At 39.6% G+C, this 57,671-nt stretch carries 55 protein-coding genes, 1 other RNA gene and 1 riboswitch (1 of these 57 only partly in view); of the genes, 45 read left to right on the forward strand and 11 right to left on the reverse strand.

Translation table 11 applies throughout. The features are described 5' to 3' along the window. Nucleotides 1-24: 24 nt before the first annotated feature. Nucleotides 25-810, forward strand: coding sequence for an undecaprenyl-diphosphatase UppP (gene uppP, locus BR02_RS0104110; RefSeq protein ID WP_031514467.1), 786 nt, complete (start codon nucleotides 25-27; stop codon nucleotides 808-810). A 44-nt stretch (nucleotides 811-854) separates the two neighbouring features. Here the strand turns inward: uppP and BR02_RS0104115 are convergent, their stop codons facing one another. Both BR02_RS0104115 and BR02_RS0104120 read right to left on the reverse strand, forming a co-directional pair. After that, nucleotides 855-1,235, reverse strand: coding sequence for a spore coat protein (locus BR02_RS0104115; protein ID WP_051688115.1), 381 nt, complete (start codon nucleotides 1,233-1,235; stop codon nucleotides 855-857). A gap of 23 nt (nucleotides 1,236-1,258) precedes the next feature. After that, complete coding sequence (locus BR02_RS0104120) at nucleotides 1,259-1,456, reverse strand: ferritin family protein (protein WP_031514470.1); 198 nt, start codon at nucleotides 1,454-1,456, stop codon at nucleotides 1,259-1,261. Between the two features lie 137 nt (nucleotides 1,457-1,593). Here BR02_RS0104120 and BR02_RS0104125 point away from each other — a divergent pair, with 137 nt between their 5' ends. From BR02_RS0104125 to BR02_RS0104135, 3 genes are all read left to right on the forward strand, one after another. Then, on the forward strand, nucleotides 1,594-3,861 hold the full coding sequence (locus tag BR02_RS0104125; protein ID WP_031514472.1) for a DNA translocase FtsK: 2,268 nt from the start codon (nucleotides 1,594-1,596) through the stop codon (nucleotides 3,859-3,861). A 102-nt stretch (nucleotides 3,862-3,963) separates the two neighbouring features. Continuing rightward, complete coding sequence (mnmH, locus tag BR02_RS0104130) at nucleotides 3,964-5,028, forward strand: tRNA 2-selenouridine(34) synthase MnmH (protein ID WP_031514474.1); 1,065 nt, start codon at nucleotides 3,964-3,966, stop codon at nucleotides 5,026-5,028. A 5-nt stretch (nucleotides 5,029-5,033) separates the two neighbouring features. Continuing rightward, nucleotides 5,034-5,816, forward strand: a complete 783-nt coding sequence (locus BR02_RS0104135; RefSeq protein ID WP_031514476.1) for a helix-turn-helix domain-containing protein — start codon at nucleotides 5,034-5,036, stop codon at nucleotides 5,814-5,816. Between the two features lie 70 nt (nucleotides 5,817-5,886). Here BR02_RS0104135 and BR02_RS15730 read toward each other — a convergent pair whose 3' ends face one another. Then, complete coding sequence (locus BR02_RS15730) at nucleotides 5,887-6,177, reverse strand: zinc ribbon domain-containing protein (RefSeq protein WP_157834922.1); 291 nt, start codon at nucleotides 6,175-6,177, stop codon at nucleotides 5,887-5,889. A 183-nt stretch (nucleotides 6,178-6,360) separates the two neighbouring features. On the opposite strand from BR02_RS15730, the gene rimO reads away from it, so the two are divergent. From rimO to BR02_RS0104220, 17 genes are all read left to right on the forward strand, one after another. Then, nucleotides 6,361-7,692, forward strand: coding sequence for a 30S ribosomal protein S12 methylthiotransferase RimO (gene rimO / locus BR02_RS0104145; protein WP_031514479.1), 1,332 nt, complete (start codon nucleotides 6,361-6,363; stop codon nucleotides 7,690-7,692). Then, nucleotides 7,693-8,229, forward strand: coding sequence for a CDP-diacylglycerol--glycerol-3-phosphate 3-phosphatidyltransferase (gene pgsA, locus BR02_RS0104150; protein ID WP_031514482.1), 537 nt, complete (start codon nucleotides 7,693-7,695; stop codon nucleotides 8,227-8,229). 91 nt (nucleotides 8,230-8,320) lie between these two features. Continuing rightward, nucleotides 8,321-8,666: RNase P RNA component class B (gene rnpB, locus BR02_RS15035), an RNA gene on the forward strand. Nucleotides 8,667-8,728: 62 nt separating this feature from the next. Beyond that, on the forward strand, nucleotides 8,729-9,367 hold the full coding sequence (locus BR02_RS0104155) for a hypothetical protein (protein ID WP_169738569.1): 639 nt from the start codon (nucleotides 8,729-8,731) through the stop codon (nucleotides 9,365-9,367). Further along, nucleotides 9,360-10,832: an AAA family ATPase gene (locus BR02_RS0104160; protein ID WP_031514485.1), complete on the forward strand. Its 1,473-nt coding sequence runs from the start codon at nucleotides 9,360-9,362 to the stop codon at nucleotides 10,830-10,832. The genes BR02_RS0104155 and BR02_RS0104160 overlap by 8 nt, the downstream gene beginning before the upstream one ends. 177 nt (nucleotides 10,833-11,009) lie before the next feature. After that, on the forward strand, nucleotides 11,010-12,248 hold the full coding sequence (locus tag BR02_RS0104165; protein ID WP_031514487.1) for a competence/damage-inducible protein A: 1,239 nt from the start codon (nucleotides 11,010-11,012) through the stop codon (nucleotides 12,246-12,248). A 151-nt stretch (nucleotides 12,249-12,399) separates the two neighbouring features. Next, nucleotides 12,400-13,998, forward strand: a complete 1,599-nt coding sequence (locus BR02_RS0104170; protein ID WP_031514490.1) for a DEAD/DEAH box helicase — start codon at nucleotides 12,400-12,402, stop codon at nucleotides 13,996-13,998. 94 nt (nucleotides 13,999-14,092) lie between these two features. Beyond that, nucleotides 14,093-15,133 (forward strand): recombinase RecA, encoded by a 1,041-nt coding sequence (recA, locus tag BR02_RS0104175; protein ID WP_031514492.1) that lies wholly within the window; start codon nucleotides 14,093-14,095, stop codon nucleotides 15,131-15,133. A gap of 145 nt (nucleotides 15,134-15,278) precedes the next feature. Next, entirely contained in the window at nucleotides 15,279-15,737 is a 459-nt protein-coding gene (locus tag BR02_RS0104180) for a regulatory protein RecX (protein ID WP_031514494.1), read from the forward strand. Nucleotides 15,738-16,180: 443 nt separating this feature from the next. After that, the gene (rny, locus tag BR02_RS0104185) at nucleotides 16,181-17,728 is read left to right on the forward strand and encodes a ribonuclease Y (protein ID WP_031514498.1); all 1,548 of its coding nucleotides are present in this window, start codon (nucleotides 16,181-16,183) and stop codon (nucleotides 17,726-17,728) included. A 217-nt stretch (nucleotides 17,729-17,945) separates the two neighbouring features. Further along, nucleotides 17,946-18,455 (forward strand): hypothetical protein, encoded by a 510-nt coding sequence (locus BR02_RS0104190; protein WP_031514500.1) that lies wholly within the window; start codon nucleotides 17,946-17,948, stop codon nucleotides 18,453-18,455. A gap of 17 nt (nucleotides 18,456-18,472) precedes the next feature. Then, on the forward strand, nucleotides 18,473-19,252 hold the full coding sequence (locus tag BR02_RS0104195; RefSeq protein WP_031514502.1) for a TIGR00282 family metallophosphoesterase: 780 nt from the start codon (nucleotides 18,473-18,475) through the stop codon (nucleotides 19,250-19,252). A gap of 135 nt (nucleotides 19,253-19,387) precedes the next feature. Next, the gene (locus tag BR02_RS0104200; RefSeq protein ID WP_031514504.1) at nucleotides 19,388-19,648 is read left to right on the forward strand and encodes a stage V sporulation protein S; all 261 of its coding nucleotides are present in this window, start codon (nucleotides 19,388-19,390) and stop codon (nucleotides 19,646-19,648) included. A 108-nt stretch (nucleotides 19,649-19,756) separates the two neighbouring features. Next, complete coding sequence (locus BR02_RS0104205) at nucleotides 19,757-20,755, forward strand: dipeptidase (protein ID WP_034638814.1); 999 nt, start codon at nucleotides 19,757-19,759, stop codon at nucleotides 20,753-20,755. A gap of 1 nt (nucleotide 20,756) precedes the next feature. After that, a complete protein-coding gene (locus BR02_RS0104210) occupies nucleotides 20,757-21,572 on the forward strand; it encodes a PHP domain-containing protein (RefSeq protein ID WP_031514507.1) in 816 nt (271 codons plus the stop codon). 12 nt (nucleotides 21,573-21,584) lie between these two features. Next, entirely contained in the window at nucleotides 21,585-22,742 is a 1,158-nt protein-coding gene (locus BR02_RS0104215; protein WP_031514509.1) for an LL-diaminopimelate aminotransferase, read from the forward strand. Between the two features lie 110 nt (nucleotides 22,743-22,852). Next, complete coding sequence (locus tag BR02_RS0104220; protein WP_420795379.1) at nucleotides 22,853-23,149, forward strand: translation initiation factor 2; 297 nt, start codon at nucleotides 22,853-22,855, stop codon at nucleotides 23,147-23,149. A gap of 48 nt (nucleotides 23,150-23,197) precedes the next feature. Here BR02_RS0104220 and BR02_RS0104225 read toward each other — a convergent pair whose 3' ends face one another. Continuing rightward, nucleotides 23,198-23,725: an HD domain-containing protein gene (locus tag BR02_RS0104225; protein ID WP_031514513.1), complete on the reverse strand. Its 528-nt coding sequence runs from the start codon at nucleotides 23,723-23,725 to the stop codon at nucleotides 23,198-23,200. 204 nt (nucleotides 23,726-23,929) lie between these two features. On the opposite strand from BR02_RS0104225, the gene cobU reads away from it, so the two are divergent. The 7 genes from cobU (at nucleotide 23,930) to guaB (ending at nucleotide 29,514) form a co-directional block, all read left to right on the forward strand. Then, nucleotides 23,930-24,499 carry a bifunctional adenosylcobinamide kinase/adenosylcobinamide-phosphate guanylyltransferase gene (cobU, locus tag BR02_RS0104230; protein ID WP_031514515.1) on the forward strand — a complete coding sequence of 190 codons (570 nt, stop codon included), beginning with the start codon at nucleotides 23,930-23,932 and terminating at the stop codon, nucleotides 24,497-24,499. Between the two features lie 264 nt (nucleotides 24,500-24,763). After that, nucleotides 24,764-24,894, forward strand: a riboswitch (cyclic di-AMP (ydaO/yuaA leader). A 121-nt stretch (nucleotides 24,895-25,015) separates the two neighbouring features. After that, entirely contained in the window at nucleotides 25,016-26,272 is a 1,257-nt protein-coding gene (gene eam / locus BR02_RS0104235; protein WP_031514517.1) for a glutamate 2,3-aminomutase, read from the forward strand. A gap of 119 nt (nucleotides 26,273-26,391) precedes the next feature. Further along, nucleotides 26,392-26,715, forward strand: a complete 324-nt coding sequence (locus BR02_RS0104240) for a YtrH family sporulation protein (protein ID WP_031514519.1) — start codon at nucleotides 26,392-26,394, stop codon at nucleotides 26,713-26,715. Beyond that, nucleotides 26,712-27,200, forward strand: coding sequence for a hypothetical protein (locus BR02_RS0104245; RefSeq protein WP_031514521.1), 489 nt, complete (start codon nucleotides 26,712-26,714; stop codon nucleotides 27,198-27,200). The genes BR02_RS0104240 and BR02_RS0104245 overlap by 4 nt, the downstream gene beginning before the upstream one ends. Nucleotides 27,201-27,261: 61 nt before the next feature. After that, on the forward strand, nucleotides 27,262-27,486 hold the full coding sequence (locus BR02_RS0104250) for a histidine kinase (RefSeq protein ID WP_031514523.1): 225 nt from the start codon (nucleotides 27,262-27,264) through the stop codon (nucleotides 27,484-27,486). 52 nt (nucleotides 27,487-27,538) lie between these two features. Continuing rightward, entirely contained in the window at nucleotides 27,539-27,961 is a 423-nt protein-coding gene (locus tag BR02_RS0104255) for an FxsA family protein (protein ID WP_084170929.1), read from the forward strand. A 95-nt stretch (nucleotides 27,962-28,056) separates the two neighbouring features. After that, a complete protein-coding gene (gene guaB / locus BR02_RS0104260; RefSeq protein ID WP_031514527.1) occupies nucleotides 28,057-29,514 on the forward strand; it encodes an IMP dehydrogenase in 1,458 nt (485 codons plus the stop codon). 74 nt (nucleotides 29,515-29,588) lie between these two features. Here the strand turns inward: guaB and BR02_RS0104265 are convergent, their stop codons facing one another. Then, nucleotides 29,589-30,248 (reverse strand): GNAT family N-acetyltransferase, encoded by a 660-nt coding sequence (locus tag BR02_RS0104265; protein WP_337999117.1) that lies wholly within the window; start codon nucleotides 30,246-30,248, stop codon nucleotides 29,589-29,591. 497 nt (nucleotides 30,249-30,745) lie between these two features. Between BR02_RS0104265 and BR02_RS0104270 the strand changes: the two genes are divergently transcribed. The 3 genes from BR02_RS0104270 (at nucleotide 30,746) to BR02_RS0104280 (ending at nucleotide 34,323) form a co-directional block, all read left to right on the forward strand. Next, nucleotides 30,746-32,026, forward strand: a complete 1,281-nt coding sequence (locus tag BR02_RS0104270; RefSeq protein ID WP_238442397.1) for a coiled-coil domain-containing protein — start codon at nucleotides 30,746-30,748, stop codon at nucleotides 32,024-32,026. Between the two features lie 114 nt (nucleotides 32,027-32,140). Then, complete coding sequence (locus BR02_RS0104275) at nucleotides 32,141-32,842, forward strand: response regulator transcription factor (RefSeq protein WP_031514534.1); 702 nt, start codon at nucleotides 32,141-32,143, stop codon at nucleotides 32,840-32,842. Further along, nucleotides 32,839-34,323, forward strand: coding sequence for a sensor histidine kinase (locus tag BR02_RS0104280; RefSeq protein ID WP_031514536.1), 1,485 nt, complete (start codon nucleotides 32,839-32,841; stop codon nucleotides 34,321-34,323). Before BR02_RS0104275 ends, BR02_RS0104280 begins: the two co-directional genes overlap by 4 nt. Nucleotides 34,324-34,358: 35 nt before the next feature. Here BR02_RS0104280 and BR02_RS0104285 read toward each other — a convergent pair whose 3' ends face one another. The 3 genes from BR02_RS0104285 to BR02_RS0104295 are packed head-to-tail and all read right to left on the reverse strand — an operon-like array spanning nucleotide 34,359 to nucleotide 37,427. Then, nucleotides 34,359-35,318 (reverse strand): acyl-CoA dehydratase activase, encoded by a 960-nt coding sequence (locus BR02_RS0104285; RefSeq protein WP_031514538.1) that lies wholly within the window; start codon nucleotides 35,316-35,318, stop codon nucleotides 34,359-34,361. A gap of 20 nt (nucleotides 35,319-35,338) precedes the next feature. Next, complete coding sequence (locus tag BR02_RS0104290) at nucleotides 35,339-36,418, reverse strand: acyl-CoA dehydratase activase-related protein (protein WP_337999118.1); 1,080 nt, start codon at nucleotides 36,416-36,418, stop codon at nucleotides 35,339-35,341. A gap of 16 nt (nucleotides 36,419-36,434) precedes the next feature. After that, a complete protein-coding gene (locus tag BR02_RS0104295; RefSeq protein WP_031514542.1) occupies nucleotides 36,435-37,427 on the reverse strand; it encodes an acyl-CoA dehydratase activase-related protein in 993 nt (330 codons plus the stop codon). A gap of 145 nt (nucleotides 37,428-37,572) precedes the next feature. Here BR02_RS0104295 and BR02_RS0104300 point away from each other — a divergent pair, with 145 nt between their 5' ends. Beyond that, nucleotides 37,573-38,103, forward strand: a complete 531-nt coding sequence (locus tag BR02_RS0104300; protein WP_337999119.1) for an NUDIX hydrolase — start codon at nucleotides 37,573-37,575, stop codon at nucleotides 38,101-38,103. A 40-nt stretch (nucleotides 38,104-38,143) separates the two neighbouring features. On the opposite strand, the gene minC is transcribed toward BR02_RS0104300, so the two are convergent. Then, a complete protein-coding gene (gene minC, locus BR02_RS0104305; RefSeq protein ID WP_031514546.1) occupies nucleotides 38,144-38,785 on the reverse strand; it encodes a septum site-determining protein MinC in 642 nt (213 codons plus the stop codon). Nucleotides 38,786-39,049: 264 nt separating this feature from the next. On the opposite strand from minC, the gene BR02_RS0104310 reads away from it, so the two are divergent. After that, the gene (locus BR02_RS0104310) at nucleotides 39,050-40,699 is read left to right on the forward strand and encodes an AMP-binding protein (RefSeq protein ID WP_031514548.1); all 1,650 of its coding nucleotides are present in this window, start codon (nucleotides 39,050-39,052) and stop codon (nucleotides 40,697-40,699) included. A 465-nt stretch (nucleotides 40,700-41,164) separates the two neighbouring features. On the opposite strand, the gene BR02_RS0104315 is transcribed toward BR02_RS0104310, so the two are convergent. Next, nucleotides 41,165-41,344 (reverse strand): hypothetical protein, encoded by a 180-nt coding sequence (locus BR02_RS0104315; protein WP_031514550.1) that lies wholly within the window; start codon nucleotides 41,342-41,344, stop codon nucleotides 41,165-41,167. Nucleotides 41,345-41,479: 135 nt separating this feature from the next. After that, nucleotides 41,480-41,806, reverse strand: a complete 327-nt coding sequence (locus BR02_RS0104320) for a hypothetical protein (RefSeq protein ID WP_031514552.1) — start codon at nucleotides 41,804-41,806, stop codon at nucleotides 41,480-41,482. 244 nt (nucleotides 41,807-42,050) lie between these two features. Between BR02_RS0104320 and BR02_RS0104325 the strand changes: the two genes are divergently transcribed. The 12 genes from BR02_RS0104325 to mutS all read left to right on the forward strand — a co-directional run. Beyond that, nucleotides 42,051-42,530: a hypothetical protein gene (locus tag BR02_RS0104325; protein ID WP_031514554.1), complete on the forward strand. Its 480-nt coding sequence runs from the start codon at nucleotides 42,051-42,053 to the stop codon at nucleotides 42,528-42,530. A 124-nt stretch (nucleotides 42,531-42,654) separates the two neighbouring features. Next, a complete protein-coding gene (locus BR02_RS0104330; protein ID WP_031514556.1) occupies nucleotides 42,655-42,909 on the forward strand; it encodes an alpha/beta-type small acid-soluble spore protein in 255 nt (84 codons plus the stop codon). Nucleotides 42,910-43,165: 256 nt separating this feature from the next. After that, entirely contained in the window at nucleotides 43,166-45,043 is a 1,878-nt protein-coding gene (gene glgB / locus BR02_RS0104335; protein ID WP_238442398.1) for a 1,4-alpha-glucan branching protein GlgB, read from the forward strand. Nucleotides 45,044-45,067: 24 nt separating this feature from the next. After that, nucleotides 45,068-46,285, forward strand: coding sequence for a glucose-1-phosphate adenylyltransferase (locus BR02_RS0104340; protein WP_031514561.1), 1,218 nt, complete (start codon nucleotides 45,068-45,070; stop codon nucleotides 46,283-46,285). Nucleotides 46,286-46,302: 17 nt separating this feature from the next. Beyond that, a complete protein-coding gene (glgD, locus tag BR02_RS0104345; protein ID WP_031514563.1) occupies nucleotides 46,303-47,418 on the forward strand; it encodes a glucose-1-phosphate adenylyltransferase subunit GlgD in 1,116 nt (371 codons plus the stop codon). An 86-nt stretch (nucleotides 47,419-47,504) separates the two neighbouring features. Then, nucleotides 47,505-48,932: a glycogen synthase GlgA gene (glgA, locus tag BR02_RS0104350; protein ID WP_031514565.1), complete on the forward strand. Its 1,428-nt coding sequence runs from the start codon at nucleotides 47,505-47,507 to the stop codon at nucleotides 48,930-48,932. 29 nt (nucleotides 48,933-48,961) lie between these two features. Further along, the gene (locus tag BR02_RS0104355) at nucleotides 48,962-51,388 is read left to right on the forward strand and encodes a glycogen/starch/alpha-glucan phosphorylase (protein ID WP_031514567.1); all 2,427 of its coding nucleotides are present in this window, start codon (nucleotides 48,962-48,964) and stop codon (nucleotides 51,386-51,388) included. Then, nucleotides 51,381-53,396: a glycoside hydrolase family 13 protein gene (locus tag BR02_RS0104360; protein WP_238442399.1), complete on the forward strand. Its 2,016-nt coding sequence runs from the start codon at nucleotides 51,381-51,383 to the stop codon at nucleotides 53,394-53,396. The genes BR02_RS0104355 and BR02_RS0104360 overlap by 8 nt, the downstream gene beginning before the upstream one ends. Beyond that, on the forward strand, nucleotides 53,396-54,922 hold the full coding sequence (gene malQ, locus BR02_RS0104365; protein WP_031514570.1) for a 4-alpha-glucanotransferase: 1,527 nt from the start codon (nucleotides 53,396-53,398) through the stop codon (nucleotides 54,920-54,922). The genes BR02_RS0104360 and malQ overlap by 1 nt, the downstream gene beginning before the upstream one ends. A 101-nt stretch (nucleotides 54,923-55,023) precedes the next feature. Further along, nucleotides 55,024-56,364, forward strand: coding sequence for a tRNA (N6-isopentenyl adenosine(37)-C2)-methylthiotransferase MiaB (gene miaB / locus BR02_RS0104370; protein ID WP_238442400.1), 1,341 nt, complete (start codon nucleotides 55,024-55,026; stop codon nucleotides 56,362-56,364). Nucleotides 56,365-56,372: 8 nt separating this feature from the next. Continuing rightward, nucleotides 56,373-56,768, forward strand: coding sequence for a YlbF/YmcA family competence regulator (locus BR02_RS0104375; RefSeq protein WP_034638823.1), 396 nt, complete (start codon nucleotides 56,373-56,375; stop codon nucleotides 56,766-56,768). A 148-nt stretch (nucleotides 56,769-56,916) separates the two neighbouring features. Continuing rightward, nucleotides 56,917-57,671, forward strand: partial view of a DNA mismatch repair protein MutS gene (gene mutS, locus BR02_RS0104380; RefSeq protein WP_034638825.1) — the beginning only. Its footprint extends 1,858 nt past the window's final position; only the first 755 of its 2,613 coding nucleotides appear in the window; the start codon lies at nucleotides 56,917-56,919; its stop codon lies beyond the right edge, outside the window.

Below are 57,671 nucleotides of genomic sequence, written 5' to 3' on the forward strand. Positions count from 1 at the left end.
ATACATAGCCTCAGGGGTGATGTAATGACAGACCTTCAAGGGTTGGTTTTAGGTATAGTACAGGGTTTAGGAGAGTTTTTACCCATTTCCAGCTCCGCACATTTGGTTTTAATACCATGGCTTTTTGGCTGGCCATATGCGGGATTGGTTTTTGATGTTGCGCTGCACATGGGTACCTTGGTGGCAGTGGTTGCGTTTTTCTGGCGTGATTGGTTGGCTTTGGCAGGGGATGGTTTGCGCTTTAAAAGAAGCCAAGGGTGTAAGCTTTTTTGGTACCTGGTTTTAGCCACCATACCGGGTGCAGCATTTGGTTATGTTATGGCAGACTATGCAGAGACCCTTTTTCGCACGCCCATCTTAATTGGTACCATGCTTATTATCATGGGTGTCATTTTATATCTAGTTGATAAAAATGCACCAAGCCAAAAGGAGTTAAAACAAATATCTTTAAAAGACAGCTTAGTTGTAGGGTTCATTCAGGCCTTAGCGATTATTCCGGGTGTATCCCGTGCCGGTGCAACCATGACTGCCGGTAGGGCAATGGGTATGAAGAGAGAAACAGCGGCTAGGTTTTCTTTTTTATTGTCCACGCCCATTATATTTGGGGCTGGTTTACTGGAACTACAAAAACTTACCTTTTCAGATATAGACCGTGCCTTTATGCTTGGGGTAATAACTTCGGCAGTGGTGGGCTTTTTATCAATAAAATTTTTGCTTCGGTACCTAACCCAAAAAAGCTTCAATATTTTTGTATGGTATCGGTTTGCATTGGGAGCACTGGTTATTATTATAGCCCTGTGGCGGGGATAATTAGAAATAAGCCACCGGTGTTTTGCCGGTGGCTATGGCGGTTATTAATACATTTGCCCGCTGTGGGGCATATGTTGTGGCATTCTCTGCTGTTGGTAGTTACTTGTTCCGTAGTACTGCTGTTGTTGACTGCTGTTAATAGTATGCATAATTTCATTTTGCATATTATTAATCTTTCTAGAAGCTTGGGATATCTCTTGTTGCTGGGCCATGGTGGGTTGATACCAACCCCTTTGGTTCATCATATCAAATAATTGTTTTTGTTCATTGTAAGTTTCAGTTAGCACGTTGATATAGCTCTGCCTAAGTTGATTGTTAGATGTTTCTAATATTTTCCGATTAATACATTCACAGGTGTATTTTAAATCCATTAACATAGAAGTGGCCAGGTCTTTATCCCTAATTTGATCAAAGGTTTGTCCCATGTTCATTCTCCCTCCTTTTTAGCTTATTGCATGTTTACGCCGATATGCCTGGATAGCATTTGGAATGCTTGCATACGTCGATGGGACATTTCCTGACAGAAAGATTTTAATTGCGGATCTTGACATTCCCGGGCAAAATGGTTAAAACCCATAATATTGGAACCTTCCAGCCGCAGGTGGTCTTCCAAATCTAATAATTCGCGCGTTGTAATATTGTTCATTCTATTCCTCCTCTCGTAGTAGATATTTACAGTTGTAATATGTACCAAGGAAAAAATATTATGCAAGCCTTCTATCAGGTTCATTAAAAAGGGATATGGTAATTTTTGTAGTATATATATCATGGGGGTGTGACAGCTTGCGAGTATTACAAAAAATCAAAGATGACCTTAAATATGAAATAACCGGAATTATGCTGTTGGCACTGTCACTGCTGGGCCTGGCAAGTTTTTACAGCACATCACTGGGTGCTGTCGGAAATTTTATTGGCAGGGTATTGCTTGGCATTTGTGGCGAGGGCCGAATAATTTTCCCGGTTTTACTGGGCGTTTTTGGAGTACGCTTAATAATGCAAAGAAACAGGTCAACAATATCAGTGAAGGTATACGGTGGAGTACTCTTGTTTTTTATTGTGCTCACCCTATTGCATATCCAATACCCGGTGGAAGAGGCCTTTGCCTTAGGTTATCAGGGTTTGGGTGGAGGGTTAATAGGTGCACTTTTTAGTTATTTGCTGCAACATGCCTTTGGCCAGGCCGGAACATACATTATATTAATTGCGGCCTCATTGGTAGCCTTGTTACTGTTAACCAACAGGCCACTGTCTGATTTGACCTCTGATTTTGTAACCAAAGGCAAATCAAGGTTGACGGCAGCCAAAGATTCATTGACAAATTTTTTATTTACTGAAGTTGAGGAAGAAGTGCCTGCAAAGGGACAAAATAATAACGGTAATAACCAACATGAAATTACATATTTCGCAAACAATAGTGAAACAGACAATGCTGTGCAAGGCAAATCCCAAAACAGTGAAGGGTGGGTTCACTCAGAAGCGGTTATTAAAATAGATGAAAGTCAATCTGGCATTAATGAATCAGAAAGTGGAGATGCTGAGGAGCCGTGGAATAGCCGGCAGGCACCTGTCACCTATACGCAGCTCTCTATAGATGATGTTCCACGATATCAGCTACCGCCTTTGACATTGTTATCGCGACCAAACCAGCCTAAGGTGGGAAAAGGAAAAAAGAATATAAATGAGCGCGTAAAAACCTTAGAAAGCACAATGGCAGACTTTGGTATTAATGCAAAGGTTACCCATGTATCAATGGGGCCGGCCATAACCAGGTTTGAAATTCAACCGCCCTCCGGTGTAAAAGTAAGTCGCATCGTTAGTTTGGCTGATGACATAGCTCTTTCAATGGCTGCCCCAGATGTGCGTATAGAGGCACCTATACCTGGCAAAGCAGCCATCGGTATCGAGGTGCCTAACGATGAGATATCTATGGTGCATTTGCGTGACCTGCTTGAAAGCAGGGAATTTGTTCAATCTACCTCAAAGTTGACCATTGCCTTAGGACAAGATATTGCAGGTAATGCAGTGGTTGCAGATTTAAGCAAGATGCCCCATGTCCTAATTGCAGGGGCAACGGGGGCAGGAAAAAGTGTTTGTTTGAATACTTTAATTGCCAGTATCTTGTTTAAAGCTACTCCCGATGAAGTTAAGTTGATGATGATTGACCCCAAAATGGTTGAGTTGGCAAACTACAACGGCATACCTCATCTGGTTTCTCCTGTGGTTACAAATGCTAAAAAAGCTGCAACTTCTCTGCGGTGGGCTGTGAAGGAGATGGAGCGCCGATATAGCTTATTTGCTGAAATGGGGGTACGGGATATTAACAGATACAATAGCATAATCAAAGCCCAGGCACCGGACAAGGCGCAAAATCGACTACCCCTAATCGTTATAATAATAGATGAATTGGCAGACTTGATGATGGTTGCACCCGCTGACGTGGAAGATGCGGTATGTCGCTTAGCTCAGATGGCCCGGGCTGCCGGTATACACTTGGTGGTGGCCACACAGCGGCCATCTGTTGATGTTATAACCGGCTTGATAAAGGCTAATATTCCTTCCCGAATATCCTTTGCGGTGTCATCGCAGGTTGACTCGCGTACTATCTTGGATATTGCCGGAGCGGAGAAACTGCTGGGTAAAGGAGATATGCTGTTTTTCCCGGTGGGAGCCCCTAAACCTGTGAGATTGCAGGGTGCCTTTCTTTCAGACAAGGAAGTGGAAGATTTAGTGGAATTTTTAAAGAAACAGGCAAAGCCGCATTACAATGAAGAAATAACCAAAGAAGAACCCCTAGAGGACCAGTCACCTCCCCTGGAGGATGAGCTTTTGCCTACAGCTGCAAAAATATTAATAGAACAGGGACAGGCATCAATATCCATGTTACAGCGGCGGTTACATATCGGTTATGCCCGGGCAGCCAGGCTAATAGATATTATGGAACAACGGGGCATCGTGGGCGGCTATGAAGGCAGCAAACCCCGTGCGGTATTGATGACACTGGAGCAGTACTATCAAACCTTTAATGACCGGCAATCTCCTCCGGAGAGTTAATACATTTAGGCCCTTGTTAGGTAAGGGAAAACAGTTTTCTGGCAAGCAGGAATAAATAATTATTATCTAGAATAATCACAATATAGACGGAAGGCTTTGGCAATGTATAAAGATATTACTATAGAAGAGGCATTAAAAATTAGCAATGCCTGCTACATAGATTTACGTTCAGAAATAGAATACGACGAAGACACTCTGCCGGGTGCAGTAAACTTACCTCTCTTTAACAGCGAAGAAAGAGCCCGCATTGGCACCCTATTCAAGAATGAAGGGGAGGAAAGGGCAAAACAACTGGGTCTAGAATTGGCAGGACCTAAGCTGAAAGACCTTTACCTAGAAATAAAGGAAAGGTCTAAAAATAAAGTGCCGGTTATTTTTTGTTGGAGAGGGGGAATGCGCAGCCAGTTTGTGGCTGCTGTATTATCTAGCTTAGGTGTTAACTTTGTAAGAATTATAGGCGGGTATAAATCATACAGAAGATGGGTATTTAATTACCTTAATCAAGAAGAACTGCCCCATAAGGCAGTGGTTTTACACGGTTTAACCGGGGTTGGTAAAACCCATGTTTTAGAGAAGTTAGAAAAAAAGGGAGCTCCTGTGTTAGATTTAGAGGGCTTAGCCTGCAACAGGGGTTCAGTATTTGGCAATATAAATATGCCCCCTTCACCGGGACAAAAAAAATTTGAATCTTTAATTGTAGATAAATTAGAAACCTTTGCGCCAAGTAAATATTTTATAGTTGAATGCGAAGGAAAAAGACTAGGTAATTTACTGGTACCGCAGGTGATAACAAAAAAAATAAATAGCGGTTATAAAATACTTTTATACGCAAAACTAAGCACTAGGGTAAACAGGATTATAGAGGATTATACCGTTGGCCTAAATCACAATATAAAGGAACTGCAAATATCTACCACAAGGTTAGCTAAAAGATTGGGGTGGAAAAAGGTAGAAGAAATAAACCTGTTATTAGAAGAAGAAAATTTTACAGAGGCATTTAGCTATCTTTTAACATTTTACTATGATCCTCTATATAAATACCCTCAACAACCGGACGAAAACTATAATCTATGTGTAGAATGTGAAGATCTTGACCAAGCGGCCGAAGAAATATATCAGCATATTAAAAAACTACCAGGGTACAATGATGTAAGGAACAGGAGGTGACACCTTTGGATGTTGGCAACCGTTTAAGGGAATCGAGACTTGCCCAAGGGTATTCACTTGAACAAGTGGAAGAGGCCACAAAAATAAGGTCCAAATATATAGAAGCTCTGGAAAATGAAGAATATCATTTATTACCCGGTGAGGTATATGTGGTAGCCTTTATGCGTAATTATGCTAAATACTTAGGGTTAGATGATGAAGAATTGGTGCAGCAATACAGGGCTCAACAATCTCCACCTACGCCGGAAATATCCCAGGAAGATTATACGGAAAAACCAAAAAGACGTAAAAGAAGAGAAATAAGACGAAAACCCAGAAAAGGCAAGCCTCGCACTTTATCCTATGTCATTGTGGCCTCAATAATTTTTTTAGCCGTCATTGCGTTTGCCGCTATGAATTCAGATAAATCATCAAAGCCCGACACTGCCCAACAGCCAGGGGTGGGCCAGGAGGACAGGCTGCCCGATACTGATATAGGAGAACAGGATGACAATGATGGATTGGATGGCAACTTACCCAATGAAGATCCTGATCAACCGCAACAGGTTGAGTTGGTTTTAAGTGTAGTGGAAGATCGGTGTTGGATGAATATAGAAGTGGATGGTCAAACAGAGTTTTCCGGCATTGCCAGTGCCGGAGAAATAAAGGAGTTTATTGGACAAGAACGAATATATATAGAGTTAGGCAACGCAGGGGTGGTGGAAGTACAGTTAAACGGGGAAAATTTAGGTACTCTGGCTCCTAGGAATCATGTATATAGAACGGAATTTACAGTACAGCAGGGTTAAATATATTTAAAGGAACCCATTATATCAATTATAATGGGTTCCTTTTCTGGCTATCAAAAAAATCGTGGCGCTATTCATCGCCTTTTATATGCCAGCCGCAGTTTGGGCAAAAATTAGCATTTGGTTTATAATAATGGTGGCATTTGGGGCAGGCCACTTCAATATCATCGGTAACATCAATGGTGCTTTTTTTGCTTAATTTAGGACGGGTGGCCAGATGCAGTGGGAAAAACACAAAAAACAGAAAGGTAACGCCCATGCCCCATAGCAGGGATGAAATGTGAGAGCGTCCCCTTTGTAAAGAGTCCCAAACTGTATATATGCCGGCTAAGAAAAAAATTAAAAAGCTAAGATAGTGCAAATTATTCACCTCTCCATATATATATATTATGCCATAAAAAGCAATACTGCAATGATTATATTTGTAGCTCAATTTATAGAACCCATAAGATGTAAAGCAAACTTTTGTTTATGGTTGTGCTCTGGAGGCAAGGCATTTATACTTTAACTGTAGATGGTGAACAATACACTGGAGGAAATAACGATGACAAAAAAGAAAGTTGCAGTGGTTAGCTTAGGTTGTGCTAAAAATCTGGTGGATACCGAAAATATGTTAGGTCTTATGTGCGAAAGCGGCTATGAAGTAACCACCGATGAAAGCCAAGCCCAAATACTATTGGTAAATACCTGTGGGTTTATTGAGTCTGCTAAGGAAGAATCAATCCAAGCTATATTAAACCTTGCACAACATAAAAAAACCACAGACGCAAAACTCATCGTAGCAGGATGTTTGGCGCAAAGATACAAGGACGAAATAATGGAGCAAATGCCAGAGATAGATGCCATTGTGGGCACAGGAAACATTAAAGAAATAGTGGATGTGGTCGAAAAAACATTGAAAGGCCAACGGGTTAACACCGTAAAAGAACCGGGTTTCGACCTTGATAATTATATCCCCCGTGTTATTTCAATCCCTGGACACAGTGCATATGTGAAAATAGCCGAAGGGTGTAATAACCGCTGTGCCTATTGTGCTATACCGAGCATTAGGGGTAAGTACCGCAGCAAACCAATGGAAATAATAGAAGAAGAGGTTCGTGAACTTGTTAATGGGGGTATAGTAGAGATTATCTTGGTGGCCCAAGATACCACCCTTTATGGCATTGATCTTTACGGAGATTACAAGCTATCTGAATTACTCAACAGACTGGCTAAAATAGAGCAATTAAAATGGTTAAGGGTTATGTATTGTTATCCCACGCACTTTATGGATGACCTTATAAAAACCATTGCCGAAACACCTAAGGTGTGCAAGTACATAGATTTACCGCTACAACATGCTTCTGATACCGTACTGTGCAGAATGAACCGTAGAGGAAAGGTGCAGCAGATAAAAAATTTAATTGCAAAAATAAGGGCAAATATTCCTGACGTTACTTTACGCACCTCATTTATAGTGGGCTTTCCCGGTGAAACAGAAGAAGATTTTGCGCAATTGTTATCATTTATGGAAGAAATAAGATTTGATCGGGTGGGTGTATTTAAATACTCATTGGAAGAGGATACCCCTGCCTATGAAATGCCAAATCAAGTGGATGAAAAAACAAAAGAAGAAAGATACCATCGTGCCATGGCTTTGCAACAGAAAATATCCCTTAATAAAAACAGGGAAAAAATCGGAAGGATTATAGAAGTTTTGGTGGAAGGTGAAGTGCCGGATGAGCCCGGCACCTATGTGGGAAGAAGCCAAGGAGATGCTCCGGAAGTTGATGGAATAGTTTACTTTAAGGCAGGAAAAAAGGTAGAATATGGCGAACTGGTACAAATCAAAATTACAGACTCTGCTGAATACGACCTGATGGGAGTTTTGATATAAATGAACTTACCTAACCGCCTGACACTTGCCAGGATATTTTTAGTACCGGTTTTTTTACTGGTTGTAACGACTAAATTGCCCTATGGCGACTTACTGGCCGCTGCAGTTTTTATACTGGCAGCAAGCACCGACGGATTAGACGGCTACTTTGCCAGAAAAAACAAAATGGTAACCAGGTTTGGAAAAGTTATGGATCCTCTGGCTGACAAACTGCTGGTAACAGCTGCCCTGGTCAGTCTTGTGGGATTGCAGCGTTTGTCCCCATGGGTGGCAGTAATCATAATTGGGCGCGAATTTGCAGTGTCGGGATTGAGGACAATGGCTGCTTCAGAGGGTACTGTTATTGCTGCAAGTAAATTGGGTAAATACAAAACAGTTAGCCAGATTATTGCCATTGTAGTAATGTTTATTCCACAACTCCCTTACTACTCTGTGTTAGGTAATCTTGCTATGACAGTCGCAGTGGTGTTTACCATTTGGTCCGGTATAGACTACTTTGCCAAGAATTGGCAGGCAATTAAAAAGGGCGGGCTTTAATATTTATAATAATGATTGTAGTCCACAGCCCACCACCAATTATTACATTTGTAGCACCAATACAAATGTGCTATAATAGGGTTCCTGGGAGTACAGCGGACAGTCGCTGTTGTGGTACCTTAATAAATTAGTACCATGATAGAGGAAAGTCGAGACGCACACAGCCCTTTGGCTGTAAAATGGAGCTCAGCGCAAGCTGAGGCAGGGCGACCTGACGACGGAGAAAAAAACTCTAGTAGTTTTGAGTAACCATAAAGTGCCACAGAAACTAATTCATCGGGCGACCGGTGAGTGCAAGGGTAAACTCCTCCAGTGCGCAACCCAAATAGGCGAACGGCTATGCCGAGTCGCGGGTAGGGGCACCCCGGAAACGGGGAAGATATATTATTATATATCTTAGATAGATGACTGTCGAAAACAGAATCTCGCTTACAGCTGTACTCCTTTATGGGTACAAAAAGGCGCCATCGGCGCCTTTTTTCTTACCAACTGTTTCAAGGTGATATATATAATTAACTATGTTATAATGCTTAGTGTTATCTCACTAACTAACTTTGAAGTATTAGGAAGGGTGATGCCCGTGAAATGGCGTGGTTTTCATATCCCAATTATAATTTTGTCATTACTGGGCGGACTGGCCTTATTCTTTGGCGGTCAATTTTTATATAACAAATATAATTACGAACAACCTTTGGAAAATATTTTTTCTAATAATGAATATGTGCAGAGCTACAACATCGAGAAGAAATCAGGAACTGTTCATATTGATATTGAAATTAAACCCAATGGTGATGTAAACATTGCACAGGTGTACAAAACATTATATCAAGATTCCAAAGATGTTTTAGGTCGTGAGAATTTTACCATTGCTTTAAACGATAATCCAGACAGCGACCTCCAAGCTGCGTGGGAGAAAAGTCAATACTTTGTTCACCAAGCAATAATGCTAGGGAATTTCCCTGAAATGGCCGAACAAATAGAAAACTTCACGGCTGAAAACAATGCCATTGCCAAGGTTTATGTTGAGCATGAAAATATTTATGTACAAATGTATAAGGAAAACGGCCATAACTTGTTGCGGGTTATATCCCGCCGGAATAACAATGCTATAACAACAGGAGGTGGGGCCAATGATTAAAGAAATAAGTTTAGGCCTTGCCCTTGCAGTAATAATATTTTCCATAGTTGCAGGGTATAACATTTTACCTTTAGTTATATTGGCTTTGGCAGGGGGGGTGCTATACTTCATAGCACAGTCCAGAGGTTTAGTTAAAAGTTTTGAAAGCTCTGATAAGCCAAACACCAAAGTGAACTTTGAGCATATCGGGGGGCAGAAAACCGCCATAAAAGAGCTAAAAGAAGCATTAGATTTTATAAGAAATTATAAAGAAATCACATTGCTAGGAATTCGCCCCTTAAAAGGTATACTGCTCACCGGTCCTCCGGGTACCGGCAAAACCTTGTTGGCTAAAGCTGCGGCCAATTATACCGACGCAGTGTTTTTGGCAACCTCAGGTTCAGAGTTTGTAGAGATGTATGCCGGAGTTGGTGCCCAAAGGGTACGAAAACTTTTTAAAACTGCCCGGGAAAAAGCCAGTAAACTGGGTAAAAATAATGCAATTATATTTGTAGACGAAGTTGAAACACTGGGGGCTAAACGCGGTCAAAACAGCAGCCACATGGAGTATGATCAAACTCTAAACGAGTTATTGGTTCAGATGGATGGGCTAAAAGCCGATGAATCTGTAAGAATATTGGTTATTGCGGCCACCAACAGGGCTGATATGCTTGACCCTGCTTTAATGCGCCCTGGGCGCTTTGACCGTCAAGTTAAAGTAGAGCTCCCAGACCGTCAAGGTCGTTTAGAAATATTGAAAATTCATGTCCGCAACAAACCGTTGGCAGATGACGTTGATTTAAACAACTTAGCCAAGGAAACTTTTGGTTTTTCAGGGGCACATTTAGAGAGTCTTGCCAATGAAGCAGCTATCTTTGCCATGCGTGAAAACTGTAAGCAGATACACTATCGCCATTTTCATGAAGCAGTTGATAAGGTAATTATGGGGGAAAAGTTGAACCGACGCCCCTCATCAGAGGAATTACACAGGGTTGCCGTGCACGAGACAGGGCACGCATTGATATGCGAGTTACTTCGGCCAGGAGCGGTATCAACCCTTACAGTTACACCTCGGGGAGGAGCTTTAGGATATATGCGGCAGCACAATGAAGAAGAAATGTATTTATATACCAAAGATTACCTGGAAAATCAAATCGCAGTTATGTTAGCAGGGGCGATGGCTGAAGAACAGATAATTGGTAACCGCAGTACCGGTTCAGCCAATGATTTTGAAAAGGCCTTTAAAACAGCAGAAAATATTATCAAAACCGGTCTTAGTGACATAGGTATAGTGTCTTGGGATAACCTTTCACAAGACCGGAAGTTTAAAGAGGTTAAAAAAATTCTTGAACAACAAGAAAAGAGAGTGGAAGGGTATATTAAACAGCATATAGAAGAAATTAATAATACAGTAACTCTACTTTTGGAACAAGAAAAATTGACCGGTGATGAATTTAGAAAAATTATTAACAAAAAGGTGGCATAAATTTTTATGACATGTTATCATTTCTAGGGTTGGTAAATATCAACCCAATTTTCCTAATTAATTTGTAATAAACTTCACATGCCTGGCAGGATTTTTTGCTACCATGTAGAAAATTATATTTGAACATGTAGTATAGAATGATTTTTAGATATTATATAAAAGTAGTGGGGTAATTATATGAAAGCAGAGCTCATCTTTACAGGAACGGAATTACTTTTAGGGCAAGTATTAAACACTCACGGCCGGTATTTAGGGCGCAGACTGTCTGATTTGGGTATTGAGGTTATACTGCATACCACCGTCGGCGATGATTGGGAGCGTATGGCAAGTGTCTTTAAACAGGCTTTACAGCGATCAGATATAATTATCACTACCGGAGGTTTAGGACCTACCTCTGATGACTTAACTAAGGAAACTATAGCTGAAGTGTTGGGTTTAAGCATGGTATTACATGAGGAGTCTTTGGCATCGATAAAACAATTTTTCACAAGCAGAGATAACAAGATGCCGGATAGTAATCTAAAGCAAGCATATTTTCCTGAGGGCGCAAATGTAATACCAAATCCATGTGGAACAGCACCTGGAGCCATTATTGAAACTAAAGACGGCAGGGTGGTAATTATATTACCGGGCCCACCCTGGGAACTGGAAGCAATGTGTGAAGGTTCGGTGGTTTCCTATTTAGCGTCTTTAGAAGGGCGTGGTGACGTAACACGATTTACAACTTTAAAACTAACAGGCATAAGGGAGGACGATGTTCAGGATTTATTGAATGACCTGGATGGTGTAAACAACCCGGAAATATCCTATATTGCACGTCCCGGCGAAGTTCATGTTCGTATTAGTGCACATGCAAAAACAGCCCAGCAAGCTGATAAACTGGTTAAACCCCTTGCCGATGAGGTAACAAAGCGGCTAAAACCATACATTTTCGCCATGGATGATGAAAGAATTGATTTTGTTGTGGGTGAGTTATTAAGAAAAAAAGATATGACCATTGCCGTTGCAGAATCATGTACTGCTGGGATGGTTGAATCTCGCCTTTGTGATATGGCCGGATGTTCAAAATATTTAATTGGTGGGGTTGTTTGTTACAGCTCCATGGTAAAAGAAAAAATTCTAGGCATTGACCCCAAAGGTTTGGCTGAGCACGGGGCAGTCAGTGAATGGGCTGCCAAAGCAATGGCGGAAAATGTGCGCAGCATGCTTAAGTCTGATTTGGGTCTGGCTGTCACAGGAGTGGCAGGGCCTACGTCAAGTGAAAATAAACCCATCGGATTGGTATATATTGCCTTGGCTACGCCCGAAGGTACCCAATGTCGGGAATATAAAATGCCCGGACGACGCATGGCTATCCGCCAAGGCGCGGTTAACGCATCTTTAAAAATGGTTCGCCATTATTTAGAGGGTACATAGGTTGTGTTATTTAATTATATAAAAAACAAAGGCTTTCGTTTATTTATGAAAGACTAAGCGAAGACCTTTGTTTTTATTTTTTGCATTAAATTGTTTTTTAAGATAAAATACCTTAGGAAAAAAATTAGGAAAAAAATTCTTGGAGGATGTTATGAGAATAGAAAAACACAAGGCCTACTTTGGCAATTTAAAAATAAATCGGCGAATATATCAGTCGCTGGTGAATATGGGTTTTGAAGAACCCACTCCCATTCAGGTCAAAGCTGTGCCGGTAATACAAAGTGGTAAGGACGTGGTGGGCCAGGCCCAAACCGGAACCGGGAAAACCGCTGCTTTCGGTATTCCAATAGTTGACAATTTAGATATAAAGAAAACAAAAGTACAGGCTTTAGTGGTTACCCCCACCAGGGAGTTGGCTATTCAAGTGGCTGAAGAAATTTCCAGAATAGGCCAATTGTTAAGGGTGCGAACCTTACCTATTTATGGGGGGCAATCCATTAACCGTCAGGTACGTTCACTGCAAAGGGGCGTGCAGGTGGTAATCGGTACCCCTGGCAGACTATTAGATCATTTGCGCAGGGGAACGCTCAAATTAGATAATGTAAAAACGGTGGTATTGGATGAAGCTGACGAAATGTTAGATATGGGGTTTATTGATGATATCACATCATTGTTGGATGCCACCCCGACAGACAGACAGACCTTGATGTTTTCAGCCACCATATCTGAAGATATTAAGAGACTTGCTAAACGATATATGAATCAACCGGAGTCAGTGGCGGTAAGCCAGCAAAATATTACCGTTCCCCAAATTGAACAAATTTACTATGAATCCAGCGAAAAAGATAAAATGGATGTGCTATGTAGACTGCTGGATAGTTTAGATATAAAACAATCGATAATTTTTTGCCGTACCAAAAGGGGTGTAGACCAGTTGGTTGCAGGCTTAAATGCCAGGGGTTTTTCTGCCGAAGGATTACACGGGGACATGACCCAGTACCATCGCAACAGCGTGATGAGAAAATTTAAAAAATTAGGTTTGGAACTGCTTGTGGCAACAGACGTGGCGGCACGGGGACTGGATATTGAAAACGTTACCCATGTAATAAACTTTGATATTCCCCAAGATACTGAGTTTTATGTACATAGAATCGGCCGTACCGGTAGGGCAGGGCGCAGTGGTGTTGCAATTACAATTATCACCCCTAAGGATTATCGACAGTTAAGAACTATTGAAAGGTTAACAGGCACCAAGATAAAGCGCGGCAAACTACCCTCCGCTGAGGATTTGGCGGAAATCCAACGGGAAGCAGTTATAAAAAGAATGCAGCAAATCATTGAAAACGGTGGTTTAACATTTTATCGCTCTATTGCAGAATCATTGGCTGAAGAATATACCCCAATGGATGTGGCCGCAGCGGCACTTAGATTGTCCTTGGATTTGGAATTAGGAGAAACTGCCGAAGAAGAAGGTAGGCCTTTCGGAGCAACAGGAGCAAAACATGGCATGGTGCGTCTATTTATTACCATCGGCAGACAAGAAAAAATATCACCATTGGAATTGATAAAAGCCATTTCTGATGAATCAGGAATACCGGGGGATTTGATAGGAGATATAGATATTTACGAAAAATTTTCCTTCTTTGAAGTACCCGAGGATTGGGGAAATTGTGTATTAAATTGTTTAGATAGGCAAATTATTAAGGGACGCCGTGTTATTGTACAACCTGCAAAGGGGCGAAACAATTAAATTTGTGAATCTTCATAAAACCATTGACAACCTCCAAAAAATGGGGATATAATCGAGTTAGTATCGAACGTCCGTTTTGGAGAGGAGGATTTTATTGTCAGATAAACTTGAGGCACTACAAAATGCCCTGGATCATATCGAACGTAACTTTGGTAAAGGCTCAATTATGAAATTGGGTGAAGCCAACACCAAGCTTAAGGTTGGAAAAATACCCACGGGCTGCCTTTCCTTGGATATTGCCCTAGGTGTTGGTGGAGTCCCCCGTGGAAGAATTGTAGAAATTTTTGGGGCTGAATCATCGGGTAAAACAACCATAGCCTTGCACATTATAGCACAGGCCCAAAAGTCCGGTGGAATAGCTGCATTAATAGACGCTGAACATGCCCTTGACCCCACCTATGCCCAGGCTTTAGGAGTAGATATTGAAAACTTGCTAATATCACAGCCGGATACCGGTGAACAAGGCTTGGATATTTGTGAAGCCTTGGTGAAAAGCGGTGCTGTGGATGTGGTTGTGATTGATTCGGTGGCAGCACTGGTACCTAAAGCAGAAATAGAGGGGGAAATGGGCGACTCCCATGTGGGTTTACAGGCCCGTCTAATGTCACAGGCCTTAAGAAAGCTCACCGGCGTAATCAGCAAATCAAAAACCTGCGTAATATTTATTAACCAATTAAGGGAAAAGATAGGTGTAATGTTTGGCAATCCGGAAACTACACCGGGTGGACGTGCATTGAAGTTTTATTCTTCAGTGCGTGTAGAGGTACGTAGGGGCGAGCCAATTAAACAGGGTACTGAAATTTATGGTAACCGTACTAAAATAAAAATTGTAAAGAATAAGGTTGCACCGCCCTTTAAACTTGCTGAATTTGATATTATGTATGGGGAAGGAATTTCACGGGAAGGCAGTATCCTGGACGTGGCAGCAGAACATAAAATAGTACAAAAAAGTGGGGCTTGGTATTCCTATAATGAAACACGTTTGGGCCAAGGACGAGAGAATGCTAAGGAATACTTAAAGCAGCATCCGGAAATAACCGATGAAATCGAGCAAATGGTTTATAAAAAGCTTAATATCGAGGCAGCCGGCAAAGATGATAATGAAGTAAACAATGTAGAAGATGCAAAAAAATAGCCTAGGAAATAAAACATAAACCGAGGATTCAATTCAGGAAGGGTATGTTTTATCAAGAACATACTCTTCCTGCTGGATAAAACCTTGGTTTTTCTTATTAAATAACCATTCCCGGTGGGACAAACAAGTTTTAGGGGGGAAAGTGTTGGCTGATGATGTCTATAAGAAAGCAAAAAACTATGCTTTAAGGGTACTAACCTATCGACAACGCACAAAACAAGAAATGATAGATAAACTGCACCAAAAAGGATACAAGGCCGACATCATTAAGGACGTTATAACTTTTTTACAGGAATATCAGTTTATTGATGACTATAAATATGCTTGCCAGTGGGTAGAGTACCGTCTAAAAACAAAACCCATGGGAGCAAGGGGGATAAAATACCAATTAAAAAAACGGGGTATTGATGATGAAATTATAGAAAAAGCCTTAAGCACAGTGACACCGGAAACCGAACTTGAACTGGCCCGGCAACTGGTAAGTAAGGCAAAAAGAACCGGTGATAAACCACCTTCATACAGAAAATTGGCAGCAATGCTACAGCGCCGCGGATTTGAATACTATACCATTAAAAATGTATTGTCCGAAGTAGAGAGGCAATAATGCATAATAACTTGACACATTACATAAAAACTTGTACAATTTAGAATGGTAGAAAATAGGTTTGATACTGCGATAAAGCGGTTATATATATACTCATTTGTAGAAACTGCAAGCTCATATAATTACGGTAAAACGTTTGTAATTATGATTCATAGTTAAGCTTATAGAAATATTGATAATACAACGTCTGCGCTTTGTAAGCGTAGTTTAGTTAGCCGTCAATAAAAGAGCAACATCGCCAAAGTTTCAAATACTATTTCTGCCGAGGTAAACTCGGTTTTTTTTATACTATTTAAAAGTAATTTTTTGGATAATAGTGTAAAAAACCTTTACCTATAGCTGGCTTGTACATAGCATATGTGCCAATCAGTAAGCCGGCAGTTTTAACAAAAGCATTGGTATTCCTAAAGAACTTAAAAATATTATAACTAGGAGGTGAATAAATGACCACAAATCCACAGGCTTTAGTATTATTCGCTATTCTAGCCTTAGCATTTGGATTAGTTGCGGGCTATTTTATACGCAAACACCTGGCTGAAGCAAAAATTGCCACTGCCGAGGCAGAAGCAAAAAAAATAGTTGATGATGCCATAAGACAGGCTGAAGCAAAGAAAAGAGAAGCTATACTTGAGTCTAAAGAAGAAACCTTAAGATTTCGTAATGAAGTAGAAAAAGAATATAAAGAAAGAAGAAGTGAATTACAACGACTGGAAAGGCGTTTAATACAAAAAGAAGAAACGCTGGATCGAAAAACTGAGGCTAATGAAAAGAAAGAAGAAACGTTACAGCGTAAAGAAGTTGAAATTGAAAAAACGAAAAATGAAATTAACCGAATACTAGAACGTCAGTTATCCGAACTGGAGCGCATTTCAGGACTTACTTCTGAAGAAGCTCGGCAAATATTACTTGCAGATATCGAAAAAGAAATACAATATGATGCTGCACTTATGATTAAAGAGGCTGAAAACAAGGCCAAGGAAGAAGCAGATAAAAGGGCAAGAGATATCATATCCCTGGCCATTCAAAGATGTGCTGCTGATCATGTGGCAGAAGCAACAGTAGCTGTGGTTCCATTACCAAACGATGAAATGAAGGGTCGGATTATTGGGCGAGAAGGGCGTAATATCAGGTCCTTTGAAACCCTTACAGGAATTGATTTGATTATTGATGATACGCCGGAAGCAGTAATTGTATCCGGTTTTGATCCAATTAGACGTGAAGTGGCTCGTGTAGCTTTAGAAAGGCTAATTTCAGATGGGCGAATTCACCCTGCCAGAATTGAAGAGATGGTAGAAAAGGCCCAAAAGGATGTAGACACACAAATTCGCGAAGCAGGTGAACAAGCCACCTTTGAAACCGGAGTACATGGTTTGCATCCTGAATTGGTTAAGTTGTTAGGAAGGTTAAAGTTTCGCACCAGTTATGGACAAAATGTGCTTAAACACTCCATTGAAGTGTGTCACCTTGCAGGTTTAATGGCTTCTGAATTAGGTATCGATATGCAAATTGCTAAACGCGCAGGACTACTTCATGATATCGGAAAGGCCGTGGACCACGAAGTTGAAGGACCACACGTGGCCATTGGTGTAAACCTTTGTCAGAAATACAAGGAAAATCCGGAGGTTATCCATGCTGTGGCGGCGCACCATGGCGATGAGGAGCCAAAAACCATTGAAGCGGTGCTGGTTCAAGCAGCCGATGCTGTTTCCGCTGCAAGGCCAGGAGCACGTAGGGAAACATTGGAATCTTATATTAAACGTTTGCAAAAACTAGAGGAAATTGCTAACTCCTTTGATGGTGTAGAAAAGTCCTTTGCTATTCAAGCCGGTAGAGAAATCCGCATTATGGTAAAACCAGACAAGGTGGATGACATAGCGGCTGTTAAAATAGTACGCGAAATTGCAAAACGGATTGAAAATGAGTTGGACTACCCCGGTCAAATTAAAGTAGTTATTATACGGGAAACCCGTGTGGTGGAATATGCAAAATAGTTTGTAACGGCCCCTGAAGGGGCCGTTGTTATTTGCCCTGTTTAAAACCGACAGCGCTTAAAGAATTGGTACTGTTAATAATTATTCAATACCTGATGTAAAAATGGAATATTTTAAAATGTAGAAAGGCATCGAATAAAGCAGGAAATCCAATGTATAAAAAGAATAGTTAATTAATTATATATATTCGCTCATGATTATTGTAGGTGGTGTCACAATGGATTATCATTACAGAGGAAGAAATAAAGGCCTAACAGATGGAGTAAACTTATTAATATCAATCTTAGTAAGGTACCCTCAAGTTTCAACAATTAACTTTGAACCCCAGAAAGGGACCCTGAGGTTTAATTTTATTTTTAATTATAGTTCAAAAGAACCTAAAAACATTATAAAATTACTGCAAAGCAGTATAGATACTTATCATATGTTAGAGGGTAAAAAGGCTAGGGTTGTACTTATAGATTATAATATAAAAGATGATTATACCGTTATAAATATTGAGCGGGATACGGACTCATTAAATTTGGAGGAAATATCCTTAATAGTTCAATGTTTGCAGCAATCTGTTAAAACTAATATAATAATAGAAAACATAGGTGATGAAGAAGATTTATATATGCATGAAGAACTTATCGAAGCAATGTTAGAAAATGTAAGGTATTGCAATGAAGAAAAGCCCCTTTTTGCCTTTCGTGAAGAGGGACGTGTGCTGGTGTTTAACAAATAATTGGGAGGACTTAAAGTTTGCGAGTTTTAATGATCGGGGATGTTGTTGGCCGGGCAGGACGCCGGGCTGTTAAGGATTGTCTGCCCAGCTTAAAGGTTGAGCTGGGTATTAACTTTGTCATAGCAAATGGTGAGAATGCAGCTGGGGGAAACGGTATAACAAAAACCGTTGCCAATGAACTGTTCTCATATGGTGTAGATATGCTGACCATGGGAAACCATGTATGGAATAAAAAAGAGATATATGAATACCTTCCTAAAGAAAGTCGTATTATTAGACCGGCAAACTATCCGCCGGGCGCCCCGGGTAATGGGTATAATATCTATACTGTTAATAAGGGTGTTAGAATTGCGGTAATTAATTTAGTGGGCAGAGTATTTATGCCGGAGGTTGATTGCCCTTTTCGTAAAGCTGACCAACTTATTGAAGAAATTGGTGATAGGGCAGACTTAATATTGGTGGATTTTCATGCTGAAGCCACCTCTGAAAAAGTGGCCATGGGATGGTACCTGGATGGTAGGGTAACTGCCCTTGTGGGCACCCACACCCATGTGCAAACTGCTGATGAGAGAATACTGCCAGGGGGCACCGCATATATAACTGATTTAGGTATGACAGGTCCGCGAAACTCAGTTATTGGTGTTAGAACAGATATAATTCTGCGTAAGTTTAAAACCGGTTTGCCCCAACGGTTTGAGGTGGCCAATACCGACTATCAGTTTAATGCAGTGGTAATTAGTATAGATGAATATACACTGCGGGCCACTGATATAATGCGTGTTTTTAATTTTGAATAATTTAAAAACATAAGATTAAAATATTTAAGTTAAATATGAAGGAATTTTTTTTAATATCAAGAATATAAATACATATTAGGGGTAAGCGATACAGTACTATCCTTACAGTATTATACTTGAGGAGGTTTACACAACATGGAAGTATTAAAAGTTTCAGCAAAATCTAACCCAAATTCTGTAGCCGGAGCTCTGGCCGGAGTATTAAGGGAAAATGGATGTGCAGAAATGCAGGCTATTGGCGCCGGGGCATTAAATCAAGCAGTTAAAGCAGTAGCGATCGCAAGAGGTTTTGTTGCACCCAGCGGGGTAGACCTGATCTGCATTCCTGCTTTTACAGACATTATTATTGACGGTGAAGAAAGAACAGCAATCAAGTTGATTGTAGAACCTCGATAAGCACTTATTTAGTCAATTAACCTGTTCGTGTGCAAACATGAACAGGTTTTTTCTTAGCCAAAGGTAATGCTTTTTAAGTGGAATTCATATTAAATTAGGGGGAATAAAATGGATTATCTTTCATTACATAAAAAGTTATTGGTTGTGGATGCCCATTGTGATACCTTAACAGTACTCCAGCCGCAAAACAGAAAGTTAGGAGAGTATTCCACCAAAGGCCAGGTCGATTTGCAGCGGTTGGCAAAGGGTGGAGTTAATGTTCAATTTTTTGCTATATTTATTTCCCCTGACTATGGAGAAGGGCGTGGAATAGAACGGGCACTTGAATTGATTGATTTTTTTTATAAGGAATGTGAAAATAGTTACAATCCTATTAAATTAGCTACAAATAGAAATGATATAATAGGGGCAGTAGAAGATGGTAAAATAGCGGCTGTATTAGCCATAGAAGGGGGCGAAGCCCTGGGCGGGAAATTACACATGCTTTCAATTTATCACCGCCTGGGTGTGCGCTGCCTTACTCTTACCTGGAACGGGCGCAACAGTATTGCCGATGGGGTTGGTGAACGGAGGACCAACGGGGGGCTGACAAAATTTGGTGTGCAGGTAATAAAAGAGATGAATAGACTGGGAATGTTAATTGATGTTTCACACCTTTCGGAAGCCGGTTTTTGGGATGTTATTAAGGTCACTGAACAACCGGTGGTGGCCACACATTCCAATTGCTATGCATTGTGCAAGCACCCCAGAAACTTGACTGATGAACAGATTAAAGCAATTGCCAAGGGCAATGGTGTGGTGGGCTTAACCCTAGTGCCGGATTTTATTGACGGGGAAGGACAGGCCAATCTTGAGAAATTTCTTGATCATTTTGACCATATAGCGGATTTAGTAGGTGTAGATTACATCGGTTTAGGCAGTGATTTTGACGGGGTGGACACAACAATTATTGAAGTACGCTGCTGTGCTGACTTACCTAACATTACCTCTGGATTGTTAAAAAGAGGTTATAAAGAATCAGATATAGGTAAAATTTTAGGTGGGAACTTTATGCGGGTCTTTGATGAAGTGACAAAAGTAAGCCAACCTAAACGGAGGCGATGCTGAAATGGCTGCCGATCTACATATACATACAACAATATCCGACGGTTCAGATACCCCTGAGCAAGTTGTTAATCGGGCACTGGAATTGGGATTGCAATATATCGCTATTACCGATCATGACATTGTAGACGGTGTAAACCTTGCCCGTATAGAAGCCAGGGGAAAGGGAATAGAAGTACTGGCCGGTGTAGAAATCAGTTGTTTCTACGGGGAAAATGAAATACATGTGCTTGGATATTTTAAACAACCGAATCATCCTGAATTACTTGCTGTACTGGATGAGATGCGTGACTATCGTTTGATAAGGGCACAAAAAATCATAGACAAGCTATCTGGTTTAGGGCTAAATATTAAATGGGAAAGAGTGCAAGAGTTGGCAGGGGAAGGTTCATTGGGAAGACCGCATATTGCAGATGCACTGGTGGAAAAAGGTTTTATACCTAACCGGGAGACTGCTTTTAAAAAGTATATTGGGCGTGGATGTTCAGCCTATGTGCCCCGAAAAAAGATATCCCCTGTGGATGCCATCAAGTTGATATCTAGGGCCGGTGGAGTGCCGGTTTTGGCCCACCCGGGTACAGGTGAGTGCGGTTATATATTACCCGAGTTAATTGAGCATGGGTTAAAGGGCTTGGAAGTATGGCACCCCCATCACAGTCCAATACAGAGACAGTATTATTTAAAACAGTGTCAGGAGAAAGGCTTGATCCCCACAGGTGGCTCAGATTATCATGGTGCAAAGCACCATTCATGTAATTGTTTGGGGTCAGTTACAGCTCCTATGGAGTCGGTGAGACGCATAAAAGAATTACTAAAATAACGGAGGTAAAGAATGCAAAGGGCAAAAAGGATTAAGGCTTTAGATTCAGCTATTTTTAGCGAAATGACCAGAAGAAAACAAGAGGTGGAATCGAGAAATATTAAAGTAATCAACTTAGGTATTGGCAGTCCTGATCGCAACCCGGCGCCACATGTTATCGAAACAATGAAACAGGCTATGGATAAACCAGGAAACTTTACTTATCCAATTACCGGCAAACCAGAGCTTCATAGGGCTGTGGCAAATTGGTATGCTAAAAGGTTTGGCGTACATCTGGATCCCGACAATGAAGTGCTGATTCTGATGGGCTCACAGGATGGTTTAGGTCATATTTCCCTTGCCTATATCAACCCCGATGATATTGCCCTGGTCCCAGACCCCGGGTATCCCATTTACTCTGCCAGCATATTGTTGACCCAGGGAAAAATCTACCCTATGCCTCTGCTGGCTGAAAATAATTATTTGCCAAAACTAAGTGATATCCCACCGGATATTGCCAAGGCAGCAAAGTTAATGTGGCTAAATTATCCTAACAACCCTGTTGCAGCGGTGGCAGACCTAGGCTTTTTTGAAAAAGTTGTGGATTTTGCCAAGGAGTATGATATATTGGTTTGTCATGATGCGGCCTATTCGGAGCTGGCCTACGATGGATACAAACCGGTTAGCTTCTTACAAGTTCCCGGTGCCAAGGATGTGGGGGTAGAATTTCACTCGCTATCCAAAACCTACAATATGGCCGGATGTCGCTGTGGTTTTGTTGTGGGAAACCAAAGTGTAATAGAAGCCCTGGCCCTGGTTAAGTCAAACATCGATTATGGGGTATTTAGCGTGGTACAAGAGGGTGCCATTGCAGCACTTAATGGCCCACAAGATTCGGTGGTTGAAAATGCTCGTATTTATCAGCAGCGAAGGGATGTGTTAGTTGATGGGCTGTCAGAATTGGGCTGGGAAATCCCCAGACCGAAGGCATCTATGTTTTTGTGGGCACCACTGCCCTTTGGCTACAAATCATCCCGTGAATTTGCAATTGATTTGCTGGAGAAAACAGGGGTGTTAGTAATTCCGGGCATTGCCTTTGGCCAGCAGGGAGAAGGTTATGTGCGTATTGCTTTGGTGCAAGAAGAAGAGCTGTTGATAGAGAGCATTAACAGAATCAAAGAAAAATTTTAGCTATAATTTATGGATTTAGCCACCAAGAAAACTGTGTTAATTAGCTAATGTCTATTTATACCCCTGTATGCATATACTACAAATAATGCTTTTACAGGGACGGTGATTTTGTGGTAGAACACAATATCTACCTTCAAAGCAAAGAAGAAATAAGCAAAAGTGAGTATATTATTTACCTGCAGAACAAGGTACAAGAATTGGAGGATAAGGTTGAGCAGTTAAGACTAAGCCGCAGGGTATTGATGAATTTAATTGAAAAGATAGAACGTGAAAAGAATAGCTTAATGGAAAAATTAGAAAGAGAAAATAAAAAATTGCATAAAAGTAATTATCGATACGCCAAAAGACTGCTTAACCAAAACCTGCTAATTGCAGAGCTGCAATCTAAATTGTCAAATTCAAATTAAAACAGCCGATTTCTATACCCCGGGTTAACTCCGGGGTTATATTTTTAACTAATATTTGCTGTCTGCCTCTTGTAAAATTATTAATTCTTTTGAAGCATTTCTTATCTTGCAATGGTGATTGCGGATTAAATATACCACCTGGTCGTTTACACCAATTGACTGGGCAAATTGGGCACCTCTGACATCATGTGTCTGCTGAATAAAAAAAGCCCTCCCCAGCGAACCCAACTCACCCTTCTCGCCATACTTGGTTAATTTATATGCTAATTTAGGAGCCAGGCGTCGTGTTAGTACGATTACGACACGATGCCATGTTTTTACTTCTCCTTTTTTTTTGCCGCAATCGTGTAATAATGCTGCTTTGATTAATACCGGCCCCTTAATCTTGGGGCTTTTTTCTAACATAGCCAGGCAGTGATAAGACACGTTAAGGCAATGTCTTTGTGTAGGAATATCCATTTGATAAAAAAGGTCTTGTTCCTTAGTATTTAATATTTTAGTAATAAAGCTTCTGTCTTGATCATTAAGTTTGCTGCAAATTGCTGAAATAAATTGCTTAATTCTAATCCAGCACATGATAATCCCCTTAGACGTAAAATAAAAACCTAATATATATTTATTATACTGTAAATAGCGCCTACTAAAAACATTATCTCAATTATAACTGTATTAAAGAAGGAATTTGTATTTAAACATAGAAAACCTCAAATATAAATGATTGTTACATATGTAACAAACTGAATGAATTCTTTGTTTTTATTATTTGGGGTGGTGAAAACTGTGGGTAAAGATAACCTTATAGTTGTTATCGGCGGGGCGCGTAGTGGGAAAAGCAAATTTGCAGAAAACTTAGCAGCCGGCTTGGGCAAAAATGTTACTTATATAGCCACTGCGGCTGTGGTAGACAGTGAGATGGCCAATAAGATCGCCCAATTGAAGTCAAGAAGGCCTAAACATTGGCATACCATTGAAGAAACCTTAGAAATAGTAGATATTGTAGGTGAACTGGGACAAAAAGCTGACGTTATTCTGGTGGACTGTTTAACGGTTTGGCTGTCAAATTTACTGCTAAACTCAACAAGTGCCGGCCCAAGTTTATCTTGGCCAAAGAAGGAAAGCTACATTTTAAATGAGGTAGAAAGATTGTCTCGGACAGCTAAAGAATGCCAGGCTACAGTTATTATTGTAACCAATGAGATAAGTCTTGGTTTGTTACCTGATAATAAATTAGGCCGCGCCTTTCGTGATGTGACGGGTGCCGCAAATCAAATCATTGCAAGGTACGCTGATAAGGTTTATCTTACTGTGGCAGGTATTCCTGTGGAACTAAAATCTCTTACCCACAGGTAGAATAAAAATACAATACTGTATCCAACCGGCAACCGGAAAATTTAATTATAGTTACCAAAACTGTATAATTATTGCGCTTCACAGCATACCCGGCGCTATTTTTTTAATAGCGTCCTTCTTTTTCCACTTAGTATTTAAACGAAAGAGCTGGGTAATAAATATAGAGAATAAATGATATTTAATAAAATTAATTTGTATGTACTATAGAAAGCTAATAAAAAAAATGATATAATTTAACTGGTATAAATTTTAAAATTAAATTTTTCCTCTATACCGCTGAATTCTTTTTATTAAAGAAGCGGAGGAACCGAATTTTTGGGGTGAATCCCGTATGGGTAGGGTTACTTTCGACCCGAATCCGTCAGCTAACTTCGCAAGCGTTTGAGAGAGGGGAAAGCAATACCTTTAATTAAGGTAAGGCTTAGTTAAAATCGCCCAAAATCCCCGTTCTCAAACGAACTGGGTTTTTTGTTTTATTCGGCTAACATTTTACACTATTCTAGAGGGGGTTTGTTAATGGCTGTAAATTTATTGAATGAAAACAAATTTACAAAAAAAGAAAAATACAAGATTGCCCTCAAAAGAGCAGAAGAGTTGAAGGGTAGAATTAGTGATTATTTAATTAATAAGGAATCCATATACACAGGATTCGATCTGCAACACGATATTAACAAACGTAAGGAAAAATTGTTGAAGCTATTTAATGCCACTGAGGAACAGTGGAATGATTGGAAATGGCAAATGGCTAACCGTATAAGAGACATAGAGACACTGTCTGCTATATTTGATATTGATGAAAAAGATTTGGAGGACATTACAAAGGTTGGCAATAAGTTTCGCTGGGCTATCTCGCCTTATTATGCCAGTTTGATGGAATATAATACCAAAGATCCCATTTGGTTACAGGCAGTGCCTTCAAGGGAGGAGTTATGCGACAAAAGTGGCGTTGATGATCCCATGGCTGAGGAATTTACTTCTCCGGCTCCGGCTATCACACGAAGGTATCCCGATAGGTTAATCATTAATGTCACCAATCAATGTGCAATGTATTGCCGTCATTGCCAGAGAAGACGTAACATTGGTGAAGTAGACAAACACAAACCCAAAAAGATGTTAGAAGAATCACTGGCCTACATTCGTGCCAATAAAGAAATAAGAGATGTGTTAATTACCGGCGGTGATGCACTGTTACTCTCTGACAGTATGATAGATTGGTTATTAGGTGAATTGGATAAAATTGAACATGTGGAAATAAAGCGTTTGGGCACAAGGACCCTTGTTACTATGCCACAGCGCATTACACCGCAATTGTGTAGCATAATAGAAAAACACCCTCCCATTTATATAAATACTCAATTTAATCACCCCAGAGAAATAACTCCAGAAGCAAAGCAAGCCTGTGATATGTTAATTAAAGCCGGTGCAGTACTAGGAAATCAGGCTGTACTATTGAAAGGTGTTAATAACAATCCGCATATAATGAAAAAATTAAACCATCAATTATTAAAGATAAGAGTTCGACCCTATTATATATTCCATGCAAAACAGGTAACCGGCACAAAACATTTTATAACCTCAGTGGATGAAGGCCTGGAAATAATTGATAAGTTAAGGGGCTATACCTCTGGACTTGCGGTGCCTACCTATATTATTAATGCCCCCAATGGTTACGGCAAAACACCGATTTTGCCCCAGTATGTAATAAATAAAACAGACAAAGATATTACCATACGCACCTGGGAAAAAAGGGTAATGCACTGTAAAGTTAATTAACCGATAAAAAAATAAGAGTTTATATTTAAGAGCTTATATTTTAAGCTCTTATTTTTTTAACATAAAGACCCTCCTCACTTAATAAATTATTATAAAAATTACCTAAGGGAGGGGGTTAGATGACCTTTGAGCAGAAGATGGTCATCATTTTTTTTACTGCTTTGGGGGTGGTGCTTGGCGCCGCTCTCATAGGTTCTGCTTCTTCAATAATGGTGCGTCAACCTCCGGTCACCACAATGGTAAGAATTGCCGGTGAGATAAAAATTTGGGCCATTGTTGCTGCAATTGGAGGTACTTTCACTGCCATTGAAGTTCTAGAATCCGGTATATTTGACGGGGAATTTAGAGCGGTAATTAAACAACTTTTATATGTATTGAGTGGCTTTGCCGGGGCACAGGTGGGATATTTTTTAATATTGTATTTAGCGGGTGGTAACAATTGAATATAACTGCAATAAGATTAATTTCGGCTATATTCATTGGAATACTTTTAGGTGCCTCGGGCATGAATTTATACATTAGCAATCAATACGAGAAGTTAATTGCTAAAAACAGAGCCTTAGAAGAAGAGTTGATTAACACACAGAAAAGCCTGGAGGAATTAAAGGGAAGATTAGAGCAGCAGCAGCGAAAAAGCATTATTGCCCAGATAAAACCTCAACTGGTTATTAATGTCACCGAAGATATGCCCAGTTACGCAGTAACCAGTGCCAAACTTGACGGGGAAAAGAAAATAACAGAGCTACTTGAACCTTTTAAAGGGCAGGAGGTTAATGGGACAAATTTTAATTTAATCGCCAGAATTATTGACGGAAGGGAATTTGAGAGTGAAGGTAGAAGATATGTTTTAAAAGTTGATGTGGTGGTAGCCACAGAAGAGTTATTAGTTTTCGCCACCGCAGACCTATTAAAGACAATTGAATATTAAGACATAACTGCCACTGCTTTGGACAAAATATCAATAATAAATACAAAAGGAGTGGTGGTTTATGGAAGAGTACTTGCGAGCCAGGGTACCATGGAGCACTGAACCAAGTTTATCTACTAAAACAGAAGAAGTGGGTATAGATTTTGATTCCTTTATTGAAGGTCTAAAAAACGATAAGACAGATGCTGAGATGGCTCAAGAATTTGGTGTAACCGAAAAAACAATCGGCCACCTAAGACATCATTTTATTACCAGAGGCATTGGATCAATTATGGGTCAAGATTAAATACTACAGGGCCAAGCCTGGCCCTTTTTATTTTATAGTTTGATATATTAAGATGAGGATAAGGGAGAGATTTGTTTTGTTAGGCCGTTTATTATTATTTTTTATTATTGTTCCGTTTATTGAGATAACAATACTAATTAGACTTGGCGACTATATAGGATTTTGGCCCACTTTCGGACTGGTTATTCTAACGGGCCTTATAGGCCTTGTTATAATACGAACACAAGGTTTCTATATGCTACAACGCATTAGAAATGATGTTGCTATGGGAGTGCCGCCGGCACAGGCACTTATTGACGGCCTGTATTTATTAATTGGCGGCATATTATTAATAGTTCCTGGGCTAATAACTGACTTTATAGGTTTATTACTGCTGTTTCCTGTTTTCCGTTTTATGATTAACAGGTTGCTAACCCCATGGTTAATTGGCAAATTACATAAAAGCGGTGGATTTTATTATCGACGTTGGCAGTAGGATGGAAATTAACTGCAGCTTAACTTTAATTGATATTAATTGTATGTTATAATACAAAATTATTATAGATTTAGTTTAAAGAAGGGAGCGTTGACATGTATCCCGATAAATTTGCAAAAGAGGGATTAACTTTTGATGATGTTTTACTTGTACCTGCAGCTTCTGAGGTGCTACCCCGAGACGTTGACACCTCAGTGAATCTCACACAAAAAATTAAATTGAACATTCCAATAATGAGTGCAGGAATGGATACAGTTACTGAATCCCGCATGGCTATAGCCATAGCCCGGGAGGGTGGGATTGGTGTAATTCATAAGAATATGACTATAGAAGAGCAGGCTTTAGAGGTGGACCGGGTAAAACGTTCAGAACATGGAGTAATATGGGATCCGATATTTCTGTCACCTCAACACACCATTAATGATGCAGAATCCCTAATGTCCCGCTACCGCATATCCGGCGTACCCATCACCCAAGAAGACGGCAAACTGGTGGGTATACTGACCAATAGGGATTTAAGATTTATTAAGGACTATAACCAACCGATAGGTAATGTAATGACCAAGGACAACCTAGTAACTGCACCGGTTGGCACCACCTTGGTAGAAGCTCAAGATATATTGCAGCAGTATAAGGTAGAAAAACTGCCCATAGTCGATGATAATTACGTATTAAAAGGCTTAATTACAATTAAAGACATTGAAAAAGCAAGACAGTTCCCTCATTCAGCTAAGGACAGTCGAGGCCGACTGCTGGTGGCGGCTGCTGTGGGAGTATCCGCAGAAACAGAAGAGCGGTTGAGTGCATTAGTTAAGGCTAAGGTTGACGTTATTGTAGTAGATACTGCCCACGGACATTCTAAATATGTTATCGAAACAGTAAAATACATAAAACAGAATTATCCGGAAATAGATGTTATTGCGGGCAATGTGGCCACGGCAGAAGCCACTAAAAAACTTATAGAAGCCGGTGCCGATGCGGTAAAGGTTGGTATTGGACCCGGTTCTATATGTACCACCAGGGTGGTAACCGGTGTAGGGGTTCCACAAGTTACGGCAATTTACGACTGTGCTATGGAAGCTAAAAAATATAAGATCCCAATTATAGCTGACGGAGGAGTTAAATATTCCGGAGATATTACCAAGGCCATTGCTGCCGGAGGAAATGTGGTAATGCTAGGTAGTATATTGGCCGGCACAGAGGAAAGTCCCGGGGAAATAGAAATATATCAAGGTCGCAGCTACAAAGTTTATCGCGGCATGGGCTCATTGGGAGCAATGAAAAAGGGTAGTAAGGATCGTTATTTCCAAGACAATGCATTGAAATTGGTACCGGAGGGAGTAGAGGGTAGGGTACCCTATAAGGGAACACTTTCTGATACTGTGTTTCAGTTGATGGGCGGCTTAAGGGCAGGAATGGGTTATTGTGGATGTAAAAATATTAATGATTTACAGACTAAAACTAAATTTGTCCGAATAACCGGCGCCTCGTTAAAAGAAAGCCACCCCCACGGTGTAAACATTACTAAAGAAGCTCCCAACTACAATTTTTAATTTAGCGGTCAAGGATTTATTCTTGACACGGCCGGTTAAATAAAAATGGGCGGGGTTAACCCGCCCTTATTAATTTAAGTATATCTACTTCTAAAAGTAAGCTCTTCAAAGCGCTGAATAGCTTCCTTTGGCACATTTTTTCCAATTCTAACCATCAAAACATTGGCCGGATGCTCCAGTATATCAGGATCATCGGTGGCCCGCTTTCTTAGACCCACACTGCTAAAAAGTTTAGTCAACATTCGTTGATAATCCCACATTGTTAAATTGCTACCGCGCAAATCCCAATGCCAACAGTATTCAATTGTAATGATAATAAAATCCTCTGCAAAGCCATTGTTAATAATAGCTTCTTTTAGTAAGTGGTGAGCAACTCGATATTTTCGCCAGCTTTTTGTAATTTCAATAGCACCCAACTCTAAAACCCAGGGGTGTTTATGCCAGCGACTATATTCGTCTGGATGATGAAAAGTCACATACCCTATAATTTCATTGTTATGCCGAGCGATAAAAACTCTTCCGTTTGGTATGTCCGTAATTTTAATTAATGACTCCTTTTGGCGCTTTGCCGGTCGGAAATTATTTAAATCTTCATTAATAGTGAGACGGGATAGATAACTTGCCGATACAGGTCCCTCTAGATGTATTGAACCCTGTGGTGTAAAGATTAAGCCTTTAACAACCTGTATATCTTTTTGGTTTAATGTTTTCTCATCAGGATCATAAATAGCCATACTCATCCCCCATCACCCTTTCGTGAATCAATTCACTTATAATGACGCTTTTTCCACTGGGGTGCAAATATTACTCTTTGGACTGTAAAAACTACCACTTACTATTCATTATATGCCAATTGTCACTAAAATTACAAGACAAATAATTTATTTCTTATCTTATTTACCGGATGATCTGGCCTGCGGGGCCTGTTGCCTGGGGGCATCTTTTACCGCAATGGGCAGCAAAGCTCTATTTCTCTATTCTGGCTAAGCAAATTGTAAAAAACTGTAGGAAATATCTGTAAAAAATTTACATTGTTTAAGCAGGGATATGGCTATTTCCAGTGAATATAATTATAGGTTAAAAATGGAAATTGTACATATATTCAGATTTAGGAAGGTGATTAAAATTGTCCAGCAGTAATCTAAGTTCCTTAACCGATGTCATAAAAAAGACCTTGTATTTTTGTGAAGGGTTGCCGGTTAATGATACAGCTCGCTATGTACATTTGAAAATGCTTAAGGATTACACTCCAACCCAGGTGATAGAGAAAGTGACCCTGTGTCTAAATCAAAATCCATGTTTTTACTCTGATAGCCATGGTTTATGGTATCTTGAATCTAAAGGTAATGAGGAAAATGATAAATTTTATAAAACACTTATTAAAAAAAAAGAACCCATGTCATTGCGTGAGGTGACCAAAGGTACAGGTACAAAAAAAAGAAAAATTCAAAAACTTACTGAAGAAGCTGCATTAGTTACCGATGGAAGGTTTGTACAAATGGAAAATGGTAATTGGGGGTTAACCCAATGGAACATTGAGCCTGAAATATATTCTTTAAAACATTTAATAATAAAAGTGTTAAAAATGCATCCAGGCGGTGTATCTCCAGAGGATGTGTATCATACCGTTAAAGAGTGGCGTCCTTGTACATTGGATGCAATAAAACAAAACTTAAAAAAGTTTGCTTACTTTGAGTTAGTAGATACTAATATGTATACATATGATAAAAAATTGCATGCCTTCAATGATATTTTAATGGAGCGCTACCTGGGTATTTTACGGCGACAAAAACAAAGGTGGCAGTATGATCGGGAACGGTGGAAGATTAAACTTGGTAATTTAGAAAGGCAACTAAGTGAGGTGTCTAAAGCACAGCGGGAAGCTGCGGCGGCACTGGCGGAAAGGGTATCAATAATGGACCAATACCACCATTTAGCAACACAGTTATCAGAAAAAGATTTACTTCTTTCCATGCGCAAGAAAGAAATTTTGCGTTACCGGGAGCAGTTGGCAAAGCTTGAAGCTAAGGCTAACAGCATACTCCATCAATGCCGCCTTTGGGTTAACCGTACCAAGGAAAGGGATATGAAAATACATAGTTTGCAAAAGATTAACGAAAAGAATCAGTCCAGTTTGGAAATAATGTTTGCTAAACTACAGCAGTATAAAGAGAAAGATCGTGAAAGTAAAGCAAAAATTGCGGAACTTAAGGATCACTATACCACCCGTATTGCAGAGCTGCAAACTGAAATTGTAGAATTAAAAGAAAAATTAGAACGGTATAAGGAAAACAGCGACTATGAAGAGCGCAGACTCTATCAGGATATCAACGATATGTCCAATGATCTGAAGGAAGCCCTGGAAACAAGTGAGCAATTACAAAAGACAGTCCGCTTGTTACAGCAGGAGTTGGATCAGGCAATAGAAGCTAAAAAGAAATTAGAGAATAAATTAAAACCCTTGCCGGTTAGAATCGCTTTAAAAATATCAAGTTTTATCTCTGGGTATTAGTGAAAGCCTTGGAATGACATTCCAAGGCTTTTATCTGGCGTAAAAGGCCGTGAACTTTACAGTATATTTAATATTATATAAAATATATCAAAAGCCGATGAGGGGTTATTAGCTATGGATTTAAGCCAAAAACATATTTTAATAGTAGATGATGAGGAAAAGATTAGAGATTTGTTATCTATGTACTTAAGGGAAGCAGGTTTTTTAACCAGTCAGGCTTCTGGCGGTCAGCAAGCCTTGGATATGATTAATGAATATAATTATAACTTAGTTATTTTGGACTTAATGATGCCGGGAATAGATGGCCTAGATGTGTGTCGAAAGATCAGGCAGACCTCCCAGATACCGGTTATAATTTTAACCGCCAAGGGGGATGAATTTGATAAGGTTTTGGGTTTGGAGATGGGTGCAGATGATTATATCGTAAAGCCTTTCAGTCCAAGGGAAGTGGTGGCAAGGGTGAAGGCGGTACTAAGAAGGTCAACAGCTTCTTCAATTAATAAAAATACTAGGGTGCTTAGATATGACGGACTGATAATAGATGCCGATGCAAGGGCAGTTGCCATAAAAGAGGTGGAAATTAATTTAACTCCAAAGGAGTTTGATTTGCTATATTTTATAGCCCAGTATCCTGGCAAGGTTTTTTCCCGGGAGCAGTTGCTCCGGCATGTTTGGGATTACGACTATTATGGTGATTTGCGTACAGTGGACACCCATGTAAATCGCTTGCGAGATAAACTAAATAAACATTGCGGTGATTGTCAGTATATTCATACTGTTTGGGGTGTTGGTTATAAGTTCGAGGTAGGTAAATGATTAGTAGAAGTATTGTTATTAAACTTTGGGTTGTTATGGTGCTGCTGGTTTTGGTGGTATTAGGAAGTTCTGTTTTAATACAGACTTTTTTACTTGAACGCACCTATTATAGGCAGCACACCGAACAACTAATAACCGCTGCCCAAGGACTTTCCGAATCTGTAACCGACTTCCATGATTCCACTGTTATGCAAAGCATGATGTGGAATACAGCCAGTGCCTTGGGTGCCTATGTAATAGTATTGAACAGTGAAGGTGATATACTTTATACGCAAGGACCGGACAGATACGGCAGGCAAGGTCATGGCCATGGGCATGGTCGTGGTCATATGATGGGTAATAATACTCACATAGCCGGCGATAATACCCAGTATGGGATTGAAATAAATATAGATCAGGTATTACAAGGAGAGACAGTTGCTGCAAGGGGGCAGTCTCAGCTGGCAAATACTGAAGTTTTGACAGTGGGAGTTCCTATTTATGATAAGGAGCTAATAACCGGTGCAATACTGTTGCAAGCACCAATACCGGCTATAAGCTCCCGGGTTAGGGCATTTCAAAATGTTTCGCTGTACACAGCAGTATTGGGAGTCTTGTTAGCAACTGTATTAAGTCTAGTTTTGTCCAGATCACTGGTTAAACCACTATTGGAAATTAACAAGGCAACCAAAGATATGGTAGAAGGCAATTATAACAGCAGGGTAGAGGTGACAAGTAGCGATGAAATAGGTATGCTGGCCCAATCTTTTAATGAATTGTCTGCCCGGTTGGCTGAAAAAGTTAAAACCCTGGAACAAATAGATAACAATCGCAGGGATTTTGTTGCCAGTATATCCCATGAGTTAAGAACCCCCTTAACTATCATTCAAGGATATACTGAAGCATTGCGGGATGGAATGGCAAAAGATGAATCTCAGCGTCAGCAGTACTTAACCTATGTGCACGAAGAACTAATGAGAATGCGCAGACTAGTGGATGAACTGCTGGATATGAGAAGACTTGAAACAGGCCAGCTAAAAACTAATTTTTCAACTGTGAATATTGCACAATTGACGGTTCATTTAATCGAAAGGTTTAAACCACTGTTTGAAGAAAAAAATGTATCATTGCAATATGATATTCCTGAGAATTTACCGGATGTAAAAGCAGATAAAGACAGGCTGGCCCAGGTGTTAACAAATCTTTTAGATAACGCTTTACGGGTAAGCGGTGAAGGTGGCCAGGTATCTGTAACAGTTCAAGATCTCCAAGCTGAGATTTCGATAACTGTTTCTGATACCGGGCCAGGTATTGCTAAAGAAGATATACCTTTAATATGGGAGCGATTTTATAAGGCAGATAAATCCAGAACCAGGGGAGGGGCAGGTACAGGGCTGGGATTAGCCATCAGTAAAAGAATTATTGAGCTGCACAAAGGTAACATATGGGTAGACAGTGAGTTGGGCAAAGGCAGTCAATTTACTTTCACTGTTCCTAAATAAGAATTAACCGTTTATGAACCATGGTTCATAAACGGTTAACTTTCCACCATATCCCAACGGTGGCAACGGTTTCCCCACCTGCCGATAACTTTATCCTGTTCATGTATTTCTACAACTTCACAGGCATTGGAGCAGCCGTCACACTCAAAGCTGCTGGTTTGATAGGCCAGGTTTGTAATGGCAAAGCCTTTGAAATTTGTTTTTCCCGTACGATCGGTTTCTTCTTTGGCTAACAGGGCTGCACCTATTGCGCCCATAACATCAAAATGTTTAGGTATTATTACCGGCAAGCCCAGTTCCCGCTCAAAGGCAGCTTTTATGCCTACGTTGGCAGCAACACCACCTTGGAAAACCACCGGAGGTAGTATCTCCAGTCCTTTGCCAACGTTATTTAAATAGTTTCGCACCAATGCTTCACAAAGCCCATTGATGATATCCGGCAATCGATGTCCCATCTGTTGTTTGTGAATCATATCTGATTCGGCAAATACCGTACATCTACCGGCGATTCTCACCTGTAAAGATGATTCCAAGGCCAATGAACCGAAATCGGAAATGGGTATATTTAAGCGTGATGCCTGCTGATCTAAAAAGGAACCCGTGCCTGCAGCACAAACGGTGTTCATGGCAAAGTCTGTAACTATTCCGTTTCGAAGAATAATAATTTTTGAATCCTGTCCACCTATTTCTAATACCGTTTGAACGTCTGGCACCATTACCGATGCTGCTACAGCGTGGGCGGTAATCTCATTCTTAATAATATCCGCTCCCAGCATTACTCCAGCCAGATAACGTCCGCTGCCGGTTGTTCCGGCACCGGCAATTTTTACCTTCTCGCCTAATTTAGATGCCGCTTCCTTTAGGCCATGCTGAAGTACTTCAATGGGACGACCCCTGGTACGCAAATAGATATTGACAAGTACTTGGCCATCACCGTCAATGGCCACAATATTAGTACTGACAGAACCTACATCTATACCTAGATATGCATTCATTTGTATATCCTTCCTTATCATCAAGTGGCGGTAGATAAATGAAAAGAATTTTGCCGGTGTTTGCGTCTTAGTAAATCTACAAATGCTTCCAGACGGGTAGCCATACCGGCCTTACCGGTTTGCTCATCCAAGAAAAAGGTCAGTACAGGTATGTTATGCATTTTGCTGACTTTGGGTAAAATTGTTCTGGCAACAATCTCAGGTATACATGTAAATGGGGCTAACTGTATAACACCATCAAAGCCCCTCTTAGCATATAAGACGGTATGCCCAACTGTGTCACGGCCATGCCCGCCGATTAACTCCGGTAAATAAGGTTGGGCTGCCTCGGTGACAGAAACTAATTCTTCGGTACCACTTCCTAAATTATCCTTGGTCCAACCCGTTAGATACATTGAACGCTCAACCTCAACGCCCATATTTCCTAACGTTTCTTCAATCTCTAAGTTGCTGGCAGGTTCTAAAAGCACATAGATTTCTCCCACTAAGCCAACCTTAAGTATTTGACGGTTTGGGTCGATGGGAATTTCTTTAAAGGCTTTAATGCCTGCTGCCTCAGCCTCTGCTATTTCATCGTGGGTGCGTGCTTCATCTAGCCAGCCTTGTGCCTGCTTATAAACTCTGGTGGCAGAGCCGCATTTTAACTCTCTGGGTCGAATTTTGTGACTTAGTTGTTCCATTTTATCCAAGGCTTTTAATTTATGCCAACCCCTTTTTATTGCCTTGTAAATTGCCAGGTAAGATAAACGGGCTTGATTAAGTTTTCTAACATTACGTATAAAATTAAGTGGATGCTCTTTAGGGGATTCAAAGCAAATTAAATCTACAGGGTGGCCCAAATCCTGTATAATACATTGGTGTAGATGTGCATAGTGCCCGGCTCTACAAGGACCATAGCCTCCAGAGGTGACAATGGTATCCATACCCTTTTCAATGGTTTCAAGATATGTTCCCAGTAATATTTTATAGGGCAAGCATGCAAATTCCGGCGCATACTTTACCCCTAAATCCAGTGTTTTCTTACTGGGGCGAGGGGGCACAATAACTTCATTGCCCATTTCTTCCAAAAGCATCTTAAAGGCTATATGTGAATGACCCATATGAGGGAAAGTTATTTTAGGCATTTTTCATCGCCTCTTTTCTGCGTTTAACCATATCTACAAAGGCTTCTAAACGAGTAAATATTCCTGCTTCGCCGCTGTGTTCATCGATGGTAACAGTCATAAAAGGTATGTGGGTATGCTTTTTAGATTCAAGCTCCATATATTTGTCTACCATAGAATCAGGTCCACAGCCAAAGGCTGTGAGATGAATAATACCGTCTACCTTACCATTCTCAAAAAAGTGAAAAGCCGATTTCAGTACCATATCGCTAAAAGTCCAAAACATATTTTTGGGTATTTTATTATTTTGTTTATTTAACTGACTAATCGGTACTTGCTCAACAGTAATAACTTTAACCCCTAATCGGTTTAACTTTTCAAGAATGTTTATACTTATGTAACTGTCATGAACAGCATAAGGGTATCCAAGGACAGCAAACCTTAAGTGGTAATCTTTATGGTGGGCAGCAATCTCTTTTTTACCCATTAGAATTGCTGAAATTGCTTTTTCCGGAGGAAGACCTTGGTGTTGCAGTTTTTTATATTTTTTATGCACTCTTAGAGCTTTTAGATATGCCAATAATATTTTAGTTTTGCTATCTGAGAAGTGACTGCCAATAACACTAAAAGCTCGCCAGACAGCAAAACGGGAGCTGCGAACATCAATTCTGGTGTCAATAACCTTTGGCAAACCGTCCAAGGCGTGATTAATCATATCCGGTAGCCCTAAAAATTTTGGGCAATAAATACTTTTACCGTTTAAACACACAACTCTGGGAATAAATAAAAAATCAACCTTATTTTTCAAGGTTTGAACATGTCCAAAGAACACTTTTATAGGAACACATGCATCTGCCAGTGCCTCGCGAACCCCGGCATCAATAATCTCTCTGGAAGTTTTGCCGGAGGTTAGAACCCTTACGCCCAGTTCGCTAAAAAAAGTTTTAGCCATAGGATAATACATATAATAAAATAGCGATTGTGGAATACCTACCTTTGTTGCCACTGTTTTCTTCCTTTCGCATGAAGTAACAATGCATTATTTTTCCATATTATATAATTTCTTCTACAAAACTATTATTAAATCCTTCTAATTAATATTCTAACAATGGTGTATAATACAAGTGTAAAATATGGAAGGTGGGGTTCTATTGAAACTGATAGAAAAAACAATTTCGTCTCAGATCTTGCATAAAGGTAAGGTTGTAAATTTACGAGTGGACTCAGTGGAGCTTCCCAACGGTAAAATTGCCTCCAGAGAAGTGGTAGAACATTCCGGGGCAGTGGCTGTTGTGCCAATAACAGATGCAGGGGAGGTTTTACTGGTACGTCAATACCGTCATCCGCTGAAAGAGGTAATATTAGAAATACCGGCAGGCAAACTGGATGCAGGGGAAAGACCTGAACAATGTGTGAAGAGGGAATTGTTAGAAGAAACGGGTATGGAGGCCGATGATATTAAACTTATGTTTAGTACATACAGTAGTCCGGGGTTTTGTGATGAAATTTTACACCTGTACATTGCCCGTAAAATGACTTATCGCGGTCAAAAGTTGGATGAGGATGAGTTTGTAAAAGTAGAAAAATATCCATTGGATGAGGCCATAAAAATGATATATAAAGGAGAAATTAAAGATTGCAAATCAATTGCCGGGCTACTTTCAGCAAAGCAGTTTTTCTAAGTAACAAACATGACCGGAAAAAATAAATAAAGGGCTGAAACTAGCCCTTTATTCTTTCTACGATGATTTGCCCATTTTTCAGTTTTGCAACTTCAGGATATTGAGGCTCCTCTTCCGGTGAAGTAACTATGGCTGAACCAATCCGTAGTTGAGTGGGGCATAGCTTACCTGCAATTACTTGGGCATTTAAATCACCGGAAACCCCTGCATGGACAACACCGCTGCAGCGACCTATGACCAATATATATCCTGTGGCAATTATTTCAGCACCTGCATGCACATCTCCCATGACCACAACATGTCCGTCATATTGGATACTCTGCCCGGAGCGTAAGGTCCGTTTTATCAGCAGGGTCTTTTGGTCACCGGGTGGAGAAGAAGATTTCTTTGTATGCTGTGGCATATTGTCATTTGTAGGAACTGTTTTATTTCCACGGGGCAGAACAACCTGTTCTTCACTTAATACCAGCCCGTATTGAATGCAAATATTCTCCAGTTCATTTTTTTGATTTTCAAGCAAGTTTTTTTCATTATGCAGGGAAAATTTAGCCCCCTTAAAAAAACCCTTTGCAGAAGCCATTTTCCTATGTAAAGAATCTTTTATTTCTTCAAAATCGGCATTAGAATCATATAAAATAACAAGGCCTTGCCGGGTGCCTTTAATAGTCACCGGTTCACCCATACTGATCTCCCTTTCCATATATTGTATTATGCTATAGATTTCGACTTATAAAGCTAATATCCTGCCATATTATATCAAAAAAACATCTACTTAATATATTTAGATAAAAATATACTATATTTTGAGAAAATCTTACTACTTTATAGCAGGAAAATGTAGCTTAAGTATAGAATAGATTAAATTTATGGTTTAAAAGATTCTGAAAACAAGCTGTACAATTGTTTGGACAAACAGTCAAAAATTAGAACGGAGGTTAATGCTTTTATGACAGAATTTCGGCACAATATGCTAGATTACGACAAAACATATGCAGAGTTTCGATGGAATGCACCGGAGTATTATAATTTTGCAGACGTAGTGGATAAATGGGCAGAAAATCCCGATAAACTTGCCATGATTTGGGCAGATGACAAGGGTAATGAAGTAAAACGCACATTTAATGATTTTAAAGAGCAATCATGTCGAGTTGCTAACGTTTTAACTAACAGCGGTGTAAAACAAGGGGACTGTGTGGTTGTCATATTGCCACGGCTAATTGAATGGTGGGAAATAATGATTGGGTGCTTAAGGATGGGTGCCATCATCAGCCCAGGCACTATACAACTTACCCCTAAGGATATCGAGTTTAGAATAAATACGGCCAAGGCAGTGGCTATAGTTACAGACGAAGACAATGCAGGGAAGGTTGAAGAAATTGCTGCCAATTGTCCTTCATTAAAAACTAAAGTGGTGGTGGGCAATAGAGAAGGTTGGATAAATTATGCCCAGGCAGTCAGTAATGCATCCGATAAGTTTACCACTGCAAAAACTAAAGGCACAGACGGAGCATTATTATATTTTACATCGGGAACCACCGGTTACCCCAAGATGACACTACATACTAACATTAGCTATCCATACGCACACATAGTGACCGGAAAATACTGGCTGGACTTGCGTGAAGATGACTTGCACTGGAATTTGTCAGATACCGGTTGGGCCAAGGCTGCCTGGAGCAGCTTATTTGGACCTTGGCACCAGGGTAGCTGTTTGTTTACATATCATGAAACCGGAAAGTTTAATCCAAGGAACATGTTAGATTTATTATGTAAATACCCAATTACCACCTTGTGTGCAGCTCCCACCATCTACCGTATGCTTGTACTTGAGGATTTAAGTCAATATAAGTTTTCAACGTTACGACACTGTGTAGGAGCAGGAGAGCCCCTAAACCCTGAGGTAATATCAGTATGGCGTGAGCATACCGGCATAACCATTAGAGATGGGTATGGGCAAACGGAAACAGTCATGGTGCTGGGCAACTTCCCCTGTTTAGAAGTGCGTCAAGGTTCAATGGGTAAACCTGCACCGGGCTTTAAGGTAGCGATAATTGATGACACCGGAACAGAATTACCGGCCGGTAAAGAGGGTGACATTGCCATCGAGGTTGAACCTGAGCCACCGGCAGGCCTATTTAAGGAATATTGGCAAGACCCCATTAAAACACTGGCCACCAGAAGGGGGCGCTGGTATGTTACCGGTGACAGGGGTGTGGTTGATGAAGACGGCTATTTTTGGTTTGTAGGGCGCAGCGATGATGTAATATTAGCTTCCGGCTATCGCATAGGGCCCTTTGAAGTGGAAAGTGCGCTAATTGAGCACCCTGCTGTTGCTGAATCGGCAGTGGTTGCAAGCCCTGATGAGCTTAGGGGTGAAATAGTGAAGGCCTACGTGGTCCTTGCTGAGGGTTATCAGCCATCCTTAGAGCTTGTTAAAGAACTACAAAACCATGTTAAAAAGATTACTGCCCCTTATAAATATCCCAGGGAAATTGAGTTTATAGACAGTCTCCCCAAGACAGTAAGTGGAAAAATTCGCCGAGTTCAACTACGACAGATGGAAAGAGCAAAGAAAGGCCTACCACCCTTAAAATAACAAAGGCGGACTTAGTCCACCAATATAAAGCCTTATTTACTTAAAACTACCTAGGGGCGGTTTCCATACCGCCCCTCATTAATAAGGCAGGTTAGAAAACCCGCTCCTCAAATAAATTTCCTGATAAATGTTGCTTTGTTTCAAGTGTGTGGGTAAACAGATGAATGTTTAGTCGTATCTAATGGCGTAACGGCAGAAATTTTTACATTGGGGCGAATAATAAGGTGATACACATTCATCAGCATACCCGGGTAGTGCAGCATAACAGGCGGGGGTATTTTCCGGTTTAGCATACCTGCAATTTACACATACTGGTGTGCAACCAAACCTAATGCAAATACTACCCCTGGCTCCAATCTTTACTGGGTAATAACATTGTGGTAATGGTATGTTTTTAATTGCACCGTTCACTAATATCACCTCTGTTCCTCAACTTGTCAATTAACTAATTATAACGCTTAAAATTTAATTGGTAAAGTTATTACTATTATTTTCTATATGATCCCAAATGGCTTCTAATATTACTTCATTTAAGGTTTGGCCACGTTCAAAGGCTAAGGCGGTTAGTTTTAATGTTAACTTTGGGGGTAATAGTAATTCAATCCTATCAAGCACCGGTTTATCAGAACCCTTTGTTTGTTCCATGATAACACCTCCTGTGGCATCATATGCCGCTAAGCTGTCAACGGTTTAACTTCAATAAAAATTTTTCTCGTCTTTTACATTCCTCTTGTAAAAAAATATAGACGTGTAGTCACGCCTATATACAAAAAACCCCTTTTATTTATGTTTTTCCTGAATTGGTATAGTTTTAGAGTCGTTAAATAATACCTGATTGCCATTATTAATTTTAGGTTCACCAGGGGCAGGGGATAAAGAGTAGATATGACGGCTAGCTTCCAGCATACTTGCATTCATGGTTTCTATACCCCTACGCAATGAAGTTACCGTATTGCTTACACCTTGAATTATGTTTAATGCTTGCCTGAGTTGGACTTCTATTTCAGGACGTGTAGAAAGAGCAAAAATTAATAACTGTACTGTGGGGTCAGTATGATAATAATAATTATCTGGGTCTTTTTTGTCCCCAAATATTGGATTTGTCATACCGCTCGATTATGCCTCCTCTCCATAATTTGTCACGGTATATGATACGAATTAAATGATAATTATGTTACTGATATATGCAAATTGCAGTCAAGTACTCCACCAAGTTGAAATGTTAAAATATTACAATATTTTTATTGCAGACGACAAAAGAAGTCAGTATCTCCAAAGGTAAAAATTAAGAACTCCTTGAATATTTAGATAGAGAAAAAAGATACAAATAGGAAGCGGGAGGAAATGTTGTATGTTACTTTTAAGGGATATTTTGAGTAAAGCCAACGAGTTTAGAACTCTTGCAATGTCGCTGTTTGACGAGTTTAATCCTGTTTTAAGCCGTGGGGGCATCATGCACATTATAGAAACTGACCCACATAAAATTATAGAAGCTGCCAAAGAAGGAAAAATCCCATTTACCGGGCAAAATGGAGCCTTAACCATATTGAGGTTAAAAAAGCGTCTATTAGATATGCAAAGTTATTTTTACGATTTCTCTGAATACCTAGAACCGGTAGATTTATTGCCATATTTAGAACAAAATGAATATCGTTATGTTATGACAAAGGCAAGAGAAAATAACGATGATTTAGTATCAGCTTGTAAAATTGGCAATATTATGTTTGTAACTGTGATCAGGGAGATAGTTCCAAACGATACACGTTGGAACTTAGCTTTATATAGAATTAAAGAGAAGTGGAGAAAACAAAACATTAAAAGGGTGGTGTAAAATAAACAACCAAACCATAATTGGGTTTGGTTGTTATAATTTTTCACACATTATATTTTTGACGTTAGCCATAATAAAGACAGAGCCAAGCAACCAACAAAAAATATTAAAGGAGGCGATATTAATGGCTCGTAGTTCAAACCAACACGTAAAAGCTGGTGCTTCCAGTGCCCTAAACCAAATGAAGTATGAAATTGCAAACGAATTAGGTATTTCTAATTACCAACAAATGGATAAGGGGCAACTGCCCAGCCGTGTGAACGGTTATGTAGGTGGTAACATGACCAAACGTCTGGTAGCCTTTGCTGAGCAAGCCCTTGCAAATGGTCAAACGGCTCAAGTAACCCAATCCGCGCCTTTGGAAACCCCTCAACAATAACACGTGTAGGGCAACGGACATAGGCAAAGCCAAAGAGAGCAGGTGTCTGTTGAACCCTGAAAATGTCTGTGACTAACCGCCTCTGTATGGAGGCGGTTTCATTTTTAATTCTAATCGGTATTATACCTTAATAATGTTAATTTATACATAATAATGTTTTTTTACCTGAAACATAGGGTGCAATATTTGACAAAGCTTTGATAGTATCTATGTTATTATGAGAAGTAAATTTATGGTAATCAGGAGTTGTTTTTTATTGTTTTCTTACAACGATTTATATCTCTTTCATAAAGGTTTGCATTATCAAATATATAGGAAAATGGGTGCCCATATCAGGTTAAAAAAACAAAAGTCTGGCGTACAATTTGCTGTGTGGGCACCCAAGGCAGCTGAGGTTAGGGTGGTTGGCGATTTCAATAATTGGAACGGTGATCACCATTTGATGAAAAAAAGAAAGGATTCCGGTATATGGACACTTTTCGTGCCTGAATTAAAAGAAGGTGATATATATAAATACCAAATTATAACAGATCAAGGAGAAACCATTTTAAAATCTGACCCCTATGGTTTTTATGCCCAATGTAGACCGCAAACAGCTTCAAAGGTTTTTAATTTAGGCAGTTATCATTGGGGGGATAGCAAATGGCAAAAAAAGAAGAAAATAAAACTAAGACAAAGATATCCGTTAAATATATATGAAGTACATTTAGGATCATGGAAGCGGGGTCACAATAATAGCTTTTTAACATATCGTCATTTAGCCAATGAACTTGTTGACTATGTGGTAAAAATGGGATACACCCATATAGAATTACTTCCTTTGTCAGAACACCCTTACGATGGGTCATGGGGGTATCAATCAACAGGTTATTTTTCTGTGACCAGCCGCTACGGCAATCCAAGGGATTTTATGTATTTTATAGATAAATGTCATCAAAGAGGTGTTGGAGTGATATTAGATTGGGTACCAGGACATTTTTGCAAAGACGATCACGGTTTGCGAATGTTTGACGGCAGTCCATTATATGAGCATGAAAACCCTCTTAAAAGAGAAAATCATCAGTGGGGCACCTGTAATTTTGATTTTACAAAACCTGAAGTGTTAAGTTTTTTAATTTCTAATGCCTATTTTTGGTTTGAGGTCTTTCATATAGATGGGTTGAGGATTGATGCGGTGGCCCAGATGTTATACCTAGACTACGGCAAAGAAGAAGGACAATGGGTAGCTAATAAATATGGCGGTAAAGAAAATTTAGAGGCAGTGGGCTTTATGAAAAAACTTAATGAGATAATATTTAAAAACTATCCCAACGCTTTAATGATCGCAGAGGACTCCAGCCAATGGCCCATGGTAACAAAACCCACCTATATGGGCGGTTTAGGATATAACTACAAATGGAATATGGGATGGATGAATGACATGCTCCGTTATATGGAAACAGATTGTATACACAGAAAGTGGCACCACAACTTGCTCACTTTTTCCTTTACTTATGCTTTTTCAGAAGACTTTGTTTTACCCTTATCCCATGATGAAGTAGTTCATGGGAAAAAATCTTTATTAAACAAAATGCCCGGTGATTATTGGCAGAAGTTTGCAAATTTAAGGCTGCTCCTGGGATATATGATGGCCCACCCGGGGAAAAAGCTTCTATTTATGGGTGGTGAGTTTGGTCAGTTTATTGAGTGGCAATATCAGCAGAGTTTAGATTGGCATCTTTTAGACTATGACATGCATCAAAAATTGCAGAACTATGTAAAACAATTAAATCATTTTTACCGCAAGCAAAGGGCTTTATGGGAAAACGATAAAGGTTGGCATGGTTTTCAGTGGATTGATCATCAAGACTACAGTCAAAGTGTTATTGTATTTATCAGAAGGGCAATAAATTTAGCGGACTACCTGTTAATAGTTTGCAATTTTACACCGGTTGTACGAAAAAAATATAGAATCGGTGTTCCGGAATTGAAGGTTTATGAAGAAATATTTAATAGTGATTGGGAGCAGTATGGAGGTTCGGGGCAAAAAAACAACTTCATAAAAGCACAATCGGTTCCATGGCACAATCAACCCTATTCCGCCGAATTAAATCTTCCTCCGTTGGCAGTGGTGATTTTACAGGTAAAAAACTAAAGTGGTTGGGGGGTAGTGAGGGTGATAAGAAAAAAACAATGTGTGGCAATGTTACTTGCCGGGGGGCAGGGTAGCAGGTTAGGTATATTAACCCATAAACTGGCTAAACCGGCGGTGCCCTTTGGTGGCAAATATCGCATTATAGATTTTCCTTTGAGCAATTGCTATAACTCCGGCATTGACACTGTAGGGGTACTTACCCAATACCAACCGCTAAAGCTAAATTCTTATATTGGTATAGGCAGCCCCTGGGATTTAGATCGGAAAAATGGTGGTGTAACTCTTCTGCCCCCTTTTGTGCGTGAAAAAGGTGGGGAGTGGTACAAAGGAACTGCCAATGCAATTTATCAAAATATTAGCTTTTTAGATATATATAACCCTGATTATGTTCTGGTGTTATCCGGAGACCATATATATAAAATGGATTACTCTTTAATGCTTGAATATCATAAAAATAAAAATGCAGATGCAACCATCGCAGTTATTAAGGTTCCTTGGGATGAGGCCCATAGGTTTGGCATTTTAAACACCGATCTTAATAATAAAATAATTGAATTTGAAGAAAAACCTAAAAATCCTAAAAGCAACTACGCTTCAATGGGCATTTATACTTTCAATTGGAAATTATTAAGAGAGTATTTAATAGCAGACGAAAAAGATGCTGATTCTGAAAATGATTTTGGAAAAAATATTATCCCTAAAATGCTTACCAATGGTGAAAACCTCTTTGCTTATAATTTTACAGGGTACTGGAAAGACGTGGGTACTGTAAAGAGTCTTTGGGAGGCCAACATGGATTTGTTAAGTGATAATCCTAAACTGGATCTATATGATCCCCATTGGCGAATTTACTCAGTGAATCCGTCCAAACCCCCACAATATATTTCCGAGCAAGCTGTGGTCACTTGTTCATTAATTAGTGAAGGATGTCAAATTTTCGGTAATGTTAATCATTCGGTGCTATTTACGGGTGTCTATGTGGGTGAAGGTTCAGTTATAAAGGATTCCATAATTATGCCCGGTGTAACCATAGGCAGAAATGTATTGATCAGCAAAGCTATTGTTTGTGAGAAAACAGTGGTGGGAGACAATTGTATTATTGGCTATCACAATGAAGGGCATCAAGAAAGTTTAAGTAACGACGGTATTACAGTTATCGGAGAAAACACTAACCTTCCTAATAACACCAAAATACCTTGCAATTTAACTGTTAGTTATAAGTTCCAAGATAACACTTTTTAAAATTGGGGAGAGGTAATATGAAAAACGTAATGGGCATTATTAGTCTTAGCGATAATAATCAATATTTAAGCGGCCTTGTACGATTCCGGCCAATTGCCTCGGTTCCTTTCGGAGGGCGTTATCGGGTAATTGATTTTATTCTATCCAGCATGGTAAATTCAGGAGTCAGAAATGTTGGCGTTGTTACCCAAAATAAACATCGTTCAATAATAGACCACCTACGTTCGGGTAAAGATTGGGATTTAGATAGAAAAAGGGACGGATTATTTATTTTAACTCCGGAAATTGATTCATGTGCTAACCTCAATAAAGGGGTTTTGCAAAACATATATGACAATTTTGATTACATCAATCACAGCAAACAAAAATATGTAATTATCACCGAGGGGGATGTTATTTGTAACCTAGATTTTAACAAGGCCTTTGAATATCACTTAAATACCAATGCAGACATTACGGTGCTATATAAGGATATGAAAAATACTGACAACAATTATTTTTTGGGTACTGAGATTAAGTTAACAGATGAAGGAAGGGTGGTGGATATGAAAGTAAACCGGCAAATATTAGGGCATAAGAAAATATCCATGGATATGTTCATTATGGAAAAAAACCTATTAATGGACTTGGTGGATGCTTGTGTTTCCAGGGGATACTATAATTTTATAAAGGATGCCTTAATAAGAAACATTAGTATGCTGGATATATATGGCTACCCATATACAGGTTACATGGCAAAAATTTATTCCTTACAAAGTTATTATCATTATAATATGGACTTACTTAATAATGAAACCAGGAAAAGTTTATTTTATAATCCGGGCTTTGTTTATACCAAGGTTAAAGACGGACCACCCACTAAGTATATGTTTAGTTCCAAGGTGAGCAACTCATTGGTGGCCAATAACTGTGTAATTGAAGGCAAAGTTGAAAATAGCATTTTATTTAGAGGTGTGAAGGTTGCTAAAGGGGCCCATATAAAAAACAGTATCCTTATGCAAAAAACCGTTATCGAACAAAATGCCCTGGTGGAAAACACCATAACAGACAAAGAGGTGCGCATTACAAAAGACAGACATATTAGGGGGGAAAAAAATTACCCCATATATATAGAAAAAAAAATGGTGATTTAATAACTTTGACGCAAACTAAGATTTTACAGAGTATATATCCGGCGGCGTCAGTTGCGGCCGGATATTTGGAAGAGGTGGTCTAAATAATAAAAGTATTATTTGTTGCCGCAGAGGCGTCACCCTATATTAAAAAAGGTGGCCTGGGAGATGTAATCGGTTCCCTGCCAAATGAGTTAAGAAAACTTGGTGTTGACGCACGGGTAATCCTTCCTAAATATTTAGATATTCCTGAAGAGTATACCAAGCAAATGATATTTAAAAAAAGTATTAATGTGGCGCTGGGCTGGAGAAATCAATATTGCGGAATATATAAAATAAAAAATAAACCCTTTTATTTTATTGATAATGAATACTACTTTAAAAGAAACGATGTCTACGGATTTGAAGACGATGCAGAGCGTTTTGTGTTTTTTAGTAAAGCGGTCTTAGAAGCAATACCCTACCTTGGATTTACCCCGGACCTTATTCACTGCCACGACTGGCATACCGCCCCCTTAATATTGTTTCTTAAAGAACACTATCATAGTATTTCCAATACATTAAGCGTTTTTACAATACATAATCTGAAATATCAAGGTATTTTTAATAAGAATATATTACCTGATTTGCTCTCTTTAAATGAAGATATTTATAATTACCCAGAATTGGAGTTCTTTGGTCAAGTAAATTTCATGAAGTGTGGTATAAAGATGGCCGATCTGGTCACCACTGTAAGCAGAACATACAGTGAGGAAATTAAAACTCCTTTTTTTGGTGAGCAGTTAGACGGTGTCTGCAAAGATAGGGGAGACCAATTATACGGCATAATAAACGGCATTGATTATGAAGTTTATAATCCAAAAATAGATAAATATATAGTTGCCCGTTATGGTAAGGATACCATTAAAAATAAACCGATAAACAAAAGGCACCTACAAGAGTTACTGGGTTTACCTGTCAATGATGTTCCCATGATAGCAATGGTTTCCCGGTTAGTTAGTCAAAAAGGTTTTGATTTGGTTGCCCATGTGCTGGATAAAATTTTGCGCATGGAAATACAGATGGTGGTATTAGGGACAGGTGAGAAATGTTACGAACAGTTATTTATAAACTATGCCAATAAATACCCCGACAAACTCTCAGCCAATATTACCTTTGACCGGCAATTGGCCCACAAAATCTATGCTGCCTCTGATATTTTTTTAATGCCATCCCTTTTTGAGCCCTGTGGTTTAGGGCAAATGATTGCCCTACGTTACGGAACCGTGCCGGTCGTGAGAAAAACAGGAGGTCTTAAGGACACTATACAAGCTTACGACGAGATAAGCGGTGTGGGGAATGGTTTTGTTTTTGAAAATTATAATGCCCATGAAATGTTTAACACCCTGCAAAAGGCAGTGGAAATTTATCAATTAAAAGATAAGTGGCTGCATCTGATGCAAAATGCCATCAGTTCAGATTGCAGCTGGTCGAAATCTGCTAAAAAGTACCTTGAGCTCTATCGTAACTTAATAACCGGCGATCCAAAACAATAAATTGGAAGGGTATATGAGGGGGTAGATCTTTGTTTAGTAATAAGGAAAATTTTAAAAGATCATTTTTAGAAAAATTGCAGACCATGTATGCCATAAGTTTGGAAGAATCATCAGATTCGGAAAGATATATGGTGTTAGGTAGTTTAGTAAGAGATTATGTCAGTAAAAATTGGGTAAAGACCAACAAGCATTATCTTCAAGATGGTGTAAAGCAGGTTTATTATTTTTCATTAGAGTTTTTGCTGGGGAGAATGCTGGAATCATATTTGATTAATCTAGATATAAAAGACATGTGTAAAGAGGCTTTAGACGAACTAGGCATTGATTACAACAATATCATAGGTCAAGAACCGGATCCTGGCCTTGGAAATGGGGGATTGGGCAGGCTGGGTGCATGTTTTTTAGATTCTTTGGCATCCTTGAATCTTCCCGGTCATGGATGCGGAATAAGATACAGGTATGGCCTATTTGAGCAAAAAATAGTTAATGGTTATCAGGTAGAACTACCGGATAATTGGCTTAAAAAAGGTAATGTATGGGAAGTAAAGAAGGCAGAAAAGGCTGTTGAAGTACGCTTTGGGGGCGACGTAAAAATAGGGACGGTTAATGGAAAAATGACTTTTATCCATGAAAACTACCATTCAGTGATGGCCGTTCCCTATGACACTCCCATAGTGGGTTATAAAAATAATACAGTAAACACCTTGCGTTTATGGAGTGCAGAAGTGGCACAAAAGGATTTTGATTTTCAGGCTTTTAGTAAAGGTGATTATTTAAAGGCAGTGGAGTACAAATACTCCATGGAGGCAATATCCCAGGTGCTTTATCCCGATGACAGTTACGTACAGGGCCGATTATTGCGTTTAAAACAACAATATTTCTTTGTTTCTGCAGGCATACAAAGTATTGTGAGACGTTATAAGAAGAAGCACGGTTCCTTAGAAAATTTTGCTGATAATATTTCTATTCACATTAATGACACACATCCTGTTTTGGCTATACCGGAGTTGATGCGTATTTTAATGGATGAAGAGGGGTTAGGATGGGATGATGCCTGGCAGGTGACCACTAATACCGTTTCTTACACCAATCACACCACCCTATCTGAAGCACTGGAAAAATGGCCGGTGGATATGTTTAAGGGCTTACTGCCGAGAATTTATATGATTGTAGAGGAAATAAATAAACGGTTTTGCCAAGAGATGATCAATAAGTATCCAAAACATAGTCAGCCCATTGATAAGGTGGCAATTATTCATGATGGGCATATAAGAATGGCTAACTTAGCCCTGGTGGGAAGTTACAGTGTTAACGGTGTCTCTCGAATTCATACTGAGTTATTAAAAAAACATGTTTTAGGGGTTTTTTATAGCATATATCCTTATAAATTCAATAATAAGACAAATGGAGTAACACACCGGCGCTTTTTAATTAAAGCCAATCCCAAATTGGCAGAACTGATATCTGACACCATCGGAAGCAGTTGGATTTACCACCCCAGTGATTTAATTGTCCTGCGAAATTATGCTAATGATAAGTCCTTTCAAGAGGAAATACTCAAAATAAAGCAAGATAATAAAAAGAAATTGGCAATGCTCATAAGAAGGCAAAACGGTATAGATGTTGATATTAGTTCTATCTTTGATGTACATGTTAAACGTTTACATGCCTATAAAAGACAAGTATTAAATGTTATGCATATTATGGATTTATATAACCGCTTAAAAGATAATCCCAACTGGGATATAACTCCCCGCACATTTATTTTTGGAGCCAAAGCTGCCCCAGCTTACCACTTGGCAAAGGAAACCATTAAGCTAATTAATTCAGTGGCTGATGTAATAAATAATGATAAAACCATTAACGATAAAATAAAGGTGGTATTTATAGAAAACTATAATGTATCGCTGGCGGAGTCAATTATACCCGCTGCAGACGTCAGTGAACAAATATCCACTGCCAGCAAAGAAGCATCGGGTACCGGCAACATGAAGTTTATGATGAACGGCGCCCTTACCATTGGCACACTGGACGGTGCCAATGTGGAGATAAAAGAGGAAGTAGGGGAAAACAACATTGTTATTTTCGGTCTCAATGCTTTAGAAGTACAAAATTACTATTATCACGGCGGATATAAAGCTATGGATATATACAATAGCGATGAGCGGGTGAAAAGAGTGATTGATCAGATGGTGAACGGATTTTTATTAACACCCCAGGAAGAGTTTAAGGCCTTGCACAATCATCTTTTATATCATGATGAGTATTTTGTGTTAAAAGATTTTTCTTCTTATGTGGAAGCACAGTGTAAGGTGGATAATACTTATAAACAAAGGGAAAAATGGTTAGAAACATCGATCATAAATATTGCGCATTCCGGCAAGTTTTCCAGTGACAGAACCATTGGCGAATATGCCACAGGAATATGGAAGGTTAGCCCGGTGGTAATTGATTAATATAAAAGGTTGTGACGATATAATGGATGAACCACGAATATTACATAATTCCCATGATTTATTTTTTCGAGACCCCTTTGGTGCTGTTAGGTGCGGCCAAAAAATAAAACTAAGTTTAGAAATATGCTCTGTATTGCCGCCGGATAAAGTTGTGTTACGCCTATGGAAGTACGGTACCACAGAAGAGAAGGTGCCCATGTATTTAGTAACGGGCATGGGAGATAAAATGATATTTAGCTGTGAAATAACAGCACCCCAATCCCCCGGTCTTCTTTGGTATTATTTTATAGTAACTTTGAATGGTGTTACCCTGTATTACGGTAACAATGGTGCAAACTTGGGGGGTAGTGGCCAGGTATACCGGCATCAACCTCCATCTTTCCAGGTGACCGTTTATAAAAAAGACTTATCCACACCCCATTGGTTTAAGGATGCGGTGATGTATCAAATTTTTGTAGATCGCTTTTTTAACGGTAACGAAGACGGTCAACTACTAAACCTGAAAAAAAGGTGTTATCTTTACGATCACTGGGAAGAGACGCCCTATTATAGAAAAGATCCGGAAACAGGGAAAACTGTATGTTTTGATTTTTTTGGAGGCAATCTTCTTGGGGTAATGAAAAAGTTGCCATACCTCAAGGATCTGGGCATAAACACCATCTATTTTAATCCTATTTTTGAAGCCCCCAGTAATCACAAGTATGACACTGCGGATTATAAAAAAATAGATGCCATGTTTGGTGATAATGAGCTGTTTAAAGAACTTTGCCAAAGGGCCGGCAAAATGGGGATATCAATCATTCTTGACGGAGTTTTTAGCCACACAGGCAGCGATAGTATCTATTTTAATAAAGAGGGGCATTACCCGGAACTGGGCGCTTATCAATCTAAGGAATCTCCTTATTATTCATGGTATACTTTTTACAACTATCCCCATGAGTATGAGTGTTGGTGGGGTATAGACACCTTGCCTAACGTTAATGAAAATGATCCCTCATACCAGGATTTTATTATTTACAATAAAGACAGTGTATTAAGGCATTGGATGAAAACAGGTATTAAAGGTTGGCGTTTGGATGTGGTAGATGAGTTGCCGGGGCAGTTTGTCAAAAATTTTAGGAAAGTAATGAAAGAGATGGATGAGCAGTCGGTTCTGATAGGAGAGGTATGGGAAGATGCCTCCAATAAAATTAGCTATGGTGAAATGCGTGAGTATCTTTTGGGTGATGAATTAGATTCGGTAATGAACTACCCTTTAAGAGATATTTTACTTAGCTTTTTTTTGGGCCATGATAACGCTTGGCATACTCACCATCGGTTGATGAGTTTGTATGAAAACTATCCCCGGGAACATTTTTTTGCCACTATGAATATGGTGGGTACCCACGACGTGCCGCGGGTGCTAACGCTGCTTGGTGATGCCCCCCCTGCCCACACCTTATCCAAGGAGGAACAGATTTGCTACAAGTTAAATGAGCACCAAAAAGATTTGGCAATAAAAAGACTTAAAATGTTATCGCTTTTTCAAATGACCTTTCCGGGGGCCCCATGTATTTACTATGGTGATGAAGTTGGCATGGAAGGATATGGTGACCCCCTGTGCCGGGGCACTTATCCCTGGGGCAGCGAAAATAAACAGCTTTTAGCATGGTATAAAAAAATTATATTTCTACGCAATACTTATGCCGTGTTACGAACAGGCAGCTGGATTTCCTTACCTATAGCAGACGATGTTTATGGTTATGTGAGGCTAATTAAGAATGGCAAAGATGTTTTTGGAAGGAAGCAGCCCAACAATACGGCACTGGTACTGTTTAACAGAAGTATTAATCGCAGAATAAATGTCAGTGTTGATGTTGGTAAATGGTGCAGCGATAAATTAACCGACATATTTACGAAGGAAAAATTAAGTATAAAAAAAGGGTTGTTAAATATATCTTTAGCACCTTTGGAAGGTAAATTACTAATCAAGGAAGTAACAAGCAGCCACGGAGGAAAGGATAATTAATGACTGGCGTTAGAACTTGCGGAATATTACTGCACCCCACTTCATTACCCTCTAGGTATGGTATAGGGGACTTGGGGGCCAATGCCTATAAGTTTGTTGATTTTTTACACAACAGTAAGCAAAGTATATGGCAAATACTGCCGCTAAATCCGGTGGGTTACGGGGAATCCCCTTACCAAAGCCCCTCTGCCTTTGCCGGCAATCCCATGTTAATTTCTTTAGACAAATTAGTAGAGCAGGGGTATTTATCAGCACAATGTATATCAAAGGTGCCAATCTTTAATTACCAACAGATAGAGTTTGAAAAAGTAAAAAACTTTAAAGAATATTGGCTTAAAAAGGCATACGGCCGCTTTAAGAAGATGGAAAAACCCATGGAATATCAGCAGTTTATTGAAATGCACAGACCTTGGCTGGGTAGTTTTGCCGCCTTTATGGCCCTGAAGGAACATTTTAAAGGACTGGCTTGGAATTGCTGGCCCCAAGAGATAGCTTTGAGAAGCGAAACTGCGCTTAAGTACTATCAAAATCTACTAGATGACCAAATACAGTATCACTATTTTTTGCAATATCTTTTCTTTAGCCAATGGGAAGAGTTAAAAGACTATGCAAATAAAAAAGGAATAAGAATTGTTGGTGATTTACCCATTTATGTCTCCTTTGACAGCAGTGATACTTGGGCTAATCCAGACTTGTTTGATTTAGATGAGAAAAACAACCCTGTAACAGTGGCAGGGGTGCCGCCTGATTATTTTAGCTCCACAGGTCAACTCTGGGGTAACCCAATTTATAATTGGGAGCAAATGGTCAAGGACGATTTTAAATGGTGGCGCAAGCGATTTGAAACGCTGTTAAAACTGGTGGATATTATCAGAATAGATCACTTTAGGGGGTTTGAATCCTATTGGGAGGTGCCGGCAGGGGAGAAGACCGCCATTAACGGTCGTTGGGTAAAGGCACCGGGCGATAAATTGTTCTTAAGGGTTCGTGAATATTTGGAAGACCTGCCGGTAATAGCTGAAGATTTAGGTATTATTACCCCTGAGGTGACAGCATTAAAGGATAAATATAATTTTCCCGGCATGAGAGTGATGCAATTTGCCTTTGAAAGTAATGATGTCAGACAATTTTCACCCTATTATCATCTTGAGAATGAGGCCGTCTATACCGGCACCCACGATAATGATACCATGTTAGGTTGGTATAAAGGAACTTTGAAAAATAATCCCCAACTCATCAAGCAAATATCCAGATATTTGGATTTGGGAAAATGCGCCAATGATTCTGACATTTGCTGGCGGTTTATTGAAATTACTTACCAAAGTAAGGCTAATATGGCGGTGGTGCCTTTGCAGGATATACTCTGCTTAGATACCGATGCCAGAATGAATTATCCCGGAACAGTGGGCGGGAACTGGCGATGGCGCTTTTCAGAAGGGGTACTAAATGAGGAATTAGAAGAAAAATTAAGTGACTTAGCTCTCTATTACAATAGAATACCAAATAGCGAAACCCATAAAAGTTAACTGCTACAGAAGCCTCAATACAAAAAAATACATATAAGCAATTGCATCACAACATCATAACAGATATAATGTAGTAGATTGTCTGGAAGAGGATGAAAATAATGGTACATAAGTGTAAGGGTAAATACCACATTATTGTGTTTGGTTGTCAAATGTCTGAGCATGACTCTGAAGTGATAGCAGGTCAACTTGAGGAAATGGGCTACCTACATACTGCAGAGCAAAGCGAAGCTGATATTATACTATTAGTAACCTGTTGTGTGCGAGAAACAGCCGAAAACAAGGTTTGGGGTCTGTTGGGACGATTGCGTAAGTTAAAACAAAATAAGCCGGATTTGGTTATCGGGGTAAGCGGTTGTTTGCCCCAACAAAAGGACATGGGAAAGAACATAAAGCAACGATTTCCCCATGTTGATTTAATTTTTGGCACCCATAACATTCATGAACTGCCAAGATTAATAAATCAATTAAAAGAAAGCCAAGAAACGGTATTAGAGATTTGGTCCCAAGCGGACACCGTTAAAGAAGGTGTACCTGTACGCAGGGCCCCGGGCATAAAAGCCTGGGTAACGATCATGTATGGCTGTAATAATTTTTGTACGTATTGTATTGTTCCATATGTTCGCGGCCGGGAGAGAAGTCGTAAACCAGAAGATATAATATTAGAAATTGAGGAATTGGTACAGCAGGGGTATAAAGATATTACCTTGTTGGGTCAAAACGTAAATTCCTATGGCAAGGATTTTACAAAACCCTTTGATTTTGCGGATTTATTATTGAGATTAAATCAAATAGAGGGATTGGAAAGGCTGCGCTACACAACCTCGCACCCCAGGGATTTTACCGATAAGCTGATTGATGTGGTTGCCCAATGTGATAGGGTCTGTGAAAATTTTCACTTGCCTGTGCAAGCAGGCAGCAATCGCATCTTAAAGAAAATGAATCGAGGCTATAGCAGGGAAGAATACTTAGAATTGATAAATAAAATAAGAGATAGGGTTCCTAAGGCCAGTATTACCACAGACATTATGGTGGGTTTTCCCGGTGAAACCGATGAAGACTTTGAGGACACCATGGATATAGTACGCCAAGTAAAATATGACAGTGCCTTTACCTTTGTGTACAACATTCGTAAAGGCACACCGGCAGCTAAAATGCCGGATCAGGTACCTGAAAATATAAAAACAGAACGTATTCAAAAATTAATAGCCCTGCAAAATGAAATATCTTTGGCCAATAACCAGGCCCTTGTGGGCGAAATAGAAGAAGTGTTGGTTGAAGGTCCTACAAAAAATAACGATAATAAAATTGGTGGCAGAAGCCGCACCAATAAACTTGTTATTTTTACCGGTGGCAATAATTTAACCGGAAAAATAGTGCCTGTTAAAATTAAAGCCGGTCATCTTACTCACTTAGAAGGAGATTATTATGATGGGAGGTGAAGCTTAAAATGTCACAAGCTATTATGGATCAAGCTTTAGAATTGGGAAGACGCATTTCTGAATCCGCTGAGTTCAAAGCAGTGCAGGAGAAGGAGAAAAATATGCTCCAAGATGAGGCTGCCCAAAAGCTTTTAAAAGAATTTCAAGAATTACAGCAGAAAAACCAGCAAAAACAAATGCAGGGCAAACAAATTACGCCAGAGGATATTAAGGAATTTGAAGCAATGGAACTAAAGATGCTTGAAAATCCTTTTATTAAAGATTTCTCTGAAGCACAAAACGCATTTCAAAATTTGCTGAACACTGTCAATCAAACTATTAATAAGGCAATGTTGTCAGCCAGGGACGAACAACAACAGTGTACATCTTGTTCCACTTGTTCCCCTACCGGTGATTGCCAGTAATTGCCGGTTGGTTTTCGGTATTAAGAAAAGGGTGCTGTTTATAGGCATCCTTTTTTTATTTTTATTGACGGACGTCATGCTTTTTTATACCTGCATTCTTTTGCCCTTGACAAATGCTGTGATATAATGGCAATAGGGGGAATGTATAGTGACGTTAACACCAATGATGCAACAGTTTTTACGTATAAAAGAGCAGTACCCTGATTGTGTTTTGTTTTTTCGTTTAGGTGATTTCTATGAAATGTTTTTTGACGATGCAGTGTTAGCTTCCCGTGTTTTGGAAATTACGCTTACTTCAAGGGACGGTGGCAGTCAACGGGTGCCCATGTGCGGAGTGCCCCACCATTCTGTTAATTCCTATATTGCTAAAATGATCTCCCATGGTTATAAAGTTGCCATGTGTGACCAAGTGGAAGATCCCAAAGTTGCCAAAGGGATTGTAAAACGAGAGGTGACCAGGGTAATAACACCAGGAACTGTAATTGATGGGCAACTATTGGAGGACAAACAAAACAATTATATTGCTGCAGTTTTCTCTGATCAAAGGGGATTTGGTATCGCCTTTGCCGATATTAGCACCGGGGAATTTATGATAACTGAAATAAGCGGCGCCAATGGCAGTGAAACTTTACTGGAGGAATTGGGGCGTATACAACCCGCAGAATTATTGCTGCCTGACATTCTAGAAGAAGACAAGATAATATTTAGTATTAAAAATATTTGTTCACCGCTAATAAGCTTTTACACTCCAAGAATTGTAGATGAGAATAAATATATATACCAACAGTTTGGGCAAGAAAATTTAGAGAGTTTGGGTTTACCTAACCACGCCAACTGTTTAAGGGCTGCCAATGAATTGTTAAACTTTTTACATAATACACAAATGCGCAGCTTAAGTCATAT

Origin of the sequence: Desulfofalx alkaliphila DSM 12257, from assembly GCF_000711975.1 — a bacterium.
Classification (GTDB): Bacteria; Bacillota; Desulfotomaculia; order Desulfotomaculales; family Desulfohalotomaculaceae; genus Desulfofalx; species Desulfofalx alkaliphila.

Bases quoted from the DNA above. Each gene is read 5' to 3' on its own strand.
- uppP (WP_031514467.1), top strand. From the start codon at position 25: ATGACAGACCTTCAAGGGTTGGTTTTAGGTATAGTACAGGGTTTAGGA.
- BR02_RS0104115 (WP_051688115.1), bottom strand. From the start codon at position 1,235: ATGGGACAAACCTTTGATCAAATTAGGGATAAAGACCTGGCCACTTCT.
- BR02_RS0104120 (WP_031514470.1), bottom strand. From the start codon at position 1,456: ATGAACAATATTACAACGCGCGAATTATTAGATTTGGAAGACCACCTG.
- mnmH (WP_031514474.1), top strand. From the start codon at position 3,964: ATGTATAAAGATATTACTATAGAAGAGGCATTAAAAATTAGCAATGCC.
- rimO (WP_031514479.1), top strand. From the start codon at position 6,361: ATGACAAAAAAGAAAGTTGCAGTGGTTAGCTTAGGTTGTGCTAAAAAT.
- pgsA (WP_031514482.1), top strand. From the start codon at position 7,693: ATGAACTTACCTAACCGCCTGACACTTGCCAGGATATTTTTAGTACCG.
- BR02_RS0104160 (WP_031514485.1), top strand. From the start codon at position 9,360: ATGATTAAAGAAATAAGTTTAGGCCTTGCCCTTGCAGTAATAATATTT.
- BR02_RS0104165 (WP_031514487.1), top strand. From the start codon at position 11,010: ATGAAAGCAGAGCTCATCTTTACAGGAACGGAATTACTTTTAGGGCAA.
- BR02_RS0104170 (WP_031514490.1), top strand. From the start codon at position 12,400: ATGAGAATAGAAAAACACAAGGCCTACTTTGGCAATTTAAAAATAAAT.
- rny (WP_031514498.1), top strand. From the start codon at position 16,181: ATGACCACAAATCCACAGGCTTTAGTATTATTCGCTATTCTAGCCTTA.
- BR02_RS0104190 (WP_031514500.1), top strand. From the start codon at position 17,946: ATGGATTATCATTACAGAGGAAGAAATAAAGGCCTAACAGATGGAGTA.
- BR02_RS0104200 (WP_031514504.1), top strand. From the start codon at position 19,388: ATGGAAGTATTAAAAGTTTCAGCAAAATCTAACCCAAATTCTGTAGCC.
- BR02_RS0104205 (WP_034638814.1), top strand. From the start codon at position 19,757: ATGGATTATCTTTCATTACATAAAAAGTTATTGGTTGTGGATGCCCAT.
- BR02_RS0104210 (WP_031514507.1), top strand. From the start codon at position 20,757: ATGGCTGCCGATCTACATATACATACAACAATATCCGACGGTTCAGAT.
- BR02_RS0104215 (WP_031514509.1), top strand. From the start codon at position 21,585: ATGCAAAGGGCAAAAAGGATTAAGGCTTTAGATTCAGCTATTTTTAGC.
- BR02_RS0104225 (WP_031514513.1), bottom strand. From the start codon at position 23,725: ATGTGCTGGATTAGAATTAAGCAATTTATTTCAGCAATTTGCAGCAAA.
- eam (WP_031514517.1), top strand. From the start codon at position 25,016: ATGGCTGTAAATTTATTGAATGAAAACAAATTTACAAAAAAAGAAAAA.
- BR02_RS0104240 (WP_031514519.1), top strand. From the start codon at position 26,392: ATGACCTTTGAGCAGAAGATGGTCATCATTTTTTTTACTGCTTTGGGG.
- BR02_RS0104250 (WP_031514523.1), top strand. From the start codon at position 27,262: ATGGAAGAGTACTTGCGAGCCAGGGTACCATGGAGCACTGAACCAAGT.
- BR02_RS0104255 (WP_084170929.1), top strand. From the start codon at position 27,539: ATGAGGATAAGGGAGAGATTTGTTTTGTTAGGCCGTTTATTATTATTT.
- guaB (WP_031514527.1), top strand. From the start codon at position 28,057: ATGTATCCCGATAAATTTGCAAAAGAGGGATTAACTTTTGATGATGTT.
- BR02_RS0104265 (WP_337999117.1), bottom strand. From the start codon at position 30,248: ATGGCTATTTATGATCCTGATGAGAAAACATTAAACCAAAAAGATATA.
- BR02_RS0104270 (WP_238442397.1), top strand. From the start codon at position 30,746: ATGCTTAAGGATTACACTCCAACCCAGGTGATAGAGAAAGTGACCCTG.
- BR02_RS0104275 (WP_031514534.1), top strand. From the start codon at position 32,141: ATGGATTTAAGCCAAAAACATATTTTAATAGTAGATGATGAGGAAAAG.
- BR02_RS0104280 (WP_031514536.1), top strand. From the start codon at position 32,839: ATGATTAGTAGAAGTATTGTTATTAAACTTTGGGTTGTTATGGTGCTG.
- BR02_RS0104285 (WP_031514538.1), bottom strand. From the start codon at position 35,318: ATGAATGCATATCTAGGTATAGATGTAGGTTCTGTCAGTACTAATATT.
- BR02_RS0104290 (WP_337999118.1), bottom strand. From the start codon at position 36,418: ATGGGTCATTCACATATAGCCTTTAAGATGCTTTTGGAAGAAATGGGC.
- minC (WP_031514546.1), bottom strand. From the start codon at position 38,785: ATGGGTGAACCGGTGACTATTAAAGGCACCCGGCAAGGCCTTGTTATT.
- BR02_RS0104310 (WP_031514548.1), top strand. From the start codon at position 39,050: ATGACAGAATTTCGGCACAATATGCTAGATTACGACAAAACATATGCA.
- BR02_RS0104315 (WP_031514550.1), bottom strand. From the start codon at position 41,344: ATGGAACAAACAAAGGGTTCTGATAAACCGGTGCTTGATAGGATTGAA.
- BR02_RS0104320 (WP_031514552.1), bottom strand. From the start codon at position 41,806: ATGACAAATCCAATATTTGGGGACAAAAAAGACCCAGATAATTATTAT.
- BR02_RS0104325 (WP_031514554.1), top strand. From the start codon at position 42,051: ATGTTACTTTTAAGGGATATTTTGAGTAAAGCCAACGAGTTTAGAACT.
- BR02_RS0104330 (WP_031514556.1), top strand. From the start codon at position 42,655: ATGGCTCGTAGTTCAAACCAACACGTAAAAGCTGGTGCTTCCAGTGCC.
- glgD (WP_031514563.1), top strand. From the start codon at position 46,303: ATGAAAAACGTAATGGGCATTATTAGTCTTAGCGATAATAATCAATAT.
- malQ (WP_031514570.1), top strand. From the start codon at position 53,396: ATGACTGGCGTTAGAACTTGCGGAATATTACTGCACCCCACTTCATTA.
- miaB (WP_238442400.1), top strand. From the start codon at position 55,024: ATGGTACATAAGTGTAAGGGTAAATACCACATTATTGTGTTTGGTTGT.
- BR02_RS0104375 (WP_034638823.1), top strand. From the start codon at position 56,373: ATGTCACAAGCTATTATGGATCAAGCTTTAGAATTGGGAAGACGCATT.